This window comes from Streptomyces sp. NPDC050416 (assembly GCF_044458845.1).
GTDB lineage: Bacteria > Actinomycetota > Actinomycetes > Streptomycetales > Streptomycetaceae > Streptomyces.
This window is the reverse complement of record NZ_JBITII010000001.1, coordinates 1018196-1073980: the sequence shown is the minus strand read 5'-3', so window position 1 is coordinate 1073980 and position 55785 is coordinate 1018196. Positions and strand designations below refer to the sequence as shown.

At 71.1% G+C, this 55785-nt stretch carries 55 protein-coding genes and 5 pseudogenes (2 of these 60 only partly in view); 33 read left to right on the top strand and 27 right to left on the bottom strand.

Annotated features, from left to right (window positions below; all coding sequences use genetic code 11):
• Positions 1-92, top strand: partial view of a dihydrofolate reductase family protein gene (locus ACIBL4_RS04830; protein WP_399406483.1) — the 3' portion only. 535 nt of this gene lie to the left of the window's left edge; the window shows 92 of its 627 coding nt (coding positions 536-627); its start codon lies off the left edge, out of view; the stop codon is at positions 90-92.
• Positions 93-252: 160 nt separating this feature from the next.
• On the top strand, positions 253-648 hold the full coding sequence (locus ACIBL4_RS04825; RefSeq protein WP_399406481.1) for a ribonuclease domain-containing protein: 396 nt from the start codon (positions 253-255) through the stop codon (positions 646-648).
• Between the two features lie 49 nt (positions 649-697).
• Here the strand turns inward: ACIBL4_RS04825 and ACIBL4_RS04820 are convergent, their stop codons facing one another.
• Positions 698-898, bottom strand: coding sequence for a hypothetical protein (locus tag ACIBL4_RS04820; RefSeq protein WP_010038960.1), 201 nt, complete (start codon positions 896-898; stop codon positions 698-700).
• 180 nt (positions 899-1078) lie between these two features.
• Here ACIBL4_RS04820 and ACIBL4_RS04815 point away from each other — a divergent pair, with 180 nt between their 5' ends.
• From ACIBL4_RS04815 to ACIBL4_RS04805, 3 genes are all read left to right on the top strand, one after another.
• Positions 1079-2353 (top strand): histidine kinase, encoded by a 1275-nt coding sequence (locus ACIBL4_RS04815; RefSeq protein WP_399406479.1) that lies wholly within the window; start codon positions 1079-1081, stop codon positions 2351-2353.
• Positions 2354-2471: 118 nt separating this feature from the next.
• The gene (locus ACIBL4_RS04810) at positions 2472-3518 is read left to right on the top strand and encodes a hypothetical protein (RefSeq protein WP_399406477.1); all 1047 of its coding nucleotides are present in this window, start codon (positions 2472-2474) and stop codon (positions 3516-3518) included.
• Positions 3519-3622: 104 nt separating this feature from the next.
• On the top strand, positions 3623-4300 hold the full coding sequence (locus ACIBL4_RS04805; RefSeq protein WP_399406474.1) for a response regulator: 678 nt from the start codon (positions 3623-3625) through the stop codon (positions 4298-4300).
• A 665-nt stretch (positions 4301-4965) separates the two neighbouring features.
• On the opposite strand, the gene ACIBL4_RS04800 is transcribed toward ACIBL4_RS04805, so the two are convergent.
• Positions 4966-5988: a Gfo/Idh/MocA family oxidoreductase gene (locus tag ACIBL4_RS04800; protein WP_399406472.1), complete on the bottom strand. Its 1023-nt coding sequence runs from the start codon at positions 5986-5988 to the stop codon at positions 4966-4968.
• A 128-nt stretch (positions 5989-6116) separates the two neighbouring features.
• On the opposite strand from ACIBL4_RS04800, the gene ACIBL4_RS04795 reads away from it, so the two are divergent.
• The 5 genes from ACIBL4_RS04795 (at position 6117) to ACIBL4_RS04775 (ending at position 13778) form a co-directional block, all read left to right on the top strand.
• The gene (locus ACIBL4_RS04795) at positions 6117-6854 is read left to right on the top strand and encodes a GntR family transcriptional regulator (protein WP_399406595.1); all 738 of its coding nucleotides are present in this window, start codon (positions 6117-6119) and stop codon (positions 6852-6854) included.
• Between the two features lie 130 nt (positions 6855-6984).
• Entirely contained in the window at positions 6985-8133 is a 1149-nt protein-coding gene (locus ACIBL4_RS04790) for an ROK family glucokinase (protein ID WP_399406470.1), read from the top strand.
• Positions 8130-8711, top strand: coding sequence for a sugar kinase (locus ACIBL4_RS04785; RefSeq protein ID WP_399406468.1), 582 nt, complete (start codon positions 8130-8132; stop codon positions 8709-8711). Before ACIBL4_RS04790 ends, ACIBL4_RS04785 begins: the two co-directional genes overlap by 4 nt.
• 106 nt (positions 8712-8817) lie before the next feature.
• Positions 8818-11667, top strand: coding sequence for an SNF2-related protein (locus ACIBL4_RS04780; RefSeq protein WP_399406466.1), 2850 nt, complete (start codon positions 8818-8820; stop codon positions 11665-11667).
• Positions 11664-13778 (top strand): SWIM zinc finger family protein, encoded by a 2115-nt coding sequence (locus ACIBL4_RS04775; protein ID WP_399406464.1) that lies wholly within the window; start codon positions 11664-11666, stop codon positions 13776-13778. The genes ACIBL4_RS04780 and ACIBL4_RS04775 overlap by 4 nt, the downstream gene beginning before the upstream one ends.
• Before the next feature lie 183 nt (positions 13779-13961).
• Here ACIBL4_RS04775 and ACIBL4_RS04770 read toward each other — a convergent pair whose 3' ends face one another.
• From ACIBL4_RS04770 to ACIBL4_RS04755, 4 genes are all read right to left on the bottom strand, one after another.
• Positions 13962-14552, bottom strand: coding sequence for a hemerythrin domain-containing protein (locus tag ACIBL4_RS04770; protein WP_399406462.1), 591 nt, complete (start codon positions 14550-14552; stop codon positions 13962-13964).
• Positions 14553-14563: 11 nt separating this feature from the next.
• Positions 14564-15763, bottom strand: coding sequence for a hypothetical protein (locus ACIBL4_RS04765; RefSeq protein ID WP_399406460.1), 1200 nt, complete (start codon positions 15761-15763; stop codon positions 14564-14566).
• 243 nt (positions 15764-16006) lie between these two features.
• Entirely contained in the window at positions 16007-16105 is a 99-nt protein-coding gene (locus ACIBL4_RS04760) for a hypothetical protein (RefSeq protein ID WP_399406458.1), read from the bottom strand.
• Positions 16106-17018: 913 nt separating this feature from the next.
• Positions 17019-17279 carry a GlsB/YeaQ/YmgE family stress response membrane protein gene (locus ACIBL4_RS04755; protein WP_356925472.1) on the bottom strand — a complete coding sequence of 87 codons (261 nt, stop codon included), beginning with the start codon at positions 17277-17279 and terminating at the stop codon, positions 17019-17021.
• A gap of 295 nt (positions 17280-17574) precedes the next feature.
• Between ACIBL4_RS04755 and ACIBL4_RS04750 the strand changes: the two genes are divergently transcribed.
• The 4 genes from ACIBL4_RS04750 (at position 17575) to ACIBL4_RS04735 (ending at position 20532) form a co-directional block, all read left to right on the top strand.
• Positions 17575-18138, top strand: a complete 564-nt coding sequence (locus tag ACIBL4_RS04750; protein WP_399406456.1) for a hemerythrin domain-containing protein — start codon at positions 17575-17577, stop codon at positions 18136-18138.
• Positions 18139-18185: 47 nt separating this feature from the next.
• Positions 18186-18599 (top strand): hypothetical protein, encoded by a 414-nt coding sequence (locus ACIBL4_RS04745; RefSeq protein WP_399406454.1) that lies wholly within the window; start codon positions 18186-18188, stop codon positions 18597-18599.
• Positions 18600-18686: 87 nt separating this feature from the next.
• Positions 18687-19412: a DUF6766 family protein gene (locus tag ACIBL4_RS04740; protein WP_399406452.1), complete on the top strand. Its 726-nt coding sequence runs from the start codon at positions 18687-18689 to the stop codon at positions 19410-19412.
• Between the two features lie 85 nt (positions 19413-19497).
• Positions 19498-20532, top strand: a complete 1035-nt coding sequence (locus ACIBL4_RS04735) for a DNA topoisomerase IB (protein ID WP_399406450.1) — start codon at positions 19498-19500, stop codon at positions 20530-20532.
• Positions 20533-20538: 6 nt separating this feature from the next.
• Here the strand turns inward: ACIBL4_RS04735 and ACIBL4_RS04730 are convergent, their stop codons facing one another.
• Both ACIBL4_RS04730 and ACIBL4_RS04725 read right to left on the bottom strand, forming a co-directional pair.
• Positions 20539-21876 (bottom strand): cytochrome P450, encoded by a 1338-nt coding sequence (locus tag ACIBL4_RS04730; RefSeq protein WP_399406448.1) that lies wholly within the window; start codon positions 21874-21876, stop codon positions 20539-20541.
• A 382-nt stretch (positions 21877-22258) separates the two neighbouring features.
• Complete coding sequence (locus ACIBL4_RS04725) at positions 22259-22576, bottom strand: DUF2795 domain-containing protein (protein WP_399406446.1); 318 nt, start codon at positions 22574-22576, stop codon at positions 22259-22261.
• 226 nt (positions 22577-22802) lie between these two features.
• Between ACIBL4_RS04725 and ACIBL4_RS04720 the strand changes: the two genes are divergently transcribed.
• A complete protein-coding gene (locus ACIBL4_RS04720; RefSeq protein WP_399406444.1) occupies positions 22803-23252 on the top strand; it encodes a phosphatase PAP2 family protein in 450 nt (149 codons plus the stop codon).
• 28 nt (positions 23253-23280) lie between these two features.
• On the opposite strand, the gene ACIBL4_RS04715 is transcribed toward ACIBL4_RS04720, so the two are convergent.
• Both ACIBL4_RS04715 and ACIBL4_RS04710 read right to left on the bottom strand, forming a co-directional pair.
• Complete coding sequence (locus ACIBL4_RS04715) at positions 23281-24042, bottom strand: ZIP family metal transporter (RefSeq protein WP_399406442.1); 762 nt, start codon at positions 24040-24042, stop codon at positions 23281-23283.
• Positions 24043-24135: 93 nt separating this feature from the next.
• Positions 24136-25155, bottom strand: coding sequence for a DNA-directed RNA polymerase subunit alpha (locus tag ACIBL4_RS04710; RefSeq protein ID WP_399406440.1), 1020 nt, complete (start codon positions 25153-25155; stop codon positions 24136-24138).
• Between the two features lie 416 nt (positions 25156-25571).
• Between ACIBL4_RS04710 and ACIBL4_RS04705 the strand changes: the two genes are divergently transcribed.
• The gene (locus tag ACIBL4_RS04705; protein ID WP_399406438.1) at positions 25572-26060 is read left to right on the top strand and encodes a GNAT family N-acetyltransferase; all 489 of its coding nucleotides are present in this window, start codon (positions 25572-25574) and stop codon (positions 26058-26060) included.
• Positions 26061-26187: 127 nt separating this feature from the next.
• Here the strand turns inward: ACIBL4_RS04705 and ACIBL4_RS04700 are convergent, their stop codons facing one another.
• The 7 genes and pseudogenes from ACIBL4_RS04700 to ACIBL4_RS04670 all read right to left on the bottom strand — a co-directional run bounded on the left by ACIBL4_RS04700 (position 26188) and on the right by ACIBL4_RS04670 (position 33229).
• Positions 26188-26937 (bottom strand): alpha-amylase family glycosyl hydrolase, encoded by a 750-nt coding sequence (locus ACIBL4_RS04700; protein ID WP_399406593.1) that lies wholly within the window; start codon positions 26935-26937, stop codon positions 26188-26190.
• A gap of 12 nt (positions 26938-26949) precedes the next feature.
• Positions 26950-27161, bottom strand: a pseudogene (locus ACIBL4_RS04695) (PfkB family carbohydrate kinase); the annotation flags it as partial.
• Between the two features lie 158 nt (positions 27162-27319).
• Positions 27320-28744 (bottom strand): glycoside hydrolase family 32 protein, encoded by a 1425-nt coding sequence (locus tag ACIBL4_RS04690; protein WP_399406436.1) that lies wholly within the window; start codon positions 28742-28744, stop codon positions 27320-27322.
• Positions 28745-28859: 115 nt separating this feature from the next.
• Entirely contained in the window at positions 28860-29732 is an 873-nt protein-coding gene (locus ACIBL4_RS04685; protein ID WP_399406434.1) for a carbohydrate ABC transporter permease, read from the bottom strand.
• A 1-nt stretch (position 29733) separates the two neighbouring features.
• A complete protein-coding gene (locus ACIBL4_RS04680; RefSeq protein WP_399406432.1) occupies positions 29734-30660 on the bottom strand; it encodes a carbohydrate ABC transporter permease in 927 nt (308 codons plus the stop codon).
• 85 nt (positions 30661-30745) lie between these two features.
• Positions 30746-32008: an ABC transporter substrate-binding protein gene (locus tag ACIBL4_RS04675; RefSeq protein WP_399406430.1), complete on the bottom strand. Its 1263-nt coding sequence runs from the start codon at positions 32006-32008 to the stop codon at positions 30746-30748.
• A gap of 186 nt (positions 32009-32194) precedes the next feature.
• Entirely contained in the window at positions 32195-33229 is a 1035-nt protein-coding gene (locus ACIBL4_RS04670) for a LacI family DNA-binding transcriptional regulator (RefSeq protein ID WP_399406428.1), read from the bottom strand.
• A gap of 267 nt (positions 33230-33496) precedes the next feature.
• Here ACIBL4_RS04670 and ACIBL4_RS04665 point away from each other — a divergent pair, with 267 nt between their 5' ends.
• The 5 genes and pseudogenes from ACIBL4_RS04665 to ACIBL4_RS04645 all read left to right on the top strand — a co-directional run bounded on the left by ACIBL4_RS04665 (position 33497) and on the right by ACIBL4_RS04645 (position 38672).
• A complete protein-coding gene (locus tag ACIBL4_RS04665) occupies positions 33497-36427 on the top strand; it encodes a GH32 C-terminal domain-containing protein (protein WP_399406426.1) in 2931 nt (976 codons plus the stop codon).
• Between the two features lie 139 nt (positions 36428-36566).
• A pseudogene (locus tag ACIBL4_RS04660) lies at positions 36567-36782 on the top strand (hypothetical protein); the annotation flags it as partial.
• Between the two features lie 197 nt (positions 36783-36979).
• Positions 36980-37303 (top strand): annotated as a pseudogene (locus ACIBL4_RS04655) (GH32 C-terminal domain-containing protein).
• Positions 37304-37657: 354 nt separating this feature from the next.
• Complete coding sequence (locus tag ACIBL4_RS04650) at positions 37658-38077, top strand: transposase (RefSeq protein ID WP_399406424.1); 420 nt, start codon at positions 37658-37660, stop codon at positions 38075-38077.
• A complete protein-coding gene (locus ACIBL4_RS04645; RefSeq protein ID WP_399406422.1) occupies positions 38046-38672 on the top strand; it encodes a hypothetical protein in 627 nt (208 codons plus the stop codon). The genes ACIBL4_RS04650 and ACIBL4_RS04645 overlap by 32 nt, the downstream gene beginning before the upstream one ends.
• A 132-nt stretch (positions 38673-38804) precedes the next feature.
• Here ACIBL4_RS04645 and ACIBL4_RS04640 read toward each other — a convergent pair whose 3' ends face one another.
• Positions 38805-39395: a DUF1360 domain-containing protein gene (locus tag ACIBL4_RS04640; protein WP_399406420.1), complete on the bottom strand. Its 591-nt coding sequence runs from the start codon at positions 39393-39395 to the stop codon at positions 38805-38807.
• Positions 39370-40326: a Rieske 2Fe-2S domain-containing protein gene (locus tag ACIBL4_RS04635; RefSeq protein ID WP_399406591.1), complete on the bottom strand. Its 957-nt coding sequence runs from the start codon at positions 40324-40326 to the stop codon at positions 39370-39372. The genes ACIBL4_RS04640 and ACIBL4_RS04635 overlap by 26 nt, the downstream gene beginning before the upstream one ends.
• Positions 40327-40438: 112 nt before the next feature.
• Here ACIBL4_RS04635 and ACIBL4_RS04630 point away from each other — a divergent pair, with 112 nt between their 5' ends.
• From ACIBL4_RS04630 to ACIBL4_RS04610, 5 genes and pseudogenes are all read left to right on the top strand, one after another.
• On the top strand, positions 40439-40633 hold the full coding sequence (locus tag ACIBL4_RS04630) for a GNAT family N-acetyltransferase (RefSeq protein ID WP_399406589.1): 195 nt from the start codon (positions 40439-40441) through the stop codon (positions 40631-40633).
• 64 nt (positions 40634-40697) lie between these two features.
• A complete protein-coding gene (locus ACIBL4_RS04625) occupies positions 40698-40955 on the top strand; it encodes a hypothetical protein (protein ID WP_399406418.1) in 258 nt (85 codons plus the stop codon).
• A gap of 145 nt (positions 40956-41100) precedes the next feature.
• Complete coding sequence (locus tag ACIBL4_RS04620; protein ID WP_399406416.1) at positions 41101-41808, top strand: YqjF family protein; 708 nt, start codon at positions 41101-41103, stop codon at positions 41806-41808.
• Positions 41809-41878: 70 nt separating this feature from the next.
• Positions 41879-42450, top strand: a pseudogene (locus ACIBL4_RS04615) (hypothetical protein).
• A gap of 48 nt (positions 42451-42498) precedes the next feature.
• On the top strand, positions 42499-42903 hold the full coding sequence (locus ACIBL4_RS04610) for a hypothetical protein (protein ID WP_399406414.1): 405 nt from the start codon (positions 42499-42501) through the stop codon (positions 42901-42903).
• Positions 42904-42981: 78 nt separating this feature from the next.
• Here the strand turns inward: ACIBL4_RS04610 and ACIBL4_RS04605 are convergent, their stop codons facing one another.
• Entirely contained in the window at positions 42982-43515 is a 534-nt protein-coding gene (locus ACIBL4_RS04605; RefSeq protein ID WP_399406412.1) for a hypothetical protein, read from the bottom strand.
• Between the two features lie 273 nt (positions 43516-43788).
• On the opposite strand from ACIBL4_RS04605, the gene ACIBL4_RS04600 reads away from it, so the two are divergent.
• Both ACIBL4_RS04600 and ACIBL4_RS04595 read left to right on the top strand, forming a co-directional pair.
• A complete protein-coding gene (locus ACIBL4_RS04600) occupies positions 43789-44445 on the top strand; it encodes a Rho termination factor N-terminal domain-containing protein (RefSeq protein WP_102910208.1) in 657 nt (218 codons plus the stop codon).
• Positions 44446-44678: 233 nt separating this feature from the next.
• Positions 44679-44891, top strand: a complete 213-nt coding sequence (locus ACIBL4_RS04595) for a hypothetical protein (RefSeq protein ID WP_399406410.1) — start codon at positions 44679-44681, stop codon at positions 44889-44891.
• A 177-nt stretch (positions 44892-45068) separates the two neighbouring features.
• Here ACIBL4_RS04595 and ACIBL4_RS04590 read toward each other — a convergent pair.
• The 6 genes and pseudogenes from ACIBL4_RS04590 to ACIBL4_RS04565 all read right to left on the bottom strand — a co-directional run.
• Positions 45069-45171 (bottom strand): annotated as a pseudogene (locus ACIBL4_RS04590) (cytochrome c oxidase subunit II); the annotation flags it as partial.
• On the bottom strand, positions 45153-46100 hold the full coding sequence (locus ACIBL4_RS04585; protein WP_399406587.1) for a cytochrome c oxidase assembly protein: 948 nt from the start codon (positions 46098-46100) through the stop codon (positions 45153-45155). The pseudogene ACIBL4_RS04590 and the gene ACIBL4_RS04585, both read right to left, overlap by 19 nt.
• Positions 46101-46183: 83 nt before the next feature.
• On the bottom strand, positions 46184-46675 hold the full coding sequence (locus tag ACIBL4_RS04580) for a DUF2243 domain-containing protein (RefSeq protein WP_399406408.1): 492 nt from the start codon (positions 46673-46675) through the stop codon (positions 46184-46186).
• Between the two features lie 352 nt (positions 46676-47027).
• Complete coding sequence (locus tag ACIBL4_RS04575) at positions 47028-47291, bottom strand: hypothetical protein (protein ID WP_399406406.1); 264 nt, start codon at positions 47289-47291, stop codon at positions 47028-47030.
• 83 nt (positions 47292-47374) lie between these two features.
• Positions 47375-48049, bottom strand: a complete 675-nt coding sequence (locus tag ACIBL4_RS04570; protein ID WP_399406404.1) for a hemerythrin domain-containing protein — start codon at positions 48047-48049, stop codon at positions 47375-47377.
• A gap of 153 nt (positions 48050-48202) precedes the next feature.
• Positions 48203-49864, bottom strand: coding sequence for a RecQ family ATP-dependent DNA helicase (locus ACIBL4_RS04565; RefSeq protein WP_399406402.1), 1662 nt, complete (start codon positions 49862-49864; stop codon positions 48203-48205).
• 265 nt (positions 49865-50129) lie between these two features.
• Between ACIBL4_RS04565 and ACIBL4_RS04560 the strand changes: the two genes are divergently transcribed.
• Together ACIBL4_RS04560 and ACIBL4_RS04555 are read left to right on the top strand one after the other, a co-directional pair.
• Entirely contained in the window at positions 50130-50705 is a 576-nt protein-coding gene (locus ACIBL4_RS04560; protein WP_399406585.1) for a hemerythrin domain-containing protein, read from the top strand.
• A 291-nt stretch (positions 50706-50996) separates the two neighbouring features.
• Positions 50997-51215: a hypothetical protein gene (locus ACIBL4_RS04555; RefSeq protein WP_399406400.1), complete on the top strand. Its 219-nt coding sequence runs from the start codon at positions 50997-50999 to the stop codon at positions 51213-51215.
• Positions 51216-51932: 717 nt separating this feature from the next.
• Here ACIBL4_RS04555 and ACIBL4_RS04550 read toward each other — a convergent pair.
• Complete coding sequence (locus ACIBL4_RS04550; protein ID WP_399406398.1) at positions 51933-53102, bottom strand: PP2C family protein-serine/threonine phosphatase; 1170 nt, start codon at positions 53100-53102, stop codon at positions 51933-51935.
• A gap of 565 nt (positions 53103-53667) precedes the next feature.
• Between ACIBL4_RS04550 and ACIBL4_RS04545 the strand changes: the two genes are divergently transcribed.
• From ACIBL4_RS04545 to ACIBL4_RS04535, 3 genes are all read left to right on the top strand, one after another.
• Complete coding sequence (locus tag ACIBL4_RS04545) at positions 53668-54138, top strand: SPW repeat protein (protein WP_399406396.1); 471 nt, start codon at positions 53668-53670, stop codon at positions 54136-54138.
• A 483-nt stretch (positions 54139-54621) separates the two neighbouring features.
• Positions 54622-54825 (top strand): cold-shock protein, encoded by a 204-nt coding sequence (locus ACIBL4_RS04540; RefSeq protein ID WP_003973099.1) that lies wholly within the window; start codon positions 54622-54624, stop codon positions 54823-54825.
• A gap of 341 nt (positions 54826-55166) precedes the next feature.
• On the top strand, positions 55167-55785 hold the start of the coding sequence (locus ACIBL4_RS04535; protein ID WP_399406394.1) for a DEAD/DEAH box helicase. The gene runs 875 nt beyond the window's last position; the window shows 619 of its 1494 coding nt (coding positions 1-619); its start codon is at positions 55167-55169; its stop codon lies off the right edge, out of view.

Genomic DNA, 55785 nt, shown 5'->3' with positions numbered 1-55785 from the left:
GCAGTGTCACCGGCACGGGCGTCTCGATCGCGACGTACGAGGTGGCGGGCCGCCCCCAGTACGGCGAGTACACGCTGCCGGAGAACGCGTAGCCGTCCGGCCAGGCGTCCTCGTCGCCCTGGTGAACAGCGCATGAGGGCGCATGAGGGCACCCGAGGGCAGGTTAACTTCCCGCGAACTCATCGGACTTGACGGGAAAATCTGCGCGCTTGTCATTGACATGCCACTGTCTACGCGCGTCATCATGTGCGCATGATTTTCCCCCCACGCGCCTCGCGGCTCGGCGCAGCAGCCGCCCTCCTGTCCGCGCTCCTCGTAGGCGGTACCGTCTCCGCCACCACGGCCGACGCGGCCCCCACCGCCGTCGGCAGCATCTGTTACAGCGACCTGCCGTCCCAGGCCCACGACACCCTCGACCTGATCGAGCAGGGCGGCCCCTTCCCGTTCGAGCAGGACGGCACCGTCTTCCAGAACCGGGAAGGCATCCTGCCGAGCCAGTCGTCCGGCTACTACCACGAGTACACGGTCATCACCCCGGGCTCCTCCACGCGCGGTGCGCGGCGCATCGTCACCGGTGAGGAAAACCGGGAGGACTACTACACGGCCGACCACTACGAGTCGTTCGACCTGGTCGACTACGGCTGTTGAGCCGGACGGCCGCGGCCGTGAACGCCGGGCCGGAGGCCCGCCCGTGTGCTCAGGCGGACTTCCGGCTCCCGGCCGCCGCGAACAGGGCGATGCCCAGCACGAGGAGGGCGACGCTCGCGTAGATCTCGTAGCCGTCGAGGAACCCCAGTCGTTGCACGAGGCCCCAGTTCCAGTCGGTGAACTCGTGTACCAGGCCCGCCACGCCCTGCACGAGGGCGAGGAAGCCGAGAATCTCCAGCACCTGCTTCATGGAAACAGCCTCGCCCCGCGGACCCCCCACCCGCATCGGCCGCGGGGCGGGCGCCCGCCGGACGGAAGTCCCTCTTCCGGCCCGGCCGGCCGCGCCGAAAGTCTGTGATGCGGTGACTTTGGTCGACGATTCCGGCCGGGGCGAGGTGAACGGGCCCGGCCCTGCGTAGATTTCTCGACCGTGAGTGGTGACGACGCGGGGCATGCCTCCCCGGTACTGGCGGGCGAGACACCTGCGCTGTTCACCGGGCGCAGATGGTTCATCCCCTCCGCCCTGCTGCACGAACTCGACCCCGACGCCGCGCGGGCCGGGCGACGGCCCCGGCGCACCGCCCGCGACTGGGTCGTCGACTTCTCCTGCTTCGTCCTGGCCGTGCTGGTGGGCGCGGTCGCCATAGAGGCGCTCAACGACAATCCCCATGTCCCGGAAGGGCTGGCCGTCGTCGACCAGTTGATCGGGGCGCTGGCCTGCGCGGCCGTCTGGCTGCGCCGCCGCTGGCCACTCGGGCTGGCCGTGGCGATGACGGTCGTCACCTTCGTCTCGGACACGGCGGGCGGGGCGGGGCTGATCGCCCTGTTCACCCTCGCCGTGCACCGCCCCTTCCGGTACGCGGCCTGGGTGGGCGGCATCAACGCGGCCATGACCCCGCTGTACTACTGGGTGCGGCCCGACGCGGACATCCCCTACCCGGTGAGCGTGGTCATCGCCGTACTGCTCACGGTGGCGATCGTCGGCTGGGGCATGTTCGTACGGGCCAAGCGGCAGCTCATGGTGAGCCTCAGGGACCGGGCCCGGCGGGCCGAGACGGAGGCCCGGCTGCGAGCCGAGCAGGCGCAGCGGCTCGCCCGTGAGGCCATCGCGCGGGAGATGCACGACGTGCTCGCGCACCGGCTGACCCTGCTGAGCGTGCACGCGGGCGCCCTGGAGTTCCGGCCCGACGCGCCCCCGGCGCAGACGGCGCGGGCGGCGGGTGTGATCCGGGAGAGCGCGCACGAGGCCCTTCAGGACCTGCGCGAGATCATCGGCGTCCTGCGGGCGGGGGAGCCGGACGACACGGGGCGGCCGCAGCCGACGCTGGCGGCGCTGGACACGCTGGTCACCGAGTCGCGTGAGGCCGGCATGAAGGTGGCCCTCGACCAGCGGGTCGACGACGCTGCCGCCGTTCCGTCGTCCGTCGGCCGCACCGCGTACCGGATCGCCCAGGAGGGCCTGACCAACGCCCGCAAGCACGCGCCCGGCACGGAGGTCACGGTGACCGTCACCGGCGGATCGGGCGCCGGGCTCACCGTCTCCGTGCACAACCCGCCCCCCGAGGGCGAGGTACCACCGGTCCCCGGCTCGGGCCAGGGCCTCATCGGCCTGACGGAACGGGCGACCCTGGCGGGCGGCCGCCTGGAACACGGCCACACGCCGGAGGGCGGGTTCGAGGTACGGGCGTGGCTGCCGTGGTGCTGAGGCGCGGCCTCGCGGCTCCTTCCCATGGCCCCCTGCCCTGAACGGAGTTGACTTGGCCGGGGGGATGGCTGATGTTTGTGCGGCCTTCAGCGCCGCGCGTAACGGAAGGAACCTGCACGTGAGTTTCGGGGGACCGACCAATCCGTACCAGCCGCCGGGGCCGCCGCCTTCGGTCAACGGCCCTTACGTACCACCGCATTACCTGCCGCTCCAGCCGGGCCCGGCACCGCACGGCTACCCGCACCCGCAGCCGTACCCGTACGTCCCCCAGCCGGGGCCGGGCAGCCGGGGCCCGGGGTGGGGTGGTGTGCGCGGTGGTGAATGGCCGTCCGTGCGTGCGCTGTTGCGGCAGGGGCAGCCGCGGATCTCCGGCTGCATGTGGCTGGTGCTGCTCGCTCCGTGCACCTGGTTCGCGGTCCTGCCGCTCATGCTGTGCTACTCGTTCGCGCGCTCGGCCCGCGTCCGGGCCCACCGGCTGTTCCCGCGCGCGCACGGGGCCGTCGACGACCGGCATGTGACGCGCGTGCAGAAGGTGCGGGCCTGGACTGCCGCCGCCATGTCCCTGCTGCTGCTCGCCGTGTACGGCAAACCGGAGGACGTCGCCGAAGTCCGGGAGCAGTACATGATGAGGCTGGTGGTCACCCCGCCCCTGCTGCTCCTGAGCGCCCCGGTCGTGATCGCGGTGCTGTTCCGGTGGGCGTCGGCGGAGACCAGATCGGCCATGCGGGTAAGGGTACGGGCGGCCCTGCGGTCCGCCGGCTGGTACGTCGGTGCCGTGACGGCCGTGCCCCTGCTCGGCGGGGTGATCGTCCTGCTCGGCCGGAACCGGACGCCCTCCTCCGCCTCGCCGGGCACCGTCCCCTGGCTGATCCTCGCGGCCGCCCTGCCCCTGGCCTGGCTCCTGTTCTCCGTGGGCTTCGCCACCGGCCCGGCCGTCCGCACCGGCTTCAACACCGCGGCCGTGCACGCCGCGCTCCCCGCCCTGCTGACCGGCACGCTGGTGTGGGAGTTCGCCGCCATCAGCCTGCTCGCGGGCGGCCTGCCGCCCGGGCCGCCGGCGATCCAGGCCCTCGCCGTCATCGGCGGTCCCGCCTCGGTGACGGCGGTGGTCCGGTGGGAGATCAGCCGCCTGCGCACCCGGTACGGGGTGGCGCTGCGCGCCTGAGCCCGCGGCCCCTCAACGCACCGCTACCCCCGAGGCGTTGGCGCGGACCACCGCGCCGCACGTCCGCGCCCCGCATCCGCCCCGACCGTGATTACGTGAGGCCCATGACTGCGATCAGACTGCTCCTCGTCGACGACGATCCGCTGGTGCGGGCCGGACTGTCCTTCATGCTGGGCGGAGCCGACGACGTCGAGATCGTCGGTGAGGCGGCCGACGGCGGCGAGGTGGAGGCGCTCGTGGACCGCACCCACCCGGACGTCGTGCTCATGGACATCCGGATGCCGACGGTGGACGGCCTCACGGCCACGGAGCGGCTGCGCGCCCGCAAGGAGGCCCCGCAGGTGGTGGTCCTCACCACCTTCCACGCCGACGAACAGGTCCTGCGAGCGCTGCGCGCGGGCGCCGCCGGATTCGTCCTCAAGGACACCCCGCCGGCCGAGATCCTCGCGGCGGTCCGCCGCGTCGCGGCCGGCGACCCGGTCCTGTCGCCCGCCGTCACCCGCCAGCTGATGCAGCACGCGGTCGGCACCGCCGCCGACACCCGCCGCACGCGGGCGCGGGAACGCATGGCCGCCCTCAACGACCGCGAGCGCGAGGTCGCCGTCGCGGTCGGCCGGGGCCTGTCCAACGCGGAGATCGCCGCCGGCCTCTTCATGAGCGTCGCCACGGTCAAGACGCACGTCTCCCGCATCCTGGCCAAGCTCGACCTCAACAACCGCGTCCAGATCGCACTGCTGGCGTACGACGCGGGCCTCCTGGAGGAGGACCAGAAGGACCACTGACCGCCCCCGGCCCGGCCCGCCCGCCCTGCCGTCCTGCCGTCCCGTCGGAGCCCGTCGGCCTGCCGTCCTGCCGTCCCGTCGGAGCCCGGCGGCCTGCTGGCCTGCCGTCACGTCGCCCGCTGCCCCGGCGGCCTGCTGGCCTGCCGTCACGTCGCCCGCTGCCCCGGCGGCCTGCTGGCCTGCCGTCACGTCGCCCGCCGCCCCGGCGGCCTGCTGGCCCGTCGTCACGTCGCCCGCCGTCCCGCTGGCCCGCTGGCGCGCTGGCCCGCCGCCCCGTCGGTCCGCCGTTGCCCGGCTCCGGCGCGCAGGGCCCGGCGTACGGCGGGTTCGACGTCGCCCATCCCGCCGGTCTGCCGTCCCGCCGGTCCGCTGGCCCACCTTTCCGCTGGCCCGCCGTCCCGCCGGTCCGCTGGCCGCTGGCCCGCCGTCCCGCCGGTCCGCTGGCCGCTGGCCCGCCGTCCCGCCGGCCTGCCGGTGCGCCTTCACGCCGCCCGCTGGCCCGGCGGCCTGCTGGCCCGTTGTCACGCCGTCCGTGCCGCCCGCGCCGCCCGCACTGGCCCGCCGTCCGCCGGCTCGCCGTCACCCGGCCTGTCGGCCCGCCGTCCGCCGGCTCGGCCGTCACCCGGCCTGTCGGCCCGCCGTCACCCCGGCCTGTCGGCCCGCCGTCATGCGAAGGCCGAGGCGGGCCCTCCGGGGATCTCCGCGAGGTGTACCGGCCTGCGGTCCCGGCGGGACAGCTCGCATGCCTCGGCGACGCGCAGCGCCTGCAGGGCCTCGCGCCCGTCGCACGGGTTGGCCCGCTCGCCCCGCACGACCTCGATGAACGCGTTGAGCTCCGCCTCGTAGGCGGGGCCGAAACGCTCCAGGAAGCCGGACCAGGGCTTGTCCGCGGCGGGCGGCCCGGTCGGCTCCGTGGACGCGATCGGCGTACGGTCGTCCAGGCCGACCACGATCTGGTCCAGCTCCCCGGCCAGCTCCATACGCACGTCGTAGCCGGCCCCGTTCAGCCGGGACCCGGTGACCGTGGCGAGCGTGCTGTCGTCGAGGGTGAGGAGCGCGGCACCGGTGTCGACGTCGCCCGCCTCGCGGAACATCGCGGGCCCGGCGTCGGACGCGGCCGCGTACACGTCCGCCACCTCCCGGCCCGTCACCCAGCGCAGCACGTCGAAGTCGTGGATCAGCGTGTCCCGGTACAGCCCGCCGGACACCGGCAGCCACGCGGCGGGCGGCGGCGCCTGGTCGCTGGTCAGCGCCCGCACGGTGTGCAGCCGTCCCAGCCGACCGGTGCGCACGGCCTCGCGCGCACCGGCGTAGCCCGTGTCGAAGCGGCGCTGGAAGCCCATCTGCAGCACCGTCCCGGCCGTCTCGACCTCCGCGATCGCGCTCAGGGTCCCCGGCAGATCCAGCGCGATGGGCTTCTCGCAGAACACCGGCAGGCCCGAGCGTGCTGCCCGACCGATCAGTTCGGCGTGGGCCGACGTCGCCGTCGTGATCACCACGGCGTCGACCCCCCAGCGGAAGATCTCCTCCACCCCCGGCGCGGCCGTCTCACCCAGCCGATGCGCCAGTTCCTGGGCCCGCGAGGTGTCCGCGTCCGTGAGGATCAGGGAGCCCACGTCGCGGTGCCGGCTGAGCGTGTTCGCGTGGATCGTGCCGATGCGGCCCGTACCGATGACGCCGATGCGCATGGAAACAAAGTGCGTGCGCAGCCCGCCCCTGTCAATCTGAATGTCCGGACAATCTGACTACACAACTTCCCGTCAACAACGCGCGGAGCTACGCTCGGCCCGTGCCGAAACCAGAAGTGGACCCGACCGTGCAGCTCGAGCTGAGCGTGGACCGCAGCTCTCCCGTGCCGTTGTACTTCCAGCTGTCCCAGCAGCTGGAGGCCGCGATCGAGCACGGCACGCTGACGCCAGGCAGTCTGCTGGGCAACGAGATCGAACTCGCCGCCCGGCTCGGCCTGTCCCGGCCGACCGTCCGCCAGGCCATCCAGTCGCTCGTCGACAAGGGCCTCCTCGTCCGCCGCCGCGGCGTGGGCACCCAGGTCGTGCACAGCCAGGTCAAGCGCCCGCTGGAGCTCAGCAGCCTCTACGACGACCTGGAGGCGGCGGGCCAGCGCCCGGCCACCAAGGTCCTCGTCAACACGCTCGTCCCCGCCTCCGCCGAGGTCGCCGCCGCACTGAACGTCGCCGAGGACAGCGACGTCCACCGCGTGGAACGCCTCCGCCTCGCCCACGGCGAGCCCATGGCCTACCTCTGCAACTTCCTGCCCCCCGGCCTCATCGACCTCGACACCGCCCAGCTGGAGACGACAGGTCTGTACCGCCTGATGCGCGCGGCGGGCATCACTCTGCACAGCGCCCGCCAGTCGATCGGCGCGAGGGCGGCGACGACGGTGGAGGCGGAACGGCTGGCGGAGGAGACGGGGGCTCCGCTGCTCACCATGCAACGCGTCACGTTCGACGACACGGGCCGTGCGGTCGAGTACGGCACGCATACGTACCGTCCGACGCGCTATTCCTTCGAATTCCAGTTGCTGGTGCGTACTTAAGGGCGGGGCTGTATCGATGTGCGGCTCCGCCGCGTGGGCGCGACGAGCCCCCACCGGCCCGCACCCGGCGACGATCCGCACCACCCCTCTGCTCCGCACCCTGCCTCCCCGTGAGGCAGAATCGGCGGCGATGAGCACCTACCGCGACTTCACCGCCCCCATCGGCTCCCGCCGTGCCACCGTGCTCCGCACCGTCGGCACCCGGGAGCGCCGCTCACACCTGACGGCACCCCGCGTGCCGACGGTCGGCATCGACATCGGCGGTACGAAGGTGATGGCGGGCGTCGTCGACGCCGACGGCAACATCCTGGAGAAGGTCCGCACGGAGACGCCGGACAAGTCCAAGAGCCCCAAGGCCGTCGAGGACACCATCGCCGAGCTGGTCCTGGACCTCTCGGACCGGCACGACGTGCACGCCGTCGGCATCGGCGCGGCCGGCTGGGTCGACGCCGACCGCAACCGCGTGCTGTTCGCCCCCCACCTGTCCTGGCGCAACGAACCCCTGAGGGACCGCCTCGCCAGCCGCCTGTCGGTCCCGGTCCTCGTGGACAACGACGCCAACACCGCGGCATGGGCCGAGTGGCGCTTCGGCGCCGGCCGCGGCGAGGACCACCTGGTCATGATCACGCTGGGCACCGGCATCGGCGGCGCGATCCTGGAGGACGGGCAGGTCAAGCGCGGCAAGTACGGCGTGGCCGGCGAGTTCGGCCACATGCAGGTCGTGCCCGGCGGCCACCGCTGCCCGTGCGGCAACCGCGGCTGCTGGGAGCAGTACAGCTCCGGGAACGCCCTGGTCCGTGAGGCGCGCGAGCTGGCCGCGGCGGACTCGCCGGTGGCGTACGGGATCATCGAGCACGTCAAGGGCAACATCGGCGACATCACCGGTCCGATGATCACCGAGCTGGCCCGCGAGGGTGACGCCATGTGCATCGAGCTGCTCCAGGACATCGGCCAGTGGCTCGGCGTCGGCATCGCCAACCTCGCGGCCGCCCTCGACCCCTCCTGCTTCGTCATCGGCGGCGGTGTCTCGGCCGCCGACGACCTGCTGATCGGCCCCGCGCGGGACGCCTTCCGCAGGCATCTGACCGGCCGCGGCTACCGCCCCGAGGCCCGTATCGCCCGGGCCCAGCTCGGCCCCGAGGCCGGCATGGTCGGCGCCGCCGACCTGGCCCGGCTGGTCGCCCGCCGCTTCCGGCGCGCCAAGCGCCGCCGCGTGGAGCGCTACGAGCGCTACGAGCGGTACGCGCAGTCCCTCCGCAGTACCCAGGAGACGCCGTGACCGCCTCCCTGCCGCACCAGGGTTCGTGGCCGGACGGCGAGGAACGTCCGGCCGAGGACCACCGCCACATGATCCGCCGCAGGGCGCTCACCCTGCTGATCATCGTGCTGCTCATCGGCGTTCCGGCCGGCTACCTGGTGATCTCCGCGAACCAGAGCCGCGACAGCGGCAAGGACAAGGAGGCCAAGTACTCGGCGACCGGCCTGACCGCGGGCTGGCCGTCCAAGCTCCAGCGCCGGATCTACCAGGTGCCCGTCCCGCACCCGGCCTGGCACGTGGCGTACTACGAGACCAACAACTGGAAGACCAGCCGCCTGTACGCCCAGTTCGAGACCAACGCGGCCGGCCTGGACGCCTATCTGACGGGCCTGGGCGTGACCCGGAAGGATCTGGAGAAGGGGCACATCACCATCGGCGCCCGCGACCGCAAGATCACCGGCTGGAAGTTCCCCGAGGGCGACTCGTGGTACGGCTTCGTCCACCGCCAGAAGAACCCCGCGCCCACGCACGACGTGGTGGTCGACCTGTCCAACCCCGCGTATCCCTGGGTGTACGTCGTCTCCCGGACCGTGCCCTGACCCTCGACCCGGCCCGGGCGGCACGGCCGCCGGGGCCGATTGTCAGACCCCGCCCGTAGAGTCGGAGACAACTGATCCGACATGCGGGCGGGAGGTGACAGGACGTATGGGTGACACGGCTGCGGTGGCCGAGCGCGCGGGGGACGCGACGGTCCCGGTCCGGCTCCCGGCCGTCTTCCTGCCCGCACCCCTCCCGCGCGACGGGCGCATCGCCTTCTGGGACCCCGAAGGGGAGCCCCTGCCCGCAGAGGTCACAGAGCTCACCGACAACACCGAACTCACGGTCGTACGACGGCACGGCGCCGCGATCCGGCGGCGGGCCACCCCGGCGCTGTCCCTCCCGCTGGACGAGGCCCTGCCGCTCCTGGTGCGCGCCCGGCACGACCCCGCGGCGCACCCCGCCACCGCCTGCTGGGGAGCCGCCGCCCTGCACGCCCTGCGGCTCACCGCGCGCGGCCGGCTGCTGCCCGGCCTGACCCCCACGGGCCACGACGCCTGGCGCGCCGGCCCCCTGGACCCGGACGACATCGCGCACCTGCGCGCGGTCGCCGCCGCCCTGCCCTACGAGGGACACGCCGTCCCACTGCCCGGCCCGGGCCCGATCCGCCTCCCCGAACCGGAAGCGCTGGTCCGCGCCTTCCTCGACGCGGTCGCCGACACCCTGCCGCGCACCCCGGCCGCACCCCACGCCACCGGCAGACCCTTCGCGGCCCGCGACGCCCAGCATCTGCCCGACGCCCACGACTGGGCCGCCGAGGTCGCCGCCGGCATGGACGCCGGCGTGCGGATCTCACTCCGGCTGGACCTCTCGGCGTACGACCTGTTCGACGACGCCCTAGACGGCGGCGCACGCAGCGCCGGCGCCGCGGTCGTCCAGGTGCACAGCCTCGCCGACCCCACCCTCGTCGCCGACGCGGCGGCGCTGTGGGCGGGCGAGGCGGACGACGCCTTCGGCCCGCGCGCCCGGGTGGACGCGGCCCTCGCCGTCCGCCGCGCGGCCCGGGTCTGGCCCCCGCTCGACCGGCTCGGCGACCAGGACGTGCCCGACGTGCTGGCGCTGACCGAGGAGGAGCTGAGCGACCTGCTCGGTGTCGCGGCCACCCGGCTCGCCGCGGCCGGCGTCGCCGTGCACTGGCCCAGGGACCTGGCCCAGGACCTCTCGGCAGCGGCGGTGGTCCGGCCGGCCCCCGGCTCGGCGACCGACGGCACCGGCTTCTTCGAGAGCGAGGATCTCCTCCAGTTCCGCTGGCAGCTGGCGCTCGGCGGCGACCCGCTCACCGAGAGCGAGATGGACGCCCTCGCCGAGGCCCACCGTCCGGTCGTCCGGCTGCGCGACCAGTGGGTGCTGGTCGACCCGGCCCTCGTCCGCAAGGCCCGTAAGCGGGACCTGGGACTGCTCGACCCGGTCGACGCGCTGTCCGTCGCCCTCACCGGCACCGCCGACGTGGACGGCGAGACGGTCGAGGCCGTACCGGCCGGCGCGCTGGCCACCCTGCGCGACCGCCTCACCGCGGGAGTACCCCCGGCCGCACCGCCGCCCGGCCTGCACGCCACCCTCCGCGACTACCAGCTGCGGGGCCTGGCCTGGCTCGACCTGATGACCTCCCTCGGCCTCGGCGGCTGCCTCGCCGACGACATGGGCCTCGGCAAGACCGTCACCCTCATCGCCCTGCACCTGAAGCGGGCCCGCCGCGAGCCGACCCTGGTGGTCTGCCCGGCCTCGCTGCTGGGCAACTGGCAGCGGGAGATCACCCGCTTCGCACCGGGCGTCCTCGTCCGCCGCTTCCACGGCCCGGACCGCAGCCTGGACGGCCTGGACGGCGGCTTCGTCCTCACCACGTACGGCACGATGCGCTCCGCCGCCCCCGCCCTGGCCGGGCAGGCGTGGGGCATGGTCGTCGCCGACGAGGCGCAGCACGTCAAGAACCCCTACTCGGCCACGGCCAAGGCGCTGCGCACGATCCCGTCCCCCGCACGCGTGGCCCTGACCGGCACACCCGTCGAGAACAACCTGTCGGAGCTGTGGGCGCTGCTCGACTGGACCACCCCGGGCCTCCTCGGCCCGCTGAAGTCCTTCCGCGCCCGGCACGCCCGGGCCGTGGAGAACGGCGAGGGCGAGGAGGCGGTGGAGCGCCTGGCCCGCCTGGTCCGGCCCTTCCTGCTGCGCCGGAAGAAGTCCGACCCGGGCATCGTCCCCGAGCTGCCGCCCAAGACGGAGACGGACCACCCGGTGCCGCTCACCCGCGAACAGGGCGCGCTGTACGAGGCGGTGGTCCGCGAGTCGATGCTCGCCATCGAGACCGCCGAGGGCATGGCGCGCCGGGGCCTGGTGCTGAAGCTCCTGACGTCGCTGAAGCAGATCTGCAACCACCCGGCGCTGTACCTGAAGGAGGAGCCCGCCCGGGCCTCCGGCGACCGGCTCGCCGCCCGCTCCGGCAAACTCGCCCTGCTGGACGAGCTGTTGGACACGCTGCTCGCCGAGGACGGATCCGCCCTGGTCTTCACCCAGTACGTGGGGATGGCCCGTCTGATCACCTCCCACCTGGCCACCCGGGCGGTCCCGGTCGACCTCCTCCACGGCGGCACGCCGGTCCCGGAGCGGGAGCGCATGGTCGACCGCTTCCAGGCCGGCTCGACCCCGGTCCTGGTGCTGTCCCTCAAGGCGGCGGGCACCGGCCTCAACCTCACCCGCGCGGGTCACGTCGTGCACTTCGACCGCTGGTGGAACCCGGCCGTCGAGGAACAGGCCACCGACCGCGCCTACCGCATCGGCCAGACCCAGCCCGTCCAGGTCCACCGCCTCATCACCGAGGGCACGATCGAGGACCGCATCGCCGAGATGCTCCAGGCCAAGCGAGCCCTCGCCGACGCGATCCTCGGCTCCGGCGAGTCGGCCCTCACCGAGCTGACGGACCGGGAGCTGTCCGACCTGGTCTCCCTGCGGAGCACGCCATGACGTCCCGCCCGGCCGACGAGGCCCGCCGGGCCCTGCGGGCGGCCCGCGAACGGGCGGCGTCCGACCCGCACCCGGCACCGGCTTCCCGTCCCGCGCCCTCTCCGGCCCCGGCACCCGTCGGGCAGGAGGCCCCCCAACCGGCGGACGTCGCCCGTGAGGCACTGCGAAGGGCCGTGTCCGAGCACCGGGGCGCGGGCCCGGCGAGGGACATGGGCGCGCTCCGGGACGCGGATGCCGAGGTGCTCGCCGATCAGCCGGAAGACGCCGCGCGGGACACGCCGGGACCCACGGAACCGGACGGCTCCGACCACCGGGGCGAGACCGGGGAGGCCCCCACCCCGACGGACTCGGCCGGCCCTCCCACCGGCGAGGAGGACCAACCCGCCGCCCCACGCGAGAGCACGGCGACCGCTCCCTCGGGCGGCACCGACCAGCCGGCCCGCCGCGCGGCGGACATCGCACGCGAGGCGCTGCGCGCCGCCCGGGAGGACGCGCGGCGGGCACGGCAGGAGACGGAGAGCGAAGGGGCCCGGCGCCGGCGCGGGACACGGCAGAGGCGTGTGGACGAGCGGGCGGCGGCCCTCCGCCGGACGCGCGAAGACGCCGTCGGCGGGGAAGCGCGTGACGTACGGCAAGTGCTGTCCGAGACCTTCCGGATGCCGGCGGCGGACCCCGGCGGGACGCCCGAGGCCCCGGACGAGACCGGCCATGAGGACTCGCCCTCACCCGGCCCCGGCATCCCCGACGCCGCGAGCACCGTGCCACCCCATGCCCCCACCCGCTCTACCACCATGCCCCCGACCCCCCGCACTCCTGGCACCCTCCACAGCCCCCTGGCCCCCCACTCCATGGCCGCTCCCGACCGCGACAACGAACTCCGCCGCACCTTCCCGGCCTTCCCGCCCCGCGACCCGGACGGCAAGGGCTTCGCCGGGAGCTGGTGGGGGAACGCGTGGGTCGCCGCGCTGGAGCAGGGCGCGCTGGACGCCAAGCGGCTGGAGCGCGGGCGGGGTTACGCCGGGCAGGGGCATGTCGACGCCATCACCGTGACGCCCGGCCAGGTGCTGGCGTACGTGCGGGGCAGCCGTCCGCGCCCGTACCGCGTGCAGGTGCGGCTGCGCACGCTCGACGACGCCGACTGGGAGCGGTTCCTGGACGCCGCCGCCGACCGGCCCGGCCACATCGCGGCCCTCCTCGACAGGGAGATGCCCCAATCCCTCGCGGACTGCGGCGTGCCCCTGCTGCCGGGCCCGGGCGATCTGGAACCGCGGTGCAGCTGCCCCGACCGGGGCCACCCCTGCAAGCACGCCGCCGCCCTCTGCTACCAGACCGCGCGGCTGCTCGACGCCGACCCCTTCGTCCTGCTCCTGCTGCGCGGCCGGGGCGAACGCGAGCTGCTGGACGCGCTGTCCCGGCTGAGTGCCACCCGTGCGGCGCGCGCCGCCCAGGACAAGGGACCGGCGCCGCTCCCCGGAGTGCGGGCCAGTGACGTTCTCACGCCGCGCGCCCTCCCGCCCCTGCCGGCGCCGCTGCCCCCGCCCCCGCAGCCCGAGCAGCCCCCGGCCTACCCGGCGGCCCCGGGCGGCCCGGACCCGTTCGCACTGGACCAGTTGGCCACGGACGCCGCCGCACGGGCCCACGCGCTGCTCACCACGGGCCGTGACCCGGTCGGGCAGCTGACGCTCTGGGAGGACGCGGTCCGCCTGGCCGCGGCCCGCCCCGGCTCGGGGCTCACCGCGGGCACCCGGGCGCTCTACTCCTCCCTCGCCGCCGCGGCGGGCCGCACCCCGTCCGAGCTGGCCCGCGCGGTCGCCGCCTGGCGCCAGGGCGGACCAGAGGGCCTCGCCGTACTGGAGGAGCCGTGGGATCCGCCGGCCGGCCGGTTCGACCGGGCCCGTCCGCTGCTCCTCGCCGCCGACCTGCCCGCCTTCCGCCCCTGGCGCAACCACCTCACCCACCCCCAGGGCCATGTCCAGCTCCGCCTGGGCCGCGACGGCCTGTGGTACGCCTACGAGTCCGAACCGGGCCAGGAGGACTGGTGGCCCCGGGGCACCCCCGACCTGGACCCGGTCGGCGCCCTGACGGGCCTGGGCATACCGAGCGACCTCTGAGACGCAGCGGTCCGCTCCGCTCCGTGACAGGTCACCCGGGGGACCCCGCAGGCAAACGATCAGCCGACCGGGACCATGCCGTACCCAACCGCCTCGGCGGACGGCCCCGTTATGGAGAGCGGGGCCGTGCCGCGGCCCCCGCCGCAGCAGGGAAGACGTCGCTGATGTGCCGGACGCGTGCGATCAGTCGCGGCCCATGGCCGCGCGGACGGCGTCGCGCGTGCGGTCCATCAGCGCGGCGACGGGGCCGAGCGCCATGTTGGCCGGGGCGGACTCCACGCCCGGATGGGGCCGGGTGGGCGCCATGGCCTCGGCTGCCTTCACACCCTTGGCCAGGGAGGCGAGTGTCGCGGTGTCGGCGCTGCGCCGGATGTGGATGAACTCGTAGCGTTCCTCCGCGCGGGCGTGTTCCTGGACGTCGGCTCGCAGGGCCAGCAGCCGCGGCAGGAACTTGGGGTCGCCGGTGTCCATCTCGTCCAGGTCGCTCAGCGTCTCCTTGGCCGACCGCTCCTCTTCGAGGCGGGCCGCGACCACGTCCTCGCCGCCGGTGACCTTGCGGCGGACGAACGGGTGCACCACCTCTTCCTCCGCCGTCTCATGGACGGCGAGGAGCCGTACCAGGCGGCGGAAGGCGTCCTGCCGGGCGTCGCCCTCGGTGGCCTCGACCTCGTCGAAGAGGTTGCGGATGTCCCCGTGCTGGCGCATGAGCAGGGCCACCACGTCGACGTCCGCGGAGGCGTCGTCGCCGGCCTGCGGAGTGTGCTGTTCGGACATGACCGCCCTCCTCACTTCTCGCGCAGGGCGGGGTCGGGGTGTTCGCCCTCGGTCTCGACGCGGTACTCCCGCCCGAACATCTCGCCGTGCTGCGTCATCACCCGTTCGCTGGGCGGCGCCTCACCGCCGTGGAGCTGCTCCTGCATCTTCTCGAACCGCTCGTGTGCCTCCCGGACGTATCCGGCGCCGAGAGTCGTCAGATCGATCTGCGTGTCCAGCAGGTCCCGCAGGTATGCCTTGTTCGGCTCGAAGGTCAGCACGTCGGGCAACCGCGGCGCGAGCACCGACTCCGGGTCGCGCCCGTCGTGACGGCGCATCAGGTCGCAGGCGATGTGCAGGTGCTCCAGTTCCTGGTTCAGGTGCAGCTCCCAGATCGCCTTCACCTTGGGGTCGCTCTCCTGCTCCATGAAGGAGTAGTAGAGGTAGCACTCGTTGTACTCGTGGTTGACGAGCTGCTCCCACCACGTCTCACCCGGGTCGACGAGCGACTCGTAGTGCGTGACGTGCTCCTCCTCGATGAGCCCGATCTCCTGGTAGAGCTGGCGGGCGATCGGCTCCATGTAGGTGGGGCCGGTGTTCATGTAGAAGTTCATGGTCTGCTGCTCCGCCGACATGATCGTCAGCGCGTGCAGCTTGGACAGCGGGTTCGTCTCGTCCTTGGCGTAGGGGTCGCGGACGTTGTCGGCCGGGTGACGGTGGTGGTACTTCGTCGGCCGGCCGGGCATGACCTCGGTCAGGCCTTCGACGATCGCGTCCGCCTTGCGGTGCTCGATCATCTCGTACAGGTTCGCGTACCGGTACAGGTGGTCGAAGTCCTCCAGCACGCCGAACTGGTACGCCTGCTTCAGGTACGGGTCCGGCTCCATGCGGGCGACCCAGGCGGTGAGGTCCACGGCCACCTGCTCGTAGGCGATCGTCGTCTCGAGCACCGACGACACGCCGGGCAGCAGCCAGTTCACCGCCTTCTGCTGCTGCGCCTCGATGTAGCGCGTCTGGGCCAGCTGCCGTTTCACCTCGGGATCGACGGTGTTGCGGGCCAGTTGGTGGCTGAACATGATCGCCTCGACCTCGATGCCGTTCATCGTGATGATCCGGCAGCGGGTGTAGGGGTCGCAGTGATCGGGGTCGATCGGAGCCACGTCGAGCTCGCGCCAGTTCCTGATCTGACGGTCCAGCGGGATACCGCGCTGTTCCAGGGGGTTGAAGGTCACTGTGCCTCCAAGGGGGGTTTGGTGCCTACGCAGGTCCCCCACGACGAGGAGATCACTCTCCGCTAAGGGGGATGAGTGCCGGCCAATGCTTGACCTCATGGGCCCCGGGCAGCGGCTCCCGCGCCGAACCGCCCCCGCGGCGGCACTCGACCAGCGGCACCTTCGGAGAGGGTGCCGGCGCCCGGGCGAGGTCGCACCCGGTGGGCTGTCCGTCGCGCGGCGGACCCGCTCGGCCGGTGCGGCTCACGCGCCGACCAGCAGGTCGCTCTCCTGTACGGCCGCCATGGACAGCGTCTTGTACCCGACCTGCTCGAACAGCACGACGAGGCGGTCCTCCTCCACGCGCACGACCGTGCCCGTGCCCCATTCGGCGTGACGGACCCTGTCGTGCGGCTCGTACGGCGCACCGGCCCCCGACGCCGTGGAGGAGGCCCGCTGCCCGAACCGCGCGGCGCCTGCCCTCGACGGCCAGGGGTCCGGCCTCTTCCAGCAGGATGGGCAGGTCGGTGGTCTTCCGGCGGGACAGGCCGCAGAGCTGCGCCACCCGGTTGCCGCTGTGCGGGACGTCCTTGCCGAGCAGCGAACGCGGAGGTGGCCACCACGACGGCGGGCCGGCCGGCCAGGAAGCCTCGTGGATCCGCCGCCGTTCCGCCGCCTTCATCCCCGCGTGCAGACCTCGGCGTCGACGCAGTCCTGGCGCAGCCGCGCCGCATGGGTTTCAGCGTCCTTGCGGGTGGCCGTGTAGTGGATGCCCGGGGCGCGTGCTCCGGCCGCCCAGTGTGAGACGGCGACACGTCTGGCGGCATCGACGGGCGGCCCAGGCGTTCGGCCGCCTCCCACCGGCCCAGGTAGTCGGGGCGGAAGTCGTGTCCCCACACGGAGACGCAGTGGGCCTTGTCGACGAGGAACAGCGCGGGGTCCAGCTCACGCATCCACTGCAGCGCACTGTCCTTGGCCGGCTGCTCCGGGGACAGGAACAGGCCTCAGCTCACTCCAGCCGAAGCGCTCCCGGGCGGCGCGGCGCAGCTCCCCGGTCCGGTCGTGCCCGCACGCGTCCGCCCGGACCTTCGGGCTCCGCGTGCGCCGGGTCATGGCACGAAGCCGCCTTCACGGCCCCGAGACCCTCTCGCCGGCCCGGTCCGGGTTGCCGGGCCGGGCCGGCGAGAGGGTCCCCGCCGCCCGGCCCCGTGCGGTCGCGGCCGACCGTCACCAGGGACCCCGGGCGCCGAGGGAGTCCGCACCATGAACTGGGTCGTCAGGCGCGTCGCCGTGCCCACAGTGGGGTGACGAATGCGATGAGGACGGCCGCGATGCCGACCTGGAAGACGTGGCGGATCCAGTCGATACCGCCGGTGTCGCGCACCCCGAACGCGGTGGCGAGCGCGTTGCCGGCGACGGCGCCGACGATACCCATGAGGACCGTCAGCCACAGGGGGATGGGCTGACGTCCGGGAACAACGAGCTTGGCCAGCAGGCCGATGATGAGCCCAGCGATGATCGCCCACAGGAACGACACGACAACTCCTTCCGTTCGTTGCCCTTTTCGGGCACGACTCCGTGTTCCCGCCGAAAGCCGCCATAAGCCTTGTCCGTCACACGGCCCTGCACGCCGGTCAGGGGCCGCGATGCGAGGAGCCGCGGTCCGATCCTTTCGGCCACCGGAGTGAAGTGCTGAAACACCGTGAGGTCCTGGGTGCGGGGGCGTGGCAGGTATCCGTGCTGGGCGGCGCCGGTGGAGTGCCGGACGGAGCCGGTGGGCACCCGGCCCCGGAACGACACCGGCCTCAGAACGACAAAGGACTGGAGAACCCATGGGACACGGCGGAAACGTCATCCAGGAACTGACGGCTGATCACCGCGAGGTGGACGACCTCTTCGCGCAGATCGAAGCACTGCCCGGGGCCGACGAGCAGCGGCGCGACCTGGCGGACCGGCTCACCATGGAGCTGATCCGGCACTCGGTGGCCGAGGAGGAGTACCTGTATCCGGCGGTGCGCCGGTACGTCGATGGGGGAGACGACCTCGCCGACAAGGAGATCGCCGACCACGCCGAAGTCGAGCGCATGCTCAAGGAACTCGAGGGCTGCCGACCCGGTGACGGGCGTTTCGACACGCTGATCCTGCGGCTGAAGAACTCCGTCACGGCGCACGTCAGCGACGAGGAGAACCGGCTCTTCCCGATGCTGGCCGACGTCTGCTCCGCCGAGGCCCTGGACGAGCTCGGTGAGAAGGTCCGCTCGGCCAAGGAGCACGCTCCGACCCGTCCGCACCCGTCCGCGCCGGACACCCCGCCCGCGAACAAACTCCTCGCGCCCGGTGCGGGCATGGTCGACCGCCTGCGCGACATGCTCACCGGACGCGGAAAGCAGGGCTGACAGGACCGGCTCGGACGGACAGGGCCCGGGGCCGCACGGGAGGCGGGATGTCAGGACGGTGGTACGGCCCCGGCACGGTGGCGGTGGTGGTGGTCCTCGGCATGACCGGCGCCTGCGGAACGCCGTCGGAGCGGCGCGACGGCGTCACGGCACAAGTGACGCGCTTCGAGCGGGCCCTGGACGCCGGGCAGCGGGGACGACTGTGCGCCGCCCTCGCACCGGCCACCAGGGAGGAACTCGAGCAGTCGGCCAAGCGCCGCTGCGCCCGGGCGATCGGCGAGCAGAGCCTTCCGTCGGCGGGCGCCGTACGCCGCGTCGACGTCTACGGTGAACAGGCCCGGGTGGTGCTGGACCGAGACACCGTCTTCCTGGCGCACTTTCCCACGGGGTGGAAGGTCACCGCGGCCGGATGCCGGCCCCGGCCGCAGCGCCCGTACCAGTGCGAGCTCAAGGGCGGGTGAGAAGACCGTGAGGACGTTGTTCGCCGGAACTCTGCTCGTGATCGTGGCCGGCCTGGCGTACTTCATGGCGCTGGGACTGATGCACCGGTGACCCCCGCGTCGGAGCACGGCGGGGACAGCGCACCGCCTCGGCGTCGTGTGCGGCGCTTCCTCCGCCACAACGGTCTCGGTCTCTTCTTCCTGACCACGTTTCTGCTCGCCCTCGCCGGACAGGCCGTGGCCGGACACGCGGAGTTCAACAACCAGATCGTCTCGGACGGCATGGCGCCCCTCGACTTCGGTGCCTACCTCGCGTCGTCGGACTTCGCCGTCGACGTCACGGAGAACTGGCAGTCGGAATACCTGCAGTTCTTCCTCTACATCTTCGCCACCGTCTGGCTGCTGCAACGCGGTTCACCGGAGTCCAAGGAACTGGACAGGGCCGGTACCGAGTCCGACAAGGACCAGATGGTGGGGCGTCACGCCACGGAGGAATCTCCGCGCTGGGCCGCGGCCAGGGACTGGCGGGGCCTGGTGTACTCCCGCTCCCTGGGGCTGGTGATGGGCGCCGTCTTCCTGCTGTCCTGGCTGACCCAGTCCGTCACCGGTGTCGCCGCCTACAACGAGGAGCAACTGCGCCGGCTGCAAGCCCCCGTCAGCTGGGCGGAGTACCTGTCGGCTGCGGACTTCTGGAGCCGGACCCTGCAGAACTGGCAGTCCGAACTCCTGGCCGTCGCCTCCATGGCCGTCCTCTCCATCTACCTGAGGCAGCGCGGATCGCCGGAGTCCAAGCCCGTGGGCGCGTCCGACTCCGCCACCGGCGTGGAGGGCTGAGCACTTCGGTGGAGGCGGCGAGCCCGGTGTGCGAGGGAGGTGGGCGGGTACCGACACGACAGAGCTTGAATGGCTGGAGGTCGGGATGCGTCTTTTCCACAGCCGCCCCACCGACCCCGGGTACCGCCGCCTGCGCCACGGACGCGGCTTCCGCTACCTGGACACCCACGGGGAACCGCTGCGCGATCCCGGGGAGCTGGCCCGGATCCGGGCACTGGTCATACCGCCGGCCTGGCGGGACGTGTGGATCTGCACCAGGGCCAACGGGCATCTGCAGGCCGTCGGCACCGACGCCGCCGGCCGCCGCCAGTACCTGTACCACCCTCAGTTCCGCGCCGAACAGGAGGAGGCCAAGCACGAGCACGTGCTCGACGTCGCCGAGACCCTGCCCGCGGTGCGCGAGGCCGTCGAAGGGCACCTGAGCGACCGGGGCCTGACCCGGCAGCGGGTCCTGGCCACGGCCGTGCGCCTGCTCGACCTCGGCTTCTTCCGCATCGGCAGCGACCGCTACACCGAACAGAACAACAGCTACGGCCTCACCACGCTGCTGCGCGAGCACTCCCGCTGCCGCGCCGGCGCGGTCCTGTTCACCTACACCGGCAAGCACGGCAAGGAGATCATCCAGACCGTCGCGGACCCTGCCGCCTGCCGCAGCCTCACCGCGTTGCTGCGGCGCCGGGGCGGCGGTGACCGGCTCCTGGCCTACTGGGAGGGGCGCGCCTGGCATGACGTGACCGGCGATGACGTCAACGCGTACCTCAGGGAACTCGCCGGACTGGAGATCACCGCCAAGGACTTCCGTACCTGGCACGCCACCGTCATGGCGGCCGTGGCACTGGCCGTCTCACAACCCGTGGCGCGCAGCGAGACCGCCCGGCGCCGGGCCATCACCCGGGCCGCGCGCGAGGTCTCCGGGTACCTCGGCAACACGCCCGCGGTCTGCCGCGCCTCCTACATCAACCCACGGGTGATCGAGTTGTACGAGGAGGGCGTGACGGTCGCGCCCGCGCTGTCTCATCTCGGCGACGAGGGCCCGTACGGCATCCCCGCCACGCACGGACCCGTCGAACGGGCGGTGCTGCGCATGCTCCGCGACGGAGACCCGTCCGGAGGAGAGTGAGAGGCCCTACGATCCCTTCTCGGTCACGTCGGCCAGGGCCCGTCGCGCGGGGACACCGGTGCCGGAGGCCGTCCCGGCCGAGGGCGAGCCGCTCGGCACCCGTACGTCCCGTACGGCGAAGCCGCTGCGCACCCGCGCCGGGATGCGCCGCAGCGAGATGCGCAGGTCCTGGTCGGGGACGGTGTACTCGAGGCCGGCCAGGCGGAGCACGAGGGCTTCGAGCAGCCCGATGGTGAGGCCCTCGCCGGGGCAGCGGTGGCCGGTGCGCGGTTCGGCACCGCCCTGCGGGATGAGTTCATCGCGCTGGACCGCGTGTTCGAGGAACCGCTCGGGGCGGAAGGCGTACGGGTCGCCCCACAGCTCCTTGTCGTGGTTCTGCCCGAAGACGTCGAGCAGTACCATCGCGCCGGCCGGGACCGGGACGTCCCGCCACGACAGGTCCCGCGCGGCGAGGCCGCCGAGGAAAGGCGCGAACGGGTAGAAGCGGCGCACCTCGTGCACGAACGCGGCGGTGTAGGCGGTGTCGCCGCCGCGCAGGCGGTCGCGCTGGTCCGGCCGCAGATGCAGATGCAGCGCGTGCGCCGTATAGGCGACGAACCAGCAGACGGCGACGGTGGGCCGGATGACGTTCAGCAGTTCGACGGCCGCCGTGTGCGGGGGCAGCGGCTCACCGGTGGCCTCCTGGTGCCGGCACACAGCCGCGAGCACAGATCCGTCGGGGGCGGCGGCATCGCCCGAGCGGACCTCCTCGACCAGCCGGGTGAAGCGTTCCTCCTGCCGGTTTCGGGCGCGCCGGGCCCGCCAGTGCCGGGGCCCGGCGGTGGCGAAGCCGTCCACCATGGCGACCAGGTCGCGGGCGAGATGCTCCGCCTCCCCGGTGTCCTCGTCGAGCGGGACGCCAGCCCAGCGGCACACGCCACGGGTCAGCACGACACTCGCCTCGTCGAAGAGCACGACCTGTTCGGCCCTGCTCCACTCCCGCACCGCGTCGTCCCACGCGGGGAGGACATGTTCGACGAGACCGGCGATGCGGTCGGCCTGCAGCAACGGCAGGAAGAACTCCTTGCGGGCACGGTGGGCGCCGCCGTCGAGCGTGTGGACGGCGGCGTGGCCGAACAACGTGCTCAGCACGGGTCCCGGGAGGGCGCCGTCGCGGTGCACGTTGTGCTCGTCGTAGAAGAACCGCACCGCCTCGGGTCCCCGCACGGCGAGCGCGGGCTTGCCCATCACCCGGGTGCGCGCCACGCCGTCAGGGCGCTCGCGCAGCAGGCCGGGCAACCAGGAGTAACCCTGCACGAGAGCCGGCAGAGAACGATCGATCAGGGGTGAACTCCATGCGTCCATGGCCACTGGGTGCCCACGCCCGGGGCCCGGACACCTCCGGCCCGGCGACCGCCGCCGAGCCGGGAGGGCACCTGCGGTCCGGTACCGCACGGTGAACGCGTCACAAGCGTGGCTTCATCTCGAACCGAGGCCCCAGGTCAGGGGCGTCGGACCCCGCCGGCTCCGTTGCGAGACGGTGCACGGTCACCAGTTCGTGCAGCACGCCGGAGGTCTCCTCGCGGCACAGCCCCGCGGCCCGCGCCACCTCGTCCAGGTGGACGGCCTCCCCCTGGCGTTCCTCCTGGGCCCGGCTCAGCGCCGCCAGGACCTGTTCATGGGCCTCGGTGTAGGGCCCCGCCGCAGGGTCCGTGACGGACCGGTCCTCCGCGGGCCACCGTCCTGGTCAGCGGTCCAGCTCTTCCTCGATCGGTGTCCTGGGCACCTCGCGCAGGTGCTGCGACATACCTGGCTTGCCGCCCTGGCGGGCCTGTTCACCGCGCTGGGCCGGGCTGTGTCCCAGATCCGTGTCGGGATCGGTCCGCACGGAACGGGCGATGTCTTCCCGGTTGTTGTAGGTCTCCGGCGGGATGCCACGCAGAGCGGACAGCACCTCGCCGGAGGCACCGGCGGAACGGGCCGCCTCCAGCAGCTCGTTCTTGTCTGCGGGAAAGTCCACGTTCCGCAGAGCGCCCAGCACGTCGTCGAGCGTCGGGTGCGCCATGGGAAACACTCCCTCGGTCAGGTTGGGAACGGGCTCCGCGTACCCGTGTCCCCGTCCGGCACACCGGCGAAGGCGACCCGCTCCGGCCCGCAGGGAGTTAGGTGCCCTTCAGACCGGGAAGTCGCAGGTCATGGGAGTGCTGGCGGATCTTCATGAGGGTGATCATCGGCTGACACGGTGGGTGGCGTCGTGGCGATCGGACTGTGTCCGGCGGGTCCTGCCGGCGGTGGAGGAGACCGCCGAGCACACCAAGCTGTGGTGGGGCGCGGCCGTGGCTCTGTCCGCCGCCGGGTGGCGGGGACGCAGGGCCGCGATCGCCGGCCTGGCGAGCATGGCCGTGGCGGAACTGGCCTCGAACTGCGTCCTCAAGCCTGTGTGTAATCGGCGTCGGCCGCCGAAGGAATGGATCTCGCACGAGGAGGTCGACGACCGCCCCGACTCGCCGTCCTTCCCCTCCGGGCACACCGCCGCAGGGGTGGCGTTCAGCGTCGCGGTGGCGTCGGTGTGGCCCTGGGCGGGCGCGGTGTGTGCGGTGCCGGCCGTCGCGGTGGCCGCCGAACGCGTGCACACGGGAGCGCACTACCCGTCCGACGTCGCCGTCGGCGCGGCGGTCGGGGTGACCGCGGCCGCCTTGGTCGGCCGTGCTCCCCGCCTCGCCCTGCGACTGCTGCGCTGACCTGAGGCCTGTCGTGAAGGCACAGCGGTCAGGTGTGAGAGAGGGCGAAGGAGACGAGGAAGCCGCTGACGGTGATCAGTCCGATGGCCAGATGGGCGTCGTCGAACGCTTCGGGGATCATCGTGTCGGCGATCATGGCGAGGATCGCCCCGGCCGCCACCGCGGTCATCGCGGCGATCACGGTGGGGGAGAAGGAACCGACCACCGTGTAACCGAGGACGGCCGACACCGTGCCGGCCGCGGCGATCGCCGCCCAGACGCCGAAGACGTACCCCTTGGCGCGGCCGGCCTTCTTCATCCCCGCCGAACTGGACAGCCCCTCGGGAACGTTGCTGATGAACACCGCGGCCACGGTCACGAGGCTGACCGTGCCGCCGTCGAGCAGGCTGACGCCGATCACCGCGGATTCCGGCACACCGTCGAGCAGGGCGCCGAGCGCGAGCGCCGTCCCGGACCCACCCTGCTCGGCCTCCGAGGGCTGCGCCCGCGCCCGCTCGTGACCGGAGCGCTTGCGGTGGCGCGCGCCCCGGCGCGCCAGCCACACGTTGCCCCCGGTGTAGGCCAGGGCGCCGATGAGGGTGCCGACGGCCGCGGGAGCGAGCCCCGCCTGCTCGTACGCCTCCCCGACCAGTTCGAAGGACACCGCCGAGATCAGCACCCCGGCCCCGAAGGCCATCACGGTCGCGATCACCTTTTGCGGAACCCGCAGCCCGTACCCGAGCGCGGCACCGAACAGCAGCGCCGAGCCCGCCAACAGCCCCCACAATCCCGCCTGTACGACTTCAGCCATGCCGCCCCGTCTACCCGCCGAGGACGACGACCCACCTGGCTGTGCGCGCAAGTCCGGGCAGCGGTCTCCTCCCCGCCCGGCGCGGCGCGGCGGTCAGTACTGCTCGGTCTCCACGAACCCCGGGTCCCCGTCGTTGGGCGCGCCGAGGACGTCGGCGGAGGTCGGGTCGAATCCGGGCGGGCTGTCCTTGAGGTTCAGGCCCATGCCGGCGAGCTTCTCCTTGACCTCGTCGATGGACTTCGCGCCGAAGTTGCGGATGTCGAGCAGGTCGGCCTCGGAACGCGCCACGAGCTCACCCACGGAGTGGACGCCCTCGCGCTTGAGGCAGTTGTACGACCGGACGGTGAGGTCCAGGTCCTCGATCGGCAGGACCAGGTCGGCGGCGAGGGCGGCGTCCGTCGGAGACGGGCCCATGTCGATGCCCTCGGCGTCGATGTTGAGCTCACGGGCCAGACCGAACAGCTCGACCAGGGTCTTGCCGGCCGACGCCATGGCGTCACGCGGACGCATGGCCTGCTTGGTCTCGACGTCGACGATCAGCTTGTCGAAGTCGGTCCGCTGCTCGACACGCGTTGCCTCGACCTTGTACGTGACCTTGAGCACCGGCGAGTAGATCGAGTCGACCGGGATCCGGCCGATCTCCTGGCCGACCTGCTTGTTCTGCACGGCGGAGACGTAACCGCGGCCGCGCTCGACCGTCAGCTCCATCTCCAGCTTGCCCTTGCCGTTGAGCGTGGCCAGGACGAGGTCGGGGTTGTGCACCTCGACACCGGCCGGCGGCGCGATGTCGGCGGCGGTGACCAGACCCGGGCCCTGCTTGCGCAGGTACATCACGACCGGCTCGTCGTGCTCCGAGGAGACGACCAGCTGCTTGATGTTGAGGATCAGGTCGGTGACGTCCTCCTTGACGCCCGGCACGGTGGTGAACTCGTGCAGGACACCGTCGACGCGGACGGACGTGACCGCCGCACCCGGGATCGAGGACAGGAGCGTACGGCGCAGGGAGTTGCCGAGGGTGTAACCGAAGCCCGGCTCCAGCGGCTCGATCACGAACCGGGAGCGGAACTCGTCGACGACCTCTTCGGTCAGGGACGGACGCTGAGCGATCAGCACGGGGTGTGGCCTCCAGAGGGTTCGGCGCCCGCTATGTGACGCCGTGGACACCATGAAGGGTACGGGTGCGACCGGCGATGCGGTCTCCGCAGCCACGGCCCCGTGTCCTGCCAGGGGAGGACGCGGCGAGTCGCGTCGAGCCACGAAGCCGGGTAGAGACCGTCCGTGGGCGTCCAGGCCAGTCCAAGATGAGCGCGAAATGCCAGGTGAAGGCATTCTGGCAGAGGTGGGTTACAACGCCGGCGCGGGCGCCGTTGCACTCGGTTGTCCTCTTGGGAGCCGCTCGAAGCAAGGACACGGCGACGGCACGCGTCGATCGGGGCCTGGGCAGGCGGTCCCCGGGAGCGGTGCGGGAATCCTCCCCGAGCAGCCGACCCGCCGCGCGACGGCACGCCCCGGTGCGAAATACTCTCCCGATGAGTTCACGCACTTCCCCGGTCGGCCGGCCGGTCACGATACGGAGGGCCGTTGCGCGGGATGCCAAACGGCTCACGCGGCTCGTGCGTGGCTCAGGCGCCTACGAGGGTAAGTACGCGGCCGCAGTCGAGGGCTACCGGGTCGGTCCTGATTACATCGAGGCCCACCGCGCCTTTGTGGCCGTCGGCGCCGACGAGCATGGAGGCCAGGTCCTCGGGTTCTACTCGCTCGTCCTCGCTCCACCGGAGCTCGATCTGCTGTTCGTCGCCGACGAAGCGCAAGGACGGGGTATTGGACGGCTGCTCGTCGCGCACATGCGGTCCGAGGCCCGTGCCGCCGGGCTCGACCGTGTCAAGGTCGTGTCGCATCTTCCCGCCGAGGGCTTCTACCACCGCGCAGGTGCGGTACGGATCGGGACCGCGCTCGCGAACCCGCCCGCCGTGCCGTGGGACCGTCCCGAATTCGAGTTTCGCCTTTCTTCGCCATGATGCGGTTTGCCGGTACGCAGGGCACCCGGCTTCGCCCGCATGGTGGCCGGCATGCAGGAGCCGCTGGACGCAGGGCGCGACTGGGCGCGCGGGGGAGGTCGGCCGGGGGTGATCCCGTTTGCGTTCGTCAGTCCCGGTGCAGCAAGACCGTGGTGTCGGCAGGCAGCAGCCCGTCCTTGATCAGCGGTCCCGAGGCGGTGAGGGGGCTGGTGGTGTCGGGGAGCGGGATCGGCTGGTCGGTGAGGTTGACCGCGCACAGCAGGCCGGTGCCGCGTTCGAAGAGGAGCGTGCCGGCGGGGCTGTCCAGCCAGTGGAATTCCTCGCCCCGCAGGCCGGGGTGGGTGCGACGCAGGCGCAGGGCGGAGCGGTACAGCTGGAGCATGGAGGTGCGGTCGGTCTGGTTGGCTTCGGCGGTGTAGGACTTCCAGTCGTCGGGCTGGGGGAGCCAGGGGGTGGCGGACCCGAACGTGCTGAAGCCGAAGGGCGGGGTGTCGCCGGCCCAGGGGAGGGGGACGCGGCAGCCGTCGCGGCCTCGGATCGTGTGGCCGGAGCGTTCCCAGGTGGGGTCCTGAAGGGCCGACTCGGGGAGGTCTTCGACCTCGTACAGGCCGAGTTCCTCGCCTTGGTAGATGTACGCGCCGCCGGGCAGGGCCAGCATCAGCAGGGCCGCCGCCCGTGCTCGGCGGGTGCCGAGCGCGAGGTCGGTGGGGTGGCCCTGGTCGCGCATCGGGGTCGTGACGCCGGTGTCGGCGCGGCCGTAACGGGTGACGTGGCGGGTCTCGTCGTGGTTGGAGAGGACCCAGGTGGCGGGGGCGCCGACGGTTGCCAGATCGGTGATCGTGCGGTCGATGACCTCCCTCAGCTTGTCCGCTTCCAGGGCGCACTTGAGGAAGTCGGCGCCGAAGACGTCGTTGGAGAACCGTCCGAGGAAGCGGGTGGGGTGCCGAGCCGGGCGAGGGCGACGGCGGTGTTGGCGGGACCGCCACCGGGCATGGCGCGCAGTGCGAGTTCACCGAGGCTGGACCGGCCAGGGTCGGCGAAGGTGCCGGCGACGCACTCGCCAAGGACGGTGACACTGCTGGGGGAGCCATGTCGGGTCATGGTGACTCTCTGCCCTTCTGAGGGAGGGCGTGGGGGTGCGGCTCCTGTGCCTGGGTCCGGCTGGTACGCCGAGGTCAACGTGTAGGTCGACGACGGTGCCGTCCTCACCCGCTTCGACGTGAGGACGGCGTTTTGAGGACACGTGGGACAGCGGCGCGTTACGCGTCCTGCCCTTGGCTCGCCAGCAGCGGTTCCTGACGGATTCCGCCCGGGGTCAGGTTCCATGCCTCGACTGTAAAGTCGCTGCGGCCCGTGCCTGTCGTGCGGGCCTGCAGTCGCCATGGTCCCTCGGCGAGTGGATAGAACCTGAGGGTGAGGACCCGGCCGTCGCCGAGATAGACCTCGGCGATCGAACGGTCCACGATCACGCGTAGCTCCACGGGGGTGCCGGCCGTCGCGGCTGGGCACCGGACGGCATACGAGCCTCCCCGCGCCCTCGCATCCAGTGACGCGTGGCTGCGGTCCACGGTGAGCTGGCCGGTGGTGGGATCGAGGCTGATGTCGAGGTACTCGGTGTCGTCCGCGGAGGTGACCAGGCGCAAGCCGCTCGTGCCGGTGGTGTCCGGGGTCAGGACGGCAGTGAGGTCGAAGGCGCGGCTGACCTGGCCGAGTTCGGCCGCCCCGGACTGTGTGACGTGCCCGGTGCGGTGCAGTACGCGTTCGCCACGCAGCGCGAGCAGTTCGCGAGCGGGGCGCTGGACGACCGTTCCGTCGGCGGCGAGGGTCACCTCGCGGGGGAGAGTGAGGGTGCCTGCCCAGCCTGCTTCGTGCGCCCAGGCGTCGTCGCGGGCTTCCCACGCCCAGCCCCACAGCAGCCAGCGGTCCTCCCCGGGGGCCCTCAGCAGCGCGGGGGCGTAGAAGTCGGGGCCGTGATCGAGCGGCACCGGGGCCGCGGTCGCCGTGAAGCATCCGTCCTGCGCGCGGCCGGTATGGACGGTCGTGTGGCTGGGGCCGCCCCGCGGGGTCCAGTCGCTGATGATCAGGACGCCGCTGTCGCCGAAGGTCGCGTACTGGGGGCATTCCCATCCGACCGGGCCGGAGCCGGCCCCGGCATCGCTGGCGTGGAAGGGGCCGCGGTACTCCCAGTGCTCCAGGTCGTCGGACTCGTACAGCTGCGCCGCGGCGCGGCCGTCGGCGAGCGCCGAGCCGACCAGCATCCGCCAGCGGCCATCCTGCTGCCAGACGTAGGGGTCCCGGTACATGGTGGTGTCGGCGGGCGGCTCGGGGATGAGCAGCTCGGGGCGTTTGGCCCAGGTGATTCCGCCGTCGTACGACTCGGCGGTGGTCACCGGCTGCCACCAGCGATCGGTGCGGTGGGCCGAGTAGAAGGCCACCATGCGTCCGTCGTCGGAGACAGCGTTTCCGGAGAAGCAGCCGTCGGCGTCGTAGCCGCCGGGAGTGGGGGCGAGGGCCACCGGGAGAGGTTCCCAGTTGATCAGGTCGGGGCTGCGGTAGTGGCCCCAGTGCACGTTCGAATGCCGCGGGCCGTACGGGTTGTACTGGAAGAAGACGTGGTAGTGGCCGTCGTGGAAGACCAGCCCGTTGGGGTCGTTGATCCAGTTGCGCGGGGGGCGCAGATGCACGGCAGGAAGGTGGGGGTCAGCAGGCGGCGTGGACACACGGGGCCTTTCTCGGGGTGCGCGAAGCACACGGGAAGAAGAGGGGTGGAGAAACGCGGTGCGTTGCGCGGGCGCGGGTTCAGCCCTTCACGCCCGTCGACGCGATGCTGTTCACGAACGACCGCTGGAACGCCACGAACAGGGCGAGGATCGGCACGGTGATCATGGACGAGTAGGCCATGATCTGGCCCCAGCCCACGTTGAGTTGGAAGAAGTAGGAGATGCCCACCATCACCGGCCGCAGGTTCTCGCTCTGCACGACCATCAGCGGCCACAGGTAGGAGTTCCAGGCGGGCAGGAAAGTGAGGATGGCGACGGTGGCGACGGCCGGGCCGGACAGCGGCATGACGATGCGCCGGTAGATGGTGAACCAGCCGGCGCCGTCCACGATCGCCGCCTCGTCGATCTCCTTGGGGATGCTCTGGAAGTACTGGTGGAAGAAGAAGATCGAGAAGGCGTTGGCGACGAACGGCACGATCTGGACCTGGTAGGTGTCCATCCAGCCGGTGGTCCACTCCAGGTGGAAGCCGTTGACGCGGAGCAGCGGCAGTTGATTGACCCACCACACCAGCGGCAGGGCGAAGGTCTCGAACGGCACGATGAGGGTGGCGATGATGCCGGTCAGGACGAGCTTGCGGCCGGGCCAGCGCATGCGGGACAGGGCGAAGGCAGCCATGCTGTTGACGATGATGCCGAGCACGACGGTGATCGAGGAGATCAGTACGGAGTTCAGCAGGAATTGTGCCGCCGGGACTCGCTCGAACACGGCCGTGTAGTTGTCCAGCGACAGGGCTCCGACCGGCAGGAAGGCGCGCAGCGAGCCCAGGTCGCCGAAGATCTGGTCGTCCGGCTTGAGCGACGAGACCAGCATGAAGACGAGTGGGAGCGCGAAGACCAGGGCCAGGACGACACGGCCGACGTGACCGCCGAGGTGCTTGAGGACGTAGGTCATGTCAGTCCTTCTCCCGGGTCAGGAAACGCTGGACGAGGGACACGGCCAGCACGAGCACGAAGAAGATCAGCGAGATCGCCGCGGCGTACGCGGTCTGCTGCTGGTCGTAGCCGGTGTGCACGGCCTGGTAGACGACCGTGGTGGTGGAGTCGAGCGGGCCGCCTTGCGTCATCACCCTGATCTGGGTGAAGAGGCTGAACGCCGCGATGGTGATGGTGACCAGCACGAAGGTGCGGGTGGCGCGCAGTCCGGGCCAGGTGACGTGGCGGAAGCGGTGCCAGCGGGTGGCCCCGTCCAGGTCGGCGGCCTCGTACAGCTCGGCAGGGATGGTCTGGAGACCGGCCAGCCAGATGATCATGTGGAAGCCGACGCCCTGCCACACCGACATCAGGATGATGGCGGGCATGGCGGTGTCCGGGTTACCCAGCCAGTCCGGGCCGTTGACATGTCCGAGGGTGAGCGCCGAGATGACGTGATTGACCAGGCCGTCCTGCCGGTAGAGGAAGGTCCACAGGAGGGACACGACGACCATCGAGGTGACGACCGGCAGGAAGTAGACGGTGCGGAAGAAGTTGACGCCCCGCACCTTCGCGTTGACCAGCAGCGCCAGCGCCAGGGCGACCCCGGCCTGGAGCGGGACGACGACGGCGGCGAAGTACGCCGTGTTGCGCAGGGACTTGTAGAAGACCGGGTCTTCGAAGAGCTGGGTGAAGTTGCGAAGGCCCACGAAGCGGGCCGGGGTGGGTGAGATCAGCCTCGCGTCGGTGAACGCCAGGGCGAAGGCGAGGGCGACCGGTACGACGAGGAAGACGATCAGCAGCACGACGGCCGGGGTGGCCATGCCGACGGCGGTGAGGCTCTCACGGCGGCGTGCGTTGGTCGTTCGGGTTCGCCGGACCGGACGCAGCCGCTCAAGGGCTGCGATCATGGTGGTCACGGTAGCTCCAGGGGGGCCGGTCCGGTTCGGGCGCGCGGGGAGGTGCGGTCGGGGCCCGAACCGGACCGGAGCAGGGTCAGCCGGCGTTGTAGTTGTTCGTCTTCAGGTTGTTGTCGATGTCCTTGGCGGCCTGGCCCAGAGCTTTCTCGGGATCGGCGCCGGACAGGATGTCCTGGGCCGCCTTCTCGAACTCGGTGGAGATGTAGGGGTAGGCCGGGGTCACCGGGCGTACCTCCGCGTACTTGCGCGCGAACTGGACGAGCACGTTGTACTTTCCGCCCGGCTGGTAGCCGTCGATCTGCTTGGATGCGGCCTCGGTGCCCGGGAGAGTGCCGGTGGCCCTGGCGTAGTCGACGAAGTACTTGGTCTGGCGGGAGAACTTCAGCCACGCCTGCGCGCCGGCCTTGTTGGAGCAGGTGGAGCTCATCGCCCACTGCCAGGAGGCGCCGCCGATCTTGGGACCGTTACCGAAGTCGACCGGCGGGATGATCGCCAGATCGTCGCCGAGCTTGTCGGCGTTCTTGGTGGCGTTCCAGCTGCCGTCCCACTGGATGGCGCTCTTGCCGGCCAGGAAGTCCTTGTTGGGGTCGGCGCCGGACTTCTTGGACATGTAGCCCTTGGACACCAGCGAGCGGAACCAGGTCGCCCACTCCACGGACTTCTTGCCGTTGAGGGTGCCCGAGGCGGTCTTGTAGCCGTCGCGGTTGACCAGGTCACCGCCGAAGCTCTGCAGCTGCGGGGAGTACGCGTACGACCACCACTCACCGGTGCCGCCGGTGCCCATCTCCAGCGGGTACGTGAACTTCCCGCTCTTCTTCAGCTCGGCGAGCGCCGCGTCGAACTCGGTCTTCGTCCACGGCTTGTCCATGGTGGGGATGCGGATGTCGTACTTGTTCAGCACCGACTTGCGGGCGAAGAAGGCCAGGGACACGTCGTAGAAGCCGAAGCCGTAGACCTTGTCCTTGTAGCGACCGACGGTGCTGGGCAGCTGGTCGGACAGCGGGACCTCGCTGCCGGAGACGTCGATCGGGGCGAGGTAGCCGCCCCACGCCCAGTTCGCCACGTTGGGCCCGTCCACGTCGAGCAGGCAGGGCAGCTTGCGGGCCGAGGCGGCAGCGACGACGGAGTTGTTGTAGTCGCTCTGCGGGAACGCCTGGAGCTTGACCTTGTACTTGCTCTGGGAGCCGTTGAAGTCCTTGATGATCTTCTTGACGACGTCAAGTTCGGTCGAGTTGCCGGCGTTGTGCGTCCACAGGGTCAATGTGTCGCCGTCGGCTCCGGACGTGCTGCCGCCGCTGCCGGTCGCGCATCCGGCGACCAGCGCGGTCGCCGCTGCCACAGCTACACTCGCACCAGCGAGGCGCCTGGTTCTGAACACCACGAGGGTTCCTCCATCTCACTGAGACGGGTCTTGCCGGACCCGCCTTGGCGACCGGTTGCGACGGTCGCTGTTCTTGGTGGTCGTCCCGCCGCCCGGAGGGTCAGAGCTCCTGGCGGCGGGACAACCGTCTTCGGGCGCCCGGTGTCAGCCCCCGGCGGGGGCGCCGATGGAGGCACGTTCCCGCAGCGGCATGGGCACACGGTGGACGACTGCTTCGAGCGGCCCCCTGCGGAGAATGAGCTCCACGGCGAGTCGACCCAGTTGGTAGTGCGGCAGCTTCAGAGTGGTGAGCGCCGGGCGCAGTACGGACGCGATGTCCTGGTCGTCGAAGGAGACCACCGACACATCGCCGGGCACCGACAGACCTGCCTCGCCGAGCGCCTGGTAGGCGCCGAGGGACACCCGATCGGCCAGGCACACCAGCGCCCGGGGACGGTGACCCGCCGCGAGCAACGCGGAGACCTCCCGGTAGCCGTCCCGCGTGTCCCAGTCGCACTCGATGACACCGTCCAGGCGCGCGCCGCCCTCCCGCAGAACCTCCTCCAGGCCGCGCATGCGCTCGTTGCCGGCGATGATCCCCTCGGGCGTGGCCGGGACGGCCTGGTGGCCGCCGATCGCCCAGATGCCCTCGGTGTGGCCGGCCGCGAGCAGGGCGCGGGCCGCGTCCCGGCCGGCCTCCAGTTCGTCGGGGACGACGGACGGGGCTTCGAAGCCGGGGGCGAGGCAGTTCAGCAGGACCACGCGGCGCCCGAAGAGCTCTTTGGGCGGAGTGACGTACCGGGTGAACATGGACGCGTAGATCATCGCGTCGACCTGGCGGTCCAGCAGTGCGTGGACCAGCGAGGACTCGGCGTCGCGGTCGCCGCCGGCCTCAGTGATGAAGAGCAGGTTGTCCCGTTCCCGGGCGGCCTCCATCGCGCCGCGGATCACCTCGCCCGCGAAGGGTGTCGTGGTGATCCGGTCCGAGACGAACCCGATGGTCTGCGTCGACTTCGTCCGCAGGCTGCGCGCGGTGACGTTGGGGCGGTAGCCCAGCTCCTTCGCGGCGTCCAGCACCTTCTGGCGGGAGGCGTCGGAGATACGCATGTCGGTGCGACCGGACAGGGCGAACGACGCGGTCGTCGGCGAGACGCCCGCATGGCGGGCGACATCGGCCATGGTCACACGACGTTCAGACATGTACTGCTCAGCTCCGTGGTAAATCGGATTAGCAAGTTGCGAAGAGATTGATGCGCCCGTGGCCGGATGTCAACACCGCAGACATCTCGAATGAGAGATGGGGAAGGTATATGTCGATTTGTCCGCCTGCCTTGTCACTGCCAGGTAAATCGGTATGCATTAGCTCTTGCGTTAGCAGGAGCGGGGCGCGAACGATGCCGAGCCATCTCGCTTAAACCGATTTGGCAGAGCGTCAGACCTGCCGCGCACCACCCAGGGAGCCCGCCCATGAGGAGAAGAACAGCCCTCACCGTCGTGTCCGCCGCCATCGGCGGCGCCGTCGTACCGCTCTCGTTCGCTTCCGCTTCCGCTGCCGAGAACCGACGCGGACCCCAAAGTCCTACCGCCCGCTGGGACTTCGACGAGCGCGGCGGCACGATCGCCCGCGAGGCGGTCTCGGGCTCCGCAGACCCCATCGACTACGTTTTCGAAGACGCCCGCTACAAGCCGGACACCGACCCCGTCCGGCGGCGCGGAGTACGCGGCCGGGCGCTGTACTTCGACGGCTACTCCACCGTCGTCACCGCCAAGGGCCCCGGCAAGCTGGACCCCGCCCAGGGCCTGACCATCGACGCGTGGATCGCCCCCTACGCCTACGAGCACGGCATCGACGGCAAGCCCCAGGCCCTGGCCAACCAGCACGACCCGGACGCCAGGACCGGCTTCCTGCTCGGCCTGCGCCGCTTCGGTCGGATCGTTTTCCAACTCGGCTTCGGCACCGACCTGATCGAGGTCAAGGGAGCCCAGGACCAGCCGGCCACCAAGGGCCGATGGACCCACGTCGCCGCCAGCTACGACCCGGCCGCACACCAGCTGCGCCTTTACCGCGACGGCCGCCTCATCGGCACCGCCACCACTCCCGACAAGGCCCCCCGACTGGCCTCCGACGAGCCGCTGTTGATCGGCCGGCACAACCGGCCCACCCTGCTCAACGGCGAGTTCCACGCCAACATGTACATGGGCTTGATGGACAGCCTCGTCATCCGCCCCGGCACCCTGGACGACACCACCGCCCAGCGGGAGCACGCCGAGAGGGTCGCCGCGCTGCCGGGTAACCGCGTGCCCCGCCCGGACCTGACGTTGAACCGTTCCCGCTTCGACGGCGACCGGCACCGCCCCCAGTTCCACATGCTGCCGCCCTGGCACTGGATGAACGAGCCGCACGCACCCGTGTACTTCAAGGGCAAGTACCACATCTTCTACCAGCACGATCCGCTCGGCCCGTTCTGGGGCCAGATCCACTGGGGACACGCCGTCAGCACCGACATGGTGCACTGGCGGGACATGCCCATAGCCCTCGCTCCGGCGGGGGACTCGGTCGGGCCGGACGGCTGCTGGTCGGGCTCGGCGTACGTCGACGGCGACCGGGGGCCGGTGCTCTTCTTCACCGGCGGCGACGACCGGCTGCCCTACCGTCAGCGCACCGGGATGGCCGTGTCCTCGTACAAGACCGACCGCGACACGGACCTGCCCACCTGGACCATGAAGTCCGAGCCGGTCACCGAGGCCCCGGCCGGTCTCCCCGCCGGCCCCGGCACCGCGTGGGCGGAGAACTTCCGCGACCCGTTCGTCTGGGAGGAGGACGGAGTCTGGTACCAGTTGGTCGGCAGCGGCATCGTCGACCACAACGGCACCCAGGTCACCAAGAAGCACGGCGGCACCGCACTCGTCTACACCGCGCGCAGGCCCGAGGGACCCTGGACGTACCGGGGGCCGCTGCACTGGAACGACCTCGCGAAGGTCCCCGAGCCCGGAGAGGTCTGGGAACTGCCGGTGCTCCTCCCGCTCCCCGCACCGAAGGGCAAGCGCACCGGCAAGCACATCCTGCTGATCAGCCCCTGGTGGGAGGCGTTCAACCCGAACGCCGTCAAGCACACCTACTACTGGATCGGCACCTTCGACAAGCGCGCGTTCCGCTTCGTGCCCGACCATGACAAGCCCCGCGAGTTCGACTTCGGCGAGCACTTCACCGGCCCGTCCGGCTTCGTCACCCCCGACGGCCGCTCGGTGCTCTTCAGCATCACCCAGGACCGCCGCAGCGAACAGCAGCACGCCCAGGCCGGCTGGGCCCACAACGCCGGCATGCCGGTCAGCGTCTCGCTGCGCCAGGACGGAACCCTCGGAGTCGAGCCGATCGAAGAGGCGGCAGGACTGCGGGGCCGACGACTGGTCAAGGTCCGCCAGGCTTCGGTGAAGGAGGCCGACCGCCGACTCGCCGGCGTCTCCGGCGACATGCTGGACATCGAGGCCGTCATCGAGCCCCGCGACGCCACGACCGTCACCCTGGCCGTCCGGGCGAGCGCCGACGGCAGTGAGCGGACTCTGCTTTCCTATGACACGAGCAAGCACCGCTTCTCCATCGACCGCGGCCGCTCCAGTCTCGACCCGGACGTCCGCAAGGGCGTCCACGGCGGCACGGCCGAACTCATCGGCGGGCAACTGAAGTTGAGGGTCCTGCTCGACCGTTCGATGCTGGAGGCGTACGTCAACGGCACCAACAGCCTCACCAGCCGCGTCTACCCGACCCGGAAGGACGCCACGGGCCTGCGGCTGACCAGTGAGGGCGGCTCCGCCCGGGTTGTCTCCCTGGACGTCTGGCGCATGAACGGCTCCTACGACACGTCCGTCGCGCCCGCCGCCTACGATCCGCCGGGCCCGACGAACGTCGACGCCCTGCCCAACCACGACTTCGCCACCGGCGACCTCACCGGATGGACCGTCGTCTCGGGCACCACCTTCGGCGACGCCAACGTGACCACCCGCACCGACTGGGGCTGGGGCGGACCCTTCTACCAGGCCGAGACGGCGGACGACCCGGCCGGCCACCACCTGTGGGGCTACAACCCGAACGCGGGCGGCGACGACGCCACAGGCGTGCTCCGCTCCGTCACCGTCGTCCTCGGCGGAGACGGCGTGGTCGACCTGCTCGTGTCCGGCGGCAACGACCTCGACCGGCTCTACGCCGCCGTCGTCCGCGCGGACGACGGCAAGGTGCTGGCCAAGGAAACCGGGCGTGGTGCCGAACAGTACCGCCGTGTCGTCTTCGACCTGTCCGAGCACATCGGCGAACGGATCTACGTCGAGGTCGTCGACAAGGCGACGGGCGGCTGGGGCCACATCAACGTCGACGACGTCAACGTGCCCGTCCAGCGCTCCTGACCACCGGCCCACCCACGTTCCACGCTCCCGGGGCCCTGCCGCGGGCCCGCGACCAGGAGAACGCACTGATCAGCCTGCTCAACACACCTCAACACATCACCGGAGGTATGCGCACGCGTCACCAGCGACATCCAGGACATACTGGGCCGGCACCTGGGACGCTCAGGCCCGCCGATGGACACCCGACACCACCGAGCCCAAGCTGCTCGACTACGGCGATCACTTCACCGGGCCCAGCGGAACGGTCGACGACAAGGGGCGCTCCCTCGTCTTCAGCATCGCGCAGGACCGGCGCACGGAGCGCGCCCACTACGACGCCGGCTGGGCCCACAACGCCGGACTGCCCGTCCGACTGTCCATGCGACCTGACGGAGACCTGGGAGTCAGCCCGGTCGAGGAGGTCTCCCGGCTCCATGTGGGCGAACCGCTCCTGAACATCAGCGAACCGACCTCCGTCGCCGACGCCAACGCGGGCCTGGCAGACATCAAGGGGGACATGCTCCACATCAAGCTGACCCTGGAACGGGCAGCGCCGGCACCTTCGGACTCGATGTGCTGCGCAGCCCCGGGGACGAAGAGCGGACCCGCCTGTTCTACGACGCCCCGGCCGGACAGCTGGGCGCCGACCGAACATGATCCGGAAACGACTCCAGCGTCGACGCCGACCTGGGCATCCAGAAAGGTCCGCTGACGCTCTCCAAGGGAGAGTTGTCACTGGATGTGTTCCTGGACCGCTCGATGATCGAGGCATACGCGAACGCGCACAAGTCCATCACCACCCGCGCCTGCCCCTTCCGGCAGGACTCTCTCGGCCTGCGGCTCTTCGGCGACGGCGGTGTCGTCAAGTCCATGACCATCTGGAAGATGGCAACCTGACCGACTGACTCAGCGCAGTCCCCGCCCTCCGGCACCATCGAGCCGGTCGGCACGCCAGCCGTGCCGACCGGGTCGACGCGGGGGGTGAGGGTGCGGCCGGAGGCCGTGAAGATCTCCGCGACCGAGTGGTCGAGCAGAATCCGCAGGGTCGCGTTGGGTCCTTCGGATGGAAGGCGTCGACCGGTTGACGGCCACACTCATGCATCTGCGGCACGACCTCCCGCACTCTGTCCTCAGGCTGCTGTCCGGGCTCGGGTGTCTGTCAATGCCGGTCGCGAGCGGACGAGGAAACAGGCCATCTCTCGTCTTGCGGCAGCAGATGGTCACCGGTCCGGACGAAGTCAGTGTCCAGTCATGGGCTTGTCGACTGTTGTTGCGGGATGGTGTCACACGCACGGCGAGGTCCATGTGGCCGCCGTTCTCTGCCCACTGGGTCAGGTACTGGGCACCAAGTCCTTTCCGGCCACGGCGGCCGGGTCTCACCGGCTGCTCGGCTGGGCCCGCAAGCTGGGGACGGTGCGCCGGGCCGGTGTGGAGGGCACCGGCACCTTCGGAGCGGGCCTGTCCCGCTACCTGCTGGCTCGCCACGTCCAGGTGTACGAAGTGAACCGGCCCGACCGTACTGCCCGCCGTCTGCTCGGGAAGTCGGACCCGCTCGGTGCGCAGGCTGCCGCGCGGGCCGCTCAGCGGTCGCGTCCGGGCCCGGGCCAAAACTGGCGACGGTCCGGTGCAAAGCGCCCGGATGTTCAAACTCGCCCAAGACTCCGCGGTTAAGGCCCGCACCCAGGCGATCAATCAGCTCAAGGCCGTCCTGGTCATAGCCGACCCCGCTCTACGGGAACGCTTGTCTGGTCTGGGCAACCGCGAGCTGTTCCGCACCTGCGCGCGCCTCGGCCTGCGCGACGGTGAGGGCGACGAGGACGCGGTGGCCCAGGCCACCCATATGACCCTGAGCATGCTCGCCGAGCGCATCGAACAGCTCACCGGGCAGATCGACGAGCTGAACCGGCGCCTGACCCGGCTCGTTGAACGCCACGCCCCGCAACTACTCGTACCGGTGGGCATCGGCCCGGACGGCATCCAGCGTCCCCCCGTTATAGGGGCGTCTTTGACAGCGGCGTGTGACGAGAAGCCCCGCAGGTGCGGCCCGGCGGGGCCTCTGAGTAGGTGGGGTTTCTCGTCCGCCGTGAGCACCGTCGCACTCGGGTTCTCCTCTCCCGAGCACCCGAAGCAAGAACGCGGTGACGGCACGCGTCTTACGGCCGACGCGCAGCATCCGACCCGGACTCTTCGCGACCAACCAAGTCATAGCCCCTTCACCCCTGCAAAGCCCAACGCCTTTGCCGCATTGCGGTCCACTTTCCTGTAGGTCCCCGCCATACGGGCTCCATGACACGGGGAAGCCCCGCCGGGGCTCGGCGGGGCTTCTGTGCACAGGGGTTGTGACGCAGTGCAGCGGCCGGCGTGGGCACCGCAGTACTCTGGCTCTCCGCGGGCCAGGTCAGTCGTCCCCGGTGGTCCGGCTCACCAGTGCGCCGTACGCCAGTTGCAGCGCGTCCGCGCCGGCCAGTGCCGCGAGCGCGCCCATGGCGGTCCGGGTTGCCCGCGGCCACAGCAACTGGCCGGCTGTCAGGGTGGACACCACCCAGACGCTCGTGCAGAACGGGCACGTCACCAGCTCGCCGACGGTGTCCCTGCCGTTCTCCGGCTCCGCCTCCTCGTGTAGCTCGGCGGGGCCCTGCGGGCCGACGTACCGCGTGAAGGGCGCGCGCAGCGGACTGGTGACGGAGGCCTTGCTCAGGAGCCTGCTGAGCCGGAAGGTGGCGACCGAGGTCAGGACCACGTCCCAGGGCTGGGGCCGGTCGGGCAGGGGGCGCCCGCGCAGCCGCACCGCCGTGGCCCAGGCCGCCGTGTACGCTCCGAATCCCGTCATGGACGCGAGATAGCCGCCCAGCGGCCGGTCGTGCCCTGCGGAGTACCGTCGTCCGGTACGCCGGGCGAGCTCGCGCAGGCGCGGTGCGAGGCGGTTGGCAGCCGTCTTGTCAGCTGCGGCGTCACCTGTGTTGTCAGGCGTGGTGGCCAGGAAATCCATGGGTCACACTCTCCTTCGCGGCGCCCGGTTGCCGCTCTGTCTCCTGGCTGTTGTCCGCGTGCTCCGCCCGGTCGTTCTGGCGCAGGCGTATCGCGACGTTGCCGTCGGTGATCCGAGTGTCGAAGGCGGGCTGGGGAGCGGTGGCGGGGCCGCGTACGTTCCAGCCGTCGGAGAGGCGGAAGACGCTTCCGTGCCAGGGGCACTGGACGCATCCGTCGGCGATCGTGCCCTCGGACAGCGGTCCGGCGAGGTGGCTGCACCGGTCGGCCAGAGCGTGGACGGTGCCGCCGGTTTCGCGCACGACCAGGACCGGTACGTCGTCCACACTGCGCCGCACGGGCCGGCCGGCCGGGAACTCGTCCACGGTCCCGATCCGGTGCCAGCCCTCCGTGACCACGTGCGGCACCTCTTCGGCGTGGTTGGCGCCGGATGCCTGACGGTAGGCGAGGTGGCCGCCCAGCATGCCGCCGACTCCGACCGCCGTCAGTCCCAGCAGGCCGTAGGCTCGGCCGGCCGCGTGGCGTCCCCTGAGGCGGCAGGTGAGTGAGGTGGCGTACAGCGCGACGGCTGTCACGTTACTCAGGGCGTGCACCAGGCCCACGCGTTTTTGCTGGCGGTGCAGTTCCGCCCAGTCGACCCAGCCTGCCAGGGCCGTGGGGGCGGCGGCGGTCAGGCCGACGCCGATGAGCACTTCCGCTTCACGGGAGCGGCCGGGCCGTAGATCGAGCAGGGCCGCGGACAGCCAGCTGCCGATCGGAACCTGCACCATCAGCGGATGCACGGGGTGGCCCAGCCACCTTCCGTGCAGCGCGTCCCGGCCGCGACCGAGCGGCAGGGCACGCACACCCCGGCCGATCGCGTCTATCACCGAATCGGCCCGGGGCTCTCGTTCCAGGCGGTCCAGCAGCCACAGGACCCGGTTCTGCCGCATCCGACGGCGTGGCGTCATGGTCATGAGCAGCCGGGTCCCCACCTGCGCAATACCGCAAACGGCAGACCAGGCCGGATGAACAGTCCCCGCCGCGGGAGGACGGCATGAGTGCCTGTTCCTGAGGGACGGCCACCGGGGTCGCGGAGTGGGTCCGGTGCTGATGGAGGCCGCGCTGGCTGAAGCGCGCGCACTCGGCCTCAGCCAGGTGCAGTGGCAGACCGCGAGGAGAAGCGACGCTACTTCCTGTTTCTCGGCCAGAAGGCCCTCGTCTGGAAGCCGGTCATCAGACGCGACTGGGATCCGATGACGGTACCTGGGAGGGACGACTGGGCTGCTCGTCCTCGGCCCTGAGGGGAACGAAGGAGGAGACCGTGCAGCGGCCTGATGAGGCCCTGCTGGATTTCGATACCGGCGAGCTGGAGGACTGGGCCGAGGAGCGCACACGAGCGGCCCTCGACGGCGAACGCGGCACGCTCTACCGCAACCACCTCGACATCGCCCTGCACCTCGACCAGTGGGCGGAGGCCGAAAGCCGGCGCACCGACACGGACGCGCGCTATAAGGCGGGCTATACCCAGGCCCTGCGGGACACGGCCGCGTTCCTGCGGCAGACCTACTACCTTCCCTGAGCCGGGGCGAGGCGTCTCACCCGGACGCCCGGTTCTTCATGATCTGGCCGGCGCCGTTCCGCCCGCCGCGCCGGGCCCCGTGGGTTTCCTTCGATCGTGTGCGGGGGACCCGACGCCCGTGGTGGCATACGGAGCAGAGCAGCGGGTGCGTCTGCCGGCTCTGCGGGCGGGCTGGCTGACGCAGACGTTCGTCCACTGGCCGTTCCGGCCTGAGGCGGTCCAGGCGCTCCTGCCCGGGGGACTGGTCGTGGATGAGTACGAGGGGGCTGCCTGGGTGGGGCTCACTCCCTTTGTCATGGCGGACGTGCGACCACCTGGTGTTCCCGCCTCGCTGCCCGGCCTCCCGACGTTCGCGGAGACCAACCTGCGCACGTACGTACGGCACCGTGACGGCCGGGACGGGATCTGGTTCCTGTCCATCGAGGTCGCCTTCCCCCCGATGGTGGCGGCCCGGGCCATCGGCGCACCGTACAACCCGGGCACCCTCCGCGTGTCCGCGGACGGGGACAGCGTCTCGTACTCCGGTTCCCGATGGATCGGTGACGCGTCCTACCGCCTGGTCGTCCGGCCTGGCGACCCGATCGAGCCGACGGAGCGGGAGGTGTGGCTGACCTCGCGCTGGCGGGCGTATACCCGCAGGCTCGGCATGCTCTGGGAGACGCCCGTCGAGCACGAGCCGTGGCCGCTGGCCGACGCCGGCGTCGACGTACTGGAGGAGACACTGACCGCCGCGGCGGGTCTGCGGGAAGCCCCCCTCGGTGAGCCTCTGGTGCACTTCTCGGAAGGAGTCAGGCATGTACGGCTCGGGCCCTCCAGGCCGTGCGTCCCGGAGCGCGTCTCCCAGCCTTCCTGACTCCGGTCGCCCGGATTCCGGCGCCGTCACGCGAGGCCCGCGCGTGCGCTTCGACGGCTGGATCGCGGGCATGGGCACCTCCTCCGGCACACGGATCGTGCTCGGCCACTGGCAGGGCTCGCCCTTCGGAGCGTTCAGTGACGTGATGCTGGAGCGGACCGATGGGGACAGGGCTGCTGCTGGCCCCCACGCGCGCGACAGCGGACTTCATCAGCGGCACCTACGTCTTCGACACGGTCCGTGTCGTCCCGGTCGAGGTGAGCGTCACGGATCACGCCTGGACCGTCACCGCCGGGCCCCTCGACCTGCGTTTCACCACCGGCCGGCGAGGGCTTCTGGGCTTCGCGCTGCGGACCGTGCCCGGCGCGCTCGCCGCCGCCCGGAATGGAGCGCGCTGACGGACCGGCCCGCCCGCCTGCTGCTGCCCGGCGTGCGCACCCGCGGCAGCGCCGGGCAGGGCCGCCGGGAGTAGTACGGCGCCCGGGACCTGTTGCCGATCCGTGCCGTCTCGGCCGCCTACGGAGGCGCGGAACTCGGGGCGATGGCACCCGTCGAGCCGCCCGTGCGCCTCGGGTTCGGTTCGGCGCCGAGGAACCCCTCCGTCACCGGGTCACGACGACGGTCGAACTCGGCCCGGAGTGACGGCGCCTGGGCAGGGGTACCCGGCCGGAGCCTACGGAGGGATGTCCCTTGAGCAGAACCGGAGTGTGGGAGCCCGCCCACACGCTCGCGGTCGCGCACGGTGCCTTCAACATCGTGGGCGGCCTGTGGCCCCTGCTGCACCTGCGCAGCTTCGAGTCGGTCTTCGGCCCGAAGACCGACGTGTGGCTGCAGATGACGACGGGCGGACTGCTCACCTCCGCCGGCGTCGCCCAGCTCGCGGCGGTCGGGGACGCGCAAGGCCCGGCCCACGCCCGCCGCGTCGGGCTGGGCACCGCCCTGACCCTGCTGGCCGTCGACCTGGTCTACGTACCCAAGGGGCGGATCCGGCCGACGTACCTCCTCGACGCCGCAATGCAGACCGGATGGATCGTCGCGTGGCTGCGTTCGTCCCCCGCGCGGAGTACGGGGGACGTCAGGAGCGGCCGACGGTGAACGAGCGGCTCCCGTTATCACCGCCCGGACCTCCCGGACGGCTGCTCCCGACGCGCCGTTCGGTGACGACCGCCGGATTCATGCCCCGTAGGCATGCCTGCGGGGCAGGGGTCCGACGTGGGCGTGGCGGCCGGGGCGGGCGGCGGCGTGGCGCTGTCCGGGGCCCGGGCCGCCGCGGGCGGCCAGGGCGTCGGCGACGGCACCCGTGGCGAAGGCGTAAACGGCCTTGTGCAGCAGGTCCACGACGAGTTCCTTGCGGGGCCAGCTCTGCGGCGGGGCGCCGACGCCGGTCGCGTTCTCCAGGATCTGGTCGTTGGTGAGGCGGACGACGGCGAACTTGGCGGAGGCGACCGGTCCGCGCAGTCCGGCCTGGGCCATGACCGACCGGAGCACCCCGAGGAGGGCGGCCTGGCCGTAGTGCATGCCCCAGTTGACCGGCAGCGGCTGGGGGCCGGGTCGTTCGGGCAGACCGGTCAGCCGCTGCAGGACACGCGCGGGCACATGGGAGTCGGGCCGGCCGGTGACGGCCTGCTCGATCTTCTCGCCGAGAGTCATCACGACGCCTCCGGCGGTACCGGCGAGCAACCCCTGCCACAGTGCGCGCTTGAGCATGCCCTGGCGAGTACCCGGTACGACCGCCTTCACCCACCGGTCGCTCGGCGGGGGCTTCCCGGTGGGCGCCGGTGGGCGGGGAGTACCCCGACTGTGCCGCTCATCTCTCCCATATCGCCTGGGCCCGCCACATGGGCCGCGCAAAGTACCGGCGAGATCCGCGGCCGGCTACAACGCCATCAGAGTGGGTGGCGAGCGCAGGTGCGGGTACCCGTGGCGCGAATCACGCGAAACGGACATTTCAGGCCCCTCCCCTGATGTACGGAGGATGCCATGTCCTTGGTCGAGAAGCTGCTCGACGCCTACCCCGCCGAGACCGGGATGCCGCCCAAAATGCTGGGTGAGGCGGTCGACAAGCTGTACGAGTGCGCCGGTGTCTGCCTGACCTGCGCCGACGCGGCCGCCGCCGAGCAGGACCCGGAAAAGATCGTGATGTCCATCAAGTGTGTGCGCCTGGACAACGACTGCGCCGACCTGTGTACGGTCGCGGCCCGGATCCTGGCCCGCCAGACGGGATACGACGCGCCGACGACGATGGCGATCATCGAGGCGACCCGCACCGTCCTGCGCGCGAGCGCGGACGCTGCCGAGGAGTTCAAGGGCACCCCGTACTTCGAGCTGTCCGCGAAGGAGTGCCGCGAGACGGAACAGCTGCTGGGTCGGCTGGCCGAGCAGATGGGCTCGAGCGACGCCGGCGAGGGGTACCCCACGTCCCCGCCCAGCGCGACGACGCCTGCCGGAGCCTCCATGGGCGGCGGGGCGGAGACGTCTGGAACGTCCGAGGCGTCCCAGGAGGTCTCCGAGGAGCAACTCCGCGAGATGAACATGGACGAGCTGCGCGACATGGCCCGCGACAAGGGTCTCAGCGGTGTTCACGACATGCGCAAGGAAGAGCTCATCGACGCGATCAGCGGGAAGCGCGGATCCTAGCGCGGCGGATCGGTGACCAGGACGGCATGATCACGCCTCAACAGGTCAAGGCCCTGCTGGAGTCGACGCCGATCTTGGTCGTCGTGTCCGGCGCCGCCGCATCGAGCAGGCCGGCTCCAGGACGCTGTCCCTGGCAGCTCTCGGGAGCACGACCTGCTGACGGGCGCGTGAGCAGTTGCTCTTGGCCCGCGCGCCTACGGCGTACCGGGCGGGTCGCGCAGGATGTGGCAGCCTTGCTCCTGGAGAACGACTCCGCTCGGCGACGCCTGCCGCTGCTGGCTCCTGCGCTGGTTCCCCTCCTCGTCGCCGCCCAGCGTGCGGAACACCGCCGACTGAAGGCGATCGCGGCAGCCCGCCCCGGCTGGTGGAACCGCCGTCTTATTGAACCGGACATTTCCCTCGATACCACGGCTGATCAACGCCGGGTGGCGCCGATTCCTGGCTGATGAGGCGCTGGCTCGTTGACGGCTTGCGCGGGGCCGTCGCGCAGAGTTCCCCGAGCGGCGAAGCCTGCCGAGACTCCCCGCCTCAGCGACGTGCACAGCGAGCTGGAGTGAGCACACCTTGCTCTGCCTCCTTCAGCAACCGCCCGGCACGGCCTTGGCCTTGCTCATGCCCGGGGTCCTTACAGTTGAACAGCATCCGGGCGTGGTCGACGCCGCAAAGTTCGGCGCACTTCCCCCGGAAGGTGCCTTCGCGGTTGGGAGTCACTGCCCGTATCTGCGTTGCCGTCCATGTTCTCGATGTAGTTGAAGCCCCAGCTCCACGGAAGCCGACCGCGCCGATCGGGTGGGCCGGCCGTTCGGAGAGTGCGAGGAGCTAGGTGTATTGCCCTGTGAGGCAGGCGGACGAGGCGGCGAAAGGCGGCCCCCGCCGCTCGTCCCCGGTGGTCTTCTCCACCTCGTCGAACAGATTGCGGATGTCGCCGTACCGGTCGGGGCAGCTCCACGTCGGGTGCGACGGGCGCGGGCACGTCCGCCGGCCGTGTACCAGCCCATGCCCAGCACCACCGCCAAGGCCGCGTCCACCACGTCGCCGCCGTAGTACATCCATTGGGCGCCTCTGAGCAGGTCGGCAGGAGTGAAGTCGGTGCCGGGCGGCGGCAATGCGTACAGGGTCTTGGCGAGCACCTCGTGCGCGGCGCCGGCGGCCAGCAAGGTGGCACCGCGTACGGCGACACTCCAGCGACGGCGCACCGGATCGAGTTGGCACACGGCGAAGGTGAACACGAGCCCTGCCGCCAGCATGTGCGCGTGCACCACGCCGTGCAGCAACGGCTGGTGCCTCATGGCCGCGAAGAGCTCCGTCCGATACAGCAGCCAGAGGCCGCCCACGTCCAGCAGGGCCGCAAGCGGTGGGAGGACGAGCCAGCCGACGGGACGGGATCGCGCGAGGACCAGCAGGCGTCGTCGTGCCCGGCCGGGCCTGAGGCTTCGCAGGGCGAGGGTGAGGGGGCGGGCCACGACGAACAGCAGCGGGGCGGCCATGCCGACGACGAGGTGCTGGATCATGTGCCCGGTGAACGGTCCTCCCGGCACAGTTCCCCCCGACGCCCAGGCCGTACCGACGCCCCCGGCGGTGAACGACACATCCCGCCATCGGGGCCAGGCATCCCCGCGCCGCCGCAGACGCCCCGCGGCCAGCAGATACGCCACCGCCACCAGCAGCGCGGCCACGACGGTGAGCAGCTGGCCCGTCCCAGGTCCGGTGGCCGGGCCGGGGTGGACGTGCGCGAGTGTCACGACGCCGGCCCGGCCCCGCTGCGGCGGGCCGCACGCAGGGCCAGGATCACGCCGATGAGCAGCAGGACCAGGCCGGCGATGTTCCACGCCCAGTCGTACGGGGCGACGTCCACGCCGTAGCGGATCTGGTGCAGGCGCAGCAGTTTGTGGTCCACGATCCCGTCGAACAGCTGGAAGAGGCCCAGCCCGAGGAAGAAGCCCGCCCACGCGTGGGCCGACACCAGGGCCCCGCGGCGGCGCAGATCGGCGTAGAGGAAGAACCCCGCGACCAGAGCCAGCAGTTCGGCGGTGTGCAGCAGTCCGTCGGACAGCAGACCCACGCCGGAGGTGGAACGATCGTAGAAGTGGTGCCACCCCAGGATCTGATGGAAGACGATCTCGTCGACCGAGGCCATGACCGCCGCACCGATCAGCGCGCAGACGGCCATGGACCTGCGGGACGCGGAGCCGGTGCCCGGTGCGGCGTCGGACCGGACGGAGTCGCTCATGGCTCTTCCTTCCCGCTGTACGACGACGTCGGCTGGGGATGCCCGGCGCCGGGTACCCGCCAGGACAGGGCCAAGCACAAGTACACCGGCCCACAGGGAGGGCAGAACACGCTTCGGGACAGGGAGGGGGAACGCCGCCCATGCTCGACGTCGCAGGAGTTGGAGGCCGGTTCCCGCGCCAACCGGCATCGCGGCGGTCACTCAGCCGGCGGCACAGCGAGGACAGGGCGGATTCGGCACGCGGACGGCCAGTCGTCCGGCCGGTGCGGCGAGAGTGCGTGCCGGGCGTCGCGCGGCAGGCGGCACTTTCGCAACAGGCCTAGGCGATCACCGATGCCGGATGGTGTCTTCCCTACCTCGATGTCGTGGTCTCGTCGCCCTCTCCGGTGTCCGGTTCGGCGCGCTTGTCGGCGCCCGTCTCCAGGTAGCCGGGGTCGTCGCCCGCGACCCGGCCCACGAAGACGTCGTTGGGCGTCGTCCCCGTCGTGCTGTGCCGGTCCGCCGCCTCGGTGTCCGGCTTACCGCCCGTGTCCTCCGACCGACCCGAACGGACCTCTGCGGAGGGCTCGGTCGAGCGACCCCCCAGGTGTTCGCGGACCCATGACCACACGGACATGATGCCTCCCGATCAGAAGGTGCGTGCCGACGTCGACGGCCTGCCCGCGGTGCCCTCGGCACTTAGCGCCGCACCCGGCTGGTTCAACGTCGTTGGCGGCGGATCGCGACGGCCGCGGCCAGCACCAGGACCCCGGCGAGCCCGGTGAACACCTTCTTGGCAGCGGCCATGGGCGTGCTCAGTCCGAAGGCGTCGCGCATCCGGTCATAGAGACCGAGCGGCACACCCAGGACCGCGTTGCCGGGGGGACGACGCGGGATGACGGGGTGGGGGTGGGTGGGCGCGCTGCGTCGCACCGTGTCCCATGCCGTGCCGAGCCGGCGCAGCTGCGCGGCGGGCAGCGCTTCCCGCAGCCGGGGCAGCACCAGGTCCTCCTCGTCGCGGATGTCCTGCCGTATCAGCGCGAAGACTCGCCGTACGTTCTCCTCACGCTCAGGAGAACCCGGACTCAGGCGTTCGATGTCGGCGACGAGATCGTTGATCTGCTGGTGTTCCGCCTCGACCCGCAAGGTCAACTCGTGCCCGTCCTCGACCGAGCGACGGACGGCCGGCCACAGCACGGTCTCCTCGGCGAAGGCATGGCTGAAGACCAGCTGGACGGTCTCCCGCAGGACCCGTTCGCGGTCCTCGCCGTCCGCCAGGGTCTGATAGCGGTCCATCAACCTGTCCATCTCGGCATGATCACGGAGTTGCCGGGCCAGCACGCTGCTCGGGCCGCCCAGTTGCTCAACCGTCTGCTCTTTGATCGTCTCGGGCATGAATCTCTCCCCTGCGCAGACCGGCCGCAACGCCCGTCCGCCCCAGCGGCTGCCGACAGTGTCCAGTGACGGGTACCCCGACGCGGCGCGGTGCACCGTTTGTGGTGTTCTCACCCGCTGCTCGGCCCGGTCACGGCCCAATCGCCAGGCGCGTCAGGCGCCGGTCAGCAAGTCGCCCTCCCGTACTGCTGTCAGCGACAGCGTCTTGTAGCCGACCTGCTCGAACAGCACGACGAGGCGGTCCTCCTCCGTGCGCATCACCGTGCCCGCACCCCACTCCGCGTGGCGCACCCGGTCGTTCGTCTCATAGGGCCCGTGCCCGGGTGGGGGAGCGGCGTCCCGATGCCCGGTCCCGGTGGCGGGGTGCTCGTCCTCGCGGTCGCACACGTCGCACCGCCCGCACGGTGCGTCGAGCTGCTCGCCGAAGTAACCCAGAAGGTACTGGCGGCGGCAGGTCGGCGTCTCCGCGTAGCCGCGCATCATCTCGATGCGCGAGCGGTCGACGCGGCGCCGCCGCTCGAACACCCGTGCCGCCTCTTCGGTGGCCTCGTCCGCCGTGCGGCAGGGAAGGGCCCGGACCGCGCGGCGCCTGCCCTCGACGGTCACCGCTCCCGCCTCTTCCAGCAGGTTCAGCAGATCGCTGGTCTTCCGGCGCGACAGGCCGCACAGCTGCGCGACCCGGCTACGGCTCTGCGGGACGCCCTGGCCGAGCAGCGTGGTCATGATCCGGCGCAGTGCGTCGGCGTCCAGGGCCCGGGCCGTGAGGAACTTCTGCAGTCCCAGGTCCTCGGGGCGGTAGAACAACACCGCGCGGGCCGACTCCCCGTCCCGGCCGGCGCGTCCGATCTCCTGGTAGTAGGAGTCCAGTGACTCCGGGACGGACGCGTGGGCGACAAACCGTACGTCCGCCTTGTCGATGCCCATCCCGAACGCGGAGGTGGCCACCACCACGGCGGGAGCGCCGGCCATGAAGCCGTCGTGGATCCGGCGGCGGTCGGCTGCCTTCATGCCCGCGTGGTACGCCTCGGCGTCCACCCCGTCCTGCCGAAGCCGCCCCGCGTACGTCTCGGCGTCCTTGCGGGTGGCGGTGTAGAGGATGCCCGGGGCGCACGCCTGGGCCGTCCAGCGTGCGACCGCCTCGCGTTTGGCGGGGTCGTCGGTGAAGGTGCGCACCGCCAGATGGATGGTGGGCCGGTCGGTCCCGGTCGTCACGACGTGGGCCTCGCGCATGTGCAGGTGCTCGACGATGTCCGCCCTGACCGGGGCCGCGGCCGTCGCCGTCAGAGCGAGTACCGGCGGGCGGCCCAGCCGTTCGGCGGCCTCGCCCAGGTTCAGGTAGTCGGGACGGAAATCGTGTCCCCAGGCGGAGACGCAGTGGGCCTCGTCCACGACGAACAGCGAAGGGCCCAGTTCCCGCAGCTGTTCCACGACACTTTCTTTGGTCAGCTGCTCGGGGGACAAAAACAGGTATTCGGCATCACCGTCCCGGATCGCCCGCCAGCCCCTCTCGGTGGCCGACCGGGGCTGTGCGGAGTTCACGGCCACGGCGTCCGGTGCCGCGCTCTCCCGCAGGCCGGCGACCTGGTCGCGCTGCAGGGCGATCAGCGGCGACACCACGACCGCCGGACCACCGAGCATGACGGTCGGCACCTGATAGATCGCCGACTTGCCGGAACCGGTGGGCATGACGACCAGCACGTCGCGGCCCTCGAGCAGTGCCTCCATCGCCTCCGTCTGCTCGGCGGCCAGGTCACTCCACCCGAACCGCTCCCGGGCGACGCGGCGCAACTCGGCGATCCGGTCGTGCACGCCCATCGCGACGCCCCCTTCACGGCCCGACACTCCTGAGACCCGGCCCGGGTACCCCCCGTGGCCGGCCGCGATGCGGAGCGGCGCGCGGCAGCCGTGCGACGTCAAGATCCCGGCTGCTCGGTCTGGGTGATCACCTGCGCCGTTCGGCCCCGCGCGGTCGTGGCCGCCCGTCACCAGCGAGAACCTGGACGAAGCCCAGGTGCCCGCTGTCTGCGGGCCGACGCCGCTTCGGGATCGCACCCCAAGGGAGAATCTCTTGACCGACGCCATGCCCCACCTCGATGACGCCGGCGAGAACGCCGACGTCGTGGCACTGCTGATGCAGCAGCACAACCACATCCGTGATCTCTTCGCCGAGGTCGAGAACGCCACGGCCGACGACCGGGAGGAGGCGTTCCGCAGACTGGTCCGCCTGCTGGCTGTCCACGAGACCGCCGAGGAGGAGGTGGTCCACCCTTCAGCCCGTCGTCTCCTGCAGGACGGTGAGCAGGTGGTCGACGACCGTCTGGAAGAGGAGCGGGCCGCGAAGGAGAAGCTGAGCCAGCTCGACGACATGAACCCCGACGACCCCGGGTTCATGCCCGCCTTGCGCAAACTGCGCGCGGACGTGCTTCAGCACGCGGCTTCGGAGGAACAGTACGAGTTCCCCGGGCTGCGCGAGAAGGCCGGAGCGCAGCAGCTCGCCCTGATGGCCACGGCTGTCCGTGCTGCCGAGGCCATGGCGCCCACCCGCCCGCATCCGGGAGTGGAGACGGCGGCGGAGAATGTCGCCGTCGGACCCGTGGCAGCCGTGATCGACCGGACTCGTGACGCCGTCCGCAAGGCGATGGGCAAGGACAGCTGATCAGGTCGGGACGTTTTCCGGGTGGGGGTCGGTGGTGCGAGGGTGAGGCCGCCGGCGGTGAGGCAGCCGTCGATCAGGTGTGGCCGGAGCTGTATCCTGCGTAACTTCCGGCGGAGGACACGGTCGAGGTCATCGGATGTGTCGAAGGGGTGCATACGGCGGGAAGCGGACCGGTGGTGAGCCAGTCGTGCTCGGCCTCGTACCGTTTCGTGCACGGACGAGCAGGTCGCGGCGGTCCTGCCAGGAGAAGCTCTTTCGTGCGCTTTTGAGGGGGAGGTGGTTGCGGGGTCGATGGATGCGACGGCTTTCCCCACCGACGACGCGGAGCTGCGCGCGGTGCTCAGCGGCCACTACGGCGACCACTCCCTCGCCCCCGGCCGCGCCTCGTTTGGCATGCACGCCATGCTGATCCGCCACCACATCAACGGCGCGAGCTTCGTCGTCGGAGGCTCCGCACGACTTGCGGAGACGGCGACCGATGTCATCACTTCGGCCGGGGAGCCGTCCTGATCTCGGCGGACGTCGCCCACCGTCGAGCTGGACGACAAGGGTTCAGCCCGCGGCCCACTTCCTCGGCAGGGAGAGGGGCGACTTCATATCGCTCGCCCACACCCCTCAGCGGTAGATCTCAGCGGCGTGACCTCCCTGGACTCCAGGGGGATCAACGTCTTCGTCGCCGCTCACCGGCGCGTGAGTGACGCTCAAAGGTGACTGCGCATCGCCGTACTCATCCCCAGCCACCCCACCGTCGAGCAGGCCCTGAATATTTGAGGCCCTGCTCGGCCCGGCTCGGACGGTCTACCGGCTACGGGTGCCGCTGCACCGCCGCGTCCACCTCCTGGCCCATTGGTTCCGGCGCGGCGTCGTCACGCCTTGCACCGGGCGAGGGCCGCTGCGCGCGGGAGGTCGTCATGACTGGTCTCCATAGGGGGCGAGGTCTCCGGTACGCCTGCCCACAATCGCATCAGCAAGACGCGCTCGCTGTGGCCTGAAGATCACACAGATCGAATGGCTCTTCGCCGACTGTGGGACGGCGAAGAGTCGAGGGGCCGCTTCCCCCACCCCCTCTGCCGCCGAGTCTGCCGAGTCTTCCTCCCGTCCGCGCTCACACGCGCTTCGTACGGCCAACGGCCGCATTCAAGACGCCTCTGGCGGGGTACGTCACCGGGACCGCTCTCAGTAGGGACTCAGGAGTAGGCCATCATTCTCTGCGGGGTCGGGGCTCGGTCAGGCCGGTCGGCTGCGATTGCTGTGCCAGTCCAGTATCAGGACCGTGGCGTCGTCCTTGAGGTTGCCGTGGCAGGCGTCGAGCGCCGCGGCGGTCAGGGTCCGGACGGCTTCTCGCGGGTGCAGCGCGCGGGTGTCGTGAATGACCGAGCCCAGGTCGACGGCCGCGGCACCGCGTTCCTGCATTCCGTCGGTGAGCAGGACCAGGCGGTCCCCGGGGCTCAGGGGTAGTTCCTGTAGGCGGTAGGTGGTGGGTGCCGCCACACCGAAGGGCAGGTTGACGGCGAGTTTCACCTCTTCGACGGCGTTGTCACGCAGCAGCAGGGGCCGGGGGTGGCCGGCGTTGACCAGTTCGCACAGCCCCGTTTCGAGGTCGACGCACAGCAGCTGTCCGGTGGCCAGGCCGCGGCTGTGGCTCAGCAGGGCCTCGTGGGCGTGGCGGGCCTGCTTGAGGGCGTCACAGCCGCTGCGACGTGCCCGCCGCAGCGCGCCGACCAGCAAGGTGGCCAACAGAGCAGAGTTCGTGTCGTGGCCCATGGCATCCGTGATCGACAGGTGCAGAGTGTCGCGGTCGAGCGTGTAGTCGTAGGTGTCGCCACCGATGTCGTCGGCCGGGACCAGTCCGGCGGCCAGAGTGAACTGGGCCGCCTCGCAGCAGGAGGCCGAGGGAAGCAACTGGTGCTGGATCTCCGCCGCCAGGCTGGTCTCGGTGGTGCGCCGGCCCTGGTGGTACAGATCGGTGAAGCGGCGGTCCGTGACGATGATGTAGGCCAGCGCGTGGGCCGCGTGGCGGACCTGGCGCAGCACGGTGTCGTCTGCGGACTGCAGGCTCAACTCCAGGACGCCGATGCAGTCGCCGCGGTTGGTGACGGGCGTGATGACGCGTCGTCCGCCCTGGCCGTCCGGTTCCACATTCTGGCGCTGGCTCTGCAGAACGCTGTCGTAGACGCTGCCCCGCAGGTCGATCGGCTCGCCAGGGGTGGCGGCCTTGTCACCGGTCGCGGCGAGGCGTACCAGCCGCTGGCCGATGAGGTCGACAAACAGGAAGGACACGGCCTCGGCACCGAACCGCTTCTGCAGGTCGTGTGCCACCACGTCGACGGACTCACCGGGCGGGGCCGCTTCCGCAGCGGCCAGCAACTCGCCCAGTTCCAGATCTCCACCCTTCACAGCAACCTCCTGTCGGTTGCCGTACCTTCTTCCCCGAGTCTGCGCAACCTCACATATTCTGCCCATTTTGCCTGGTCAGGGCGGCGTTCCAGATCGGTGCGAGCACGTCCCGCCTCCGAGAACGGGCGGATGCCGCTCCGGTCCACGGTGGTTGCTCGACGCGGTGCCGGTGCGGCCCTTTTCGGCCAGGTTTGGATGCCAGTGGAGGGGGAGGGCGACGCCCGATCCCAAAAGCTGGCGCCCGCGTGTCCCACCGAAAGATCATTCCGGGACAGTCCTTGGCTCCGCCCAGGTCGATGGAAGGTGGGATGGAAGCTCCCCCCGGCACGCCACTTCCGGTCCGCGCGCGGGACGGCGTCCCGGGCGCCTCGCAGTCTGAGCGCCCAGCGGAGGTTGCCTCTTCGGGTTCGGCGCCGCAGCGAGGCTCTCAGGGCTGGTGAGGTGCTCTGAAGGCCACCTCCTTCAGTGGCGTCCTGAGGGCGCAGGCAGGTCTGCGATGGTTACCCCGCCCCTGAGGGGTACCCGCCTTCACGTAATGCATATATCGGGCAAATCGGAGGTCGGAATGGCAACGCATCCCCGGTCGGACATGGAAACGCACCCCGACATCCTCGCCATGCGCAGTCGACACGAGATGGCCGAGCGTGTCGCAAGTACTCCGAGGGCGCAGGCCGTCGAGGCGATGGCCCTGATCACGGGCCTCTACCTGGCGGCCTCACCGTGGATCGCGGGTTTCAACGGCTTTTCCACCCTGGCCGTCAACAACTTGATCGTCGGCATCGCATACGCCGTGATCATGAGCGGTGGCTTTGGCCGGGCATACGAGCGCTCGCACAGCATGGCGTGGGCCGCTTGCGCACTCAGCGTCTGGACAATCTTTGCGCCCTGGGTTGTAGCAGGCGACGTCAGTACCACCAGGACCATAGTCAACAACATCATCGTCGGCGTGATCGCGCTCCTGTTGGCCCTTATGGCCGCCGCAGCCGCCCGCCCGGTGGATCGGTCGTCCGGCGATCGCTCATCCCCGCCCAGGTGATCGAGCTCAATCCGAAGATCATGGCACCTGCCCCTACCGCGCTACAGGGAGCCGCCCATTGTCCGTGCTCTGCCCCCGCTGAGCCGCGTCCTGGCGGGGGCGGGTCCCTGTTGCGTTTCCTGGCGGCAGCGGCTTTTCCCTGACCGTCGCGCAGCGTGCCGGTTGGCCACCCTTCCTGAGGCGTTGAACTCCGAGTGAATCAATATCTGTTCCCGAGGGATCAGTTTTTTGAGGGCCGAGCGGCGGGAGTTTTTGCCGCGAAGAGCAGAGTGGAATTATCCAACGTGCACGGGCCGTTCCGGCGTGCTACTGTCTATCTCAGTTGCAGTTGTGGTTCCCAAAACTTCAAGTGCCCCCGCGCCAGGCTTCTGCCGGTCGGGAGCACTTTTGTATTTCCGGTCATTTCCGGGCGGGGTAATCATCGCGGCGACACGGCGTCCGCGCAGTGCGGACGCCGATGCACTGCCCCAAAGGAGATATGACATGGCTGCTGGTACCGTGAAGTGGTTCAATGCGGAAAAGGGCTTCGGCTTCATCGAGCAGGACGGTGGCGGCGCCGACGTGTTCGCCCACTACTCGAACATTGCCGCGCAGGGCTTCCGTGAGCTGCTCGAGGGCCAGAAGGTGAACTTCGACATCGCGCAGGGCCAGAAGGGCCCCACGGCCGAGAACATCGTTCCGGCCTGACGCTCACGCGTAATCCTTAGCTGGGGCCCGCATCCTTCGGGGTGCGGGCCCCAGTTGCACGCGTATCCCGCAGCGGCTTTCACCCGCGGGACGACCCGGAGGAATCCGCAGTACCACAGGCGGTTCCTCCCTCAGGGCGCAGACGCATCCTGAAGCGCTGCACCGCAGCCGGCGCCCGGATCGCAAGGTCCCCATCGCGTCACCCATTTCAGCACCTGCGCCCACGGATGTTTCCGCCGGCCAGATCTGCTTTCTTTTGCACCGGTTCATACTTGTAATTCTCCATGCTGTTCATCGCAGCGGGAATTCCTTGATATGTGCCACATCGAGGAAGGTTCCGCATGAACCGCACGTACACGAACGACCGCCCCGCCCGCTCCCGTGACGGCCGTGCCGACGCCGGAAGGGGCGGCAGCGGCTACGGCTCGCAGGCACCGCGTCGTACCGGCGGGCCCGTCCGCTCCGGCGGTTACGGCCGTCGGCCCGCCGCCGTGCAGGGCGAGTTCGCGCTGCCCAGGACGATCACCCCCGCGCTGTCGGCAGTTGAGGGCTTCGCCGATCTCGACATGCCCGAGCAGCTGCTGGCCGAACTCGGCAGGCAGGGGATGACCGTGCCGTTCCCGATCCAGGGCGCGACGCTGCCGAACTCCCTGGCGGGCCGTGACGTCCTGGGCCGCGGCCGCACCGGTTCCGGCAAGACCCTCGCCTTCGGCCTCGCTCTGCTCGCCCGCACCGCCGGACAGCGTGCCGAGCCCCGCCAGCCGCTGGGGCTGATCCTCGTACCCACGCGTGAGCTGGCGCAGCAGGTGACCGACGCGCTGACCCCGTACGCCCGTTCCGTGCGGCTGCGGCTGGCCACGGTGGTGGGCGGCATGTCGATCGGTAGGCAGGCCAGTGCGCTGCGCGGCGGAGCCGAGGTCGTCGTCGCGACGCCGGGGCGGCTCAAGGACCTCATCGACC

Coding starts and splice junctions, on each gene's coding strand:
- ACIBL4_RS04600 (WP_102910208.1), top strand. CDS start 43,789: ATGTCCTTGGTCGAGAAGCTGCTCGACGCCTACCCCGCCGAGACCGGG.
- ACIBL4_RS04735 (WP_399406450.1), top strand. CDS start 19,498: ATGCGTCTTTTCCACAGCCGCCCCACCGACCCCGGGTACCGCCGCCTG.
- ACIBL4_RS04580 (WP_399406408.1), bottom strand. CDS start 46,675: ATGAGCGACTCCGTCCGGTCCGACGCCGCACCGGGCACCGGCTCCGCG.
- ACIBL4_RS04805 (WP_399406474.1), top strand. CDS start 3,623: ATGACTGCGATCAGACTGCTCCTCGTCGACGACGATCCGCTGGTGCGG.
- ACIBL4_RS04820 (WP_010038960.1), bottom strand. CDS start 898: ATGAAGCAGGTGCTGGAGATTCTCGGCTTCCTCGCCCTCGTGCAGGGC.
- ACIBL4_RS04575 (WP_399406406.1), bottom strand. CDS start 47,291: ATGTCCGTGTGGTCATGGGTCCGCGAACACCTGGGGGGTCGCTCGACC.
- ACIBL4_RS04715 (WP_399406442.1), bottom strand. CDS start 24,042: ATGGCTGAAGTCGTACAGGCGGGATTGTGGGGGCTGTTGGCGGGCTCG.
- ACIBL4_RS04825 (WP_399406481.1), top strand. CDS start 253: ATGATTTTCCCCCCACGCGCCTCGCGGCTCGGCGCAGCAGCCGCCCTC.
- ACIBL4_RS04540 (WP_003973099.1), top strand. CDS start 54,622: ATGGCTGCTGGTACCGTGAAGTGGTTCAATGCGGAAAAGGGCTTCGGC.
- ACIBL4_RS04705 (WP_399406438.1), top strand. CDS start 25,572: ATGAGTTCACGCACTTCCCCGGTCGGCCGGCCGGTCACGATACGGAGG.
- ACIBL4_RS04790 (WP_399406470.1), top strand. CDS start 6,985: ATGAGCACCTACCGCGACTTCACCGCCCCCATCGGCTCCCGCCGTGCC.
- ACIBL4_RS04645 (WP_399406422.1), top strand. CDS start 38,046: ATGTTCAAACTCGCCCAAGACTCCGCGGTTAAGGCCCGCACCCAGGCG.
- ACIBL4_RS04730 (WP_399406448.1), bottom strand. CDS start 21,876: ATGGACGCATGGAGTTCACCCCTGATCGATCGTTCTCTGCCGGCTCTC.
- ACIBL4_RS04565 (WP_399406402.1), bottom strand. CDS start 49,864: ATGGGCGTGCACGACCGGATCGCCGAGTTGCGCCGCGTCGCCCGGGAG.
- ACIBL4_RS04725 (WP_399406446.1), bottom strand. CDS start 22,576: ATGGCGCACCCGACGCTCGACGACGTGCTGGGCGCTCTGCGGAACGTG.
- ACIBL4_RS04780 (WP_399406466.1), top strand. CDS start 8,818: ATGGGTGACACGGCTGCGGTGGCCGAGCGCGCGGGGGACGCGACGGTC.
- ACIBL4_RS04775 (WP_399406464.1), top strand. CDS start 11,664: ATGACGTCCCGCCCGGCCGACGAGGCCCGCCGGGCCCTGCGGGCGGCC.
- ACIBL4_RS04560 (WP_399406585.1), top strand. CDS start 50,130: ATGCCCCACCTCGATGACGCCGGCGAGAACGCCGACGTCGTGGCACTG.
- ACIBL4_RS04770 (WP_399406462.1), bottom strand. CDS start 14,552: ATGTCCGAACAGCACACTCCGCAGGCCGGCGACGACGCCTCCGCGGAC.
- ACIBL4_RS04545 (WP_399406396.1), top strand. CDS start 53,668: ATGGCAACGCATCCCCGGTCGGACATGGAAACGCACCCCGACATCCTC.
- ACIBL4_RS04750 (WP_399406456.1), top strand. CDS start 17,575: ATGGGACACGGCGGAAACGTCATCCAGGAACTGACGGCTGATCACCGC.
- ACIBL4_RS04605 (WP_399406412.1), bottom strand. CDS start 43,515: ATGCTCAAGCGCGCACTGTGGCAGGGGTTGCTCGCCGGTACCGCCGGA.
- ACIBL4_RS04650 (WP_399406424.1), top strand. CDS start 37,658: ATGGGCTTGTCGACTGTTGTTGCGGGATGGTGTCACACGCACGGCGAG.
- ACIBL4_RS04640 (WP_399406420.1), bottom strand. CDS start 39,395: ATGGATTTCCTGGCCACCACGCCTGACAACACAGGTGACGCCGCAGCT.
- ACIBL4_RS04635 (WP_399406591.1), bottom strand. CDS start 40,326: ATGCGGCAGAACCGGGTCCTGTGGCTGCTGGACCGCCTGGAACGAGAG.
- ACIBL4_RS04685 (WP_399406434.1), bottom strand. CDS start 29,732: ATGACCTACGTCCTCAAGCACCTCGGCGGTCACGTCGGCCGTGTCGTC.
- ACIBL4_RS04680 (WP_399406432.1), bottom strand. CDS start 30,660: ATGATCGCAGCCCTTGAGCGGCTGCGTCCGGTCCGGCGAACCCGAACG.
- ACIBL4_RS04800 (WP_399406472.1), bottom strand. CDS start 5,988: ATGCGCATCGGCGTCATCGGTACGGGCCGCATCGGCACGATCCACGCG.
- ACIBL4_RS04745 (WP_399406454.1), top strand. CDS start 18,186: ATGTCAGGACGGTGGTACGGCCCCGGCACGGTGGCGGTGGTGGTGGTC.
- ACIBL4_RS04670 (WP_399406428.1), bottom strand. CDS start 33,229: ATGTCTGAACGTCGTGTGACCATGGCCGATGTCGCCCGCCATGCGGGC.
- ACIBL4_RS04555 (WP_399406400.1), top strand. CDS start 50,997: ATGGATGCGACGGCTTTCCCCACCGACGACGCGGAGCTGCGCGCGGTG.
- ACIBL4_RS04570 (WP_399406404.1), bottom strand. CDS start 48,049: ATGCCCGAGACGATCAAAGAGCAGACGGTTGAGCAACTGGGCGGCCCG.
- ACIBL4_RS04665 (WP_399406426.1), top strand. CDS start 33,497: ATGAGGAGAAGAACAGCCCTCACCGTCGTGTCCGCCGCCATCGGCGGC.